General features: G+C 45.1%; 46 protein-coding genes and 2 tRNA genes (1 of these 48 running past the window's edge). 24 read left to right on the top strand and 24 right to left on the bottom strand.

Features of this window, described 5'->3' with window-relative positions; genetic code table 11:
• The 5 genes from EKG38_RS15520 to EKG38_RS15500 all read left to right on the top strand — a co-directional run.
• Positions 1–125, top strand: partial view of a nitrate reductase subunit alpha gene (locus EKG38_RS15520; protein WP_126521145.1) — the final stretch only. It extends 3,640 nt beyond the left edge of the window; 125 of the gene's 3,765 nt are visible here — the last part of the coding sequence; the start codon falls outside the window, past its left edge; it ends in the stop codon at positions 123–125.
• 12 nt (positions 126–137) lie between these two features.
• Complete coding sequence (gene narH, locus EKG38_RS15515) at positions 138–1,676, top strand: nitrate reductase subunit beta (protein WP_126521144.1); 1,539 nt, start codon at positions 138–140, stop codon at positions 1,674–1,676.
• Between the two features lie 3 nt (positions 1,677–1,679).
• Positions 1,680–2,414: a nitrate reductase molybdenum cofactor assembly chaperone gene (gene narJ / locus EKG38_RS15510; protein ID WP_126521143.1), complete on the top strand. Its 735-nt coding sequence runs from the start codon at positions 1,680–1,682 to the stop codon at positions 2,412–2,414.
• 10 nt (positions 2,415–2,424) lie between these two features.
• Complete coding sequence (gene narI, locus EKG38_RS15505; protein ID WP_126521142.1) at positions 2,425–3,102, top strand: respiratory nitrate reductase subunit gamma; 678 nt, start codon at positions 2,425–2,427, stop codon at positions 3,100–3,102.
• A 339-nt stretch (positions 3,103–3,441) separates the two neighbouring features.
• Positions 3,442–4,254 carry a peptidylprolyl isomerase gene (locus EKG38_RS15500; RefSeq protein ID WP_126521141.1) on the top strand — a complete coding sequence of 271 codons (813 nt, stop codon included), beginning with the start codon at positions 3,442–3,444 and terminating at the stop codon, positions 4,252–4,254.
• Positions 4,255–4,390: 136 nt separating this feature from the next.
• On the opposite strand, the gene EKG38_RS15495 is transcribed toward EKG38_RS15500, so the two are convergent.
• From EKG38_RS15495 to rmuC, 11 genes are all read right to left on the bottom strand, one after another.
• Entirely contained in the window at positions 4,391–4,921 is a 531-nt protein-coding gene (locus EKG38_RS15495) for an HPP family protein (RefSeq protein ID WP_246033183.1), read from the bottom strand.
• 321 nt (positions 4,922–5,242) lie between these two features.
• Positions 5,243–5,509: a hypothetical protein gene (locus tag EKG38_RS15490; protein WP_126521139.1), complete on the bottom strand. Its 267-nt coding sequence runs from the start codon at positions 5,507–5,509 to the stop codon at positions 5,243–5,245.
• 144 nt (positions 5,510–5,653) lie between these two features.
• Positions 5,654–6,019 carry a ribonucleotide reductase subunit alpha gene (locus EKG38_RS15485; RefSeq protein WP_246033182.1) on the bottom strand — a complete coding sequence of 122 codons (366 nt, stop codon included), beginning with the start codon at positions 6,017–6,019 and terminating at the stop codon, positions 5,654–5,656.
• A 264-nt stretch (positions 6,020–6,283) separates the two neighbouring features.
• Positions 6,284–8,014, bottom strand: a complete 1,731-nt coding sequence (locus tag EKG38_RS15480; protein WP_126521137.1) for a bifunctional protein-serine/threonine kinase/phosphatase — start codon at positions 8,012–8,014, stop codon at positions 6,284–6,286.
• An 80-nt stretch (positions 8,015–8,094) separates the two neighbouring features.
• Complete coding sequence (locus EKG38_RS15475; RefSeq protein WP_126521136.1) at positions 8,095–9,570, bottom strand: NarK family nitrate/nitrite MFS transporter; 1,476 nt, start codon at positions 9,568–9,570, stop codon at positions 8,095–8,097.
• A 551-nt stretch (positions 9,571–10,121) separates the two neighbouring features.
• Complete coding sequence (locus EKG38_RS15470; RefSeq protein WP_126521135.1) at positions 10,122–12,146, bottom strand: transglutaminase TgpA family protein; 2,025 nt, start codon at positions 12,144–12,146, stop codon at positions 10,122–10,124.
• An 8-nt stretch (positions 12,147–12,154) separates the two neighbouring features.
• Positions 12,155–13,132 (bottom strand): DUF58 domain-containing protein, encoded by a 978-nt coding sequence (locus EKG38_RS15465; RefSeq protein WP_126521134.1) that lies wholly within the window; start codon positions 13,130–13,132, stop codon positions 12,155–12,157.
• Between the two features lie 15 nt (positions 13,133–13,147).
• Positions 13,148–14,059: an AAA family ATPase gene (locus EKG38_RS15460; protein WP_126521133.1), complete on the bottom strand. Its 912-nt coding sequence runs from the start codon at positions 14,057–14,059 to the stop codon at positions 13,148–13,150.
• A 147-nt stretch (positions 14,060–14,206) separates the two neighbouring features.
• Complete coding sequence (locus EKG38_RS15455; protein ID WP_126521132.1) at positions 14,207–14,902, bottom strand: EAL domain-containing protein; 696 nt, start codon at positions 14,900–14,902, stop codon at positions 14,207–14,209.
• 225 nt (positions 14,903–15,127) lie between these two features.
• Complete coding sequence (locus EKG38_RS15450) at positions 15,128–17,077, bottom strand: transglycosylase SLT domain-containing protein (RefSeq protein ID WP_126521131.1); 1,950 nt, start codon at positions 17,075–17,077, stop codon at positions 15,128–15,130.
• A gap of 75 nt (positions 17,078–17,152) precedes the next feature.
• Positions 17,153–18,649, bottom strand: a complete 1,497-nt coding sequence (rmuC, locus tag EKG38_RS15445) for a DNA recombination protein RmuC (RefSeq protein WP_126521250.1) — start codon at positions 18,647–18,649, stop codon at positions 17,153–17,155.
• A gap of 362 nt (positions 18,650–19,011) precedes the next feature.
• On the opposite strand from rmuC, the gene msrP reads away from it, so the two are divergent.
• From msrP to EKG38_RS15415, 6 genes are all read left to right on the top strand, one after another.
• Complete coding sequence (gene msrP / locus EKG38_RS15440) at positions 19,012–20,034, top strand: protein-methionine-sulfoxide reductase catalytic subunit MsrP (protein WP_126521130.1); 1,023 nt, start codon at positions 19,012–19,014, stop codon at positions 20,032–20,034.
• Between the two features lie 132 nt (positions 20,035–20,166).
• The gene (gene msrQ / locus EKG38_RS15435) at positions 20,167–20,796 is read left to right on the top strand and encodes a protein-methionine-sulfoxide reductase heme-binding subunit MsrQ (protein WP_126521129.1); all 630 of its coding nucleotides are present in this window, start codon (positions 20,167–20,169) and stop codon (positions 20,794–20,796) included.
• Between the two features lie 186 nt (positions 20,797–20,982).
• Positions 20,983–22,629, top strand: a complete 1,647-nt coding sequence (locus tag EKG38_RS15430; RefSeq protein ID WP_126521128.1) for a methyl-accepting chemotaxis protein — start codon at positions 20,983–20,985, stop codon at positions 22,627–22,629.
• Between the two features lie 218 nt (positions 22,630–22,847).
• Positions 22,848–23,342 (top strand): putative 4-hydroxy-4-methyl-2-oxoglutarate aldolase, encoded by a 495-nt coding sequence (locus EKG38_RS15425; RefSeq protein ID WP_126521127.1) that lies wholly within the window; start codon positions 22,848–22,850, stop codon positions 23,340–23,342.
• A gap of 31 nt (positions 23,343–23,373) precedes the next feature.
• Positions 23,374–25,197 carry an AsmA family protein gene (locus EKG38_RS15420; RefSeq protein WP_126521126.1) on the top strand — a complete coding sequence of 608 codons (1,824 nt, stop codon included), beginning with the start codon at positions 23,374–23,376 and terminating at the stop codon, positions 25,195–25,197.
• Entirely contained in the window at positions 25,197–25,784 is a 588-nt protein-coding gene (locus EKG38_RS15415) for a BsuPI-related putative proteinase inhibitor (RefSeq protein WP_126521125.1), read from the top strand. The genes EKG38_RS15420 and EKG38_RS15415 overlap by 1 nt, the downstream gene beginning before the upstream one ends.
• A 71-nt stretch (positions 25,785–25,855) precedes the next feature.
• On the opposite strand, the gene EKG38_RS15410 is transcribed toward EKG38_RS15415, so the two are convergent.
• The 3 genes from EKG38_RS15410 to gloB all read right to left on the bottom strand — a co-directional run bounded on the left by EKG38_RS15410 (position 25,856) and on the right by gloB (position 30,136).
• The gene (locus EKG38_RS15410) at positions 25,856–27,427 is read right to left on the bottom strand and encodes a methyl-accepting chemotaxis protein (protein WP_126521124.1); all 1,572 of its coding nucleotides are present in this window, start codon (positions 27,425–27,427) and stop codon (positions 25,856–25,858) included.
• A 241-nt stretch (positions 27,428–27,668) separates the two neighbouring features.
• Complete coding sequence (locus EKG38_RS15405; protein ID WP_126521123.1) at positions 27,669–29,228, bottom strand: LysM peptidoglycan-binding domain-containing protein; 1,560 nt, start codon at positions 29,226–29,228, stop codon at positions 27,669–27,671.
• 89 nt (positions 29,229–29,317) lie between these two features.
• Positions 29,318–30,136, bottom strand: coding sequence for a hydroxyacylglutathione hydrolase (gene gloB / locus EKG38_RS15400; protein ID WP_126521122.1), 819 nt, complete (start codon positions 30,134–30,136; stop codon positions 29,318–29,320).
• Between the two features lie 169 nt (positions 30,137–30,305).
• Here gloB and EKG38_RS15395 point away from each other — a divergent pair, with 169 nt between their 5' ends.
• Positions 30,306–31,040: a class I SAM-dependent methyltransferase gene (locus EKG38_RS15395; protein ID WP_126521121.1), complete on the top strand. Its 735-nt coding sequence runs from the start codon at positions 30,306–30,308 to the stop codon at positions 31,038–31,040.
• 99 nt (positions 31,041–31,139) lie between these two features.
• Positions 31,140–32,036 carry a LysR substrate-binding domain-containing protein gene (locus tag EKG38_RS15390; RefSeq protein WP_126521120.1) on the top strand — a complete coding sequence of 299 codons (897 nt, stop codon included), beginning with the start codon at positions 31,140–31,142 and terminating at the stop codon, positions 32,034–32,036.
• Between the two features lie 12 nt (positions 32,037–32,048).
• On the opposite strand, the gene rnhA is transcribed toward EKG38_RS15390, so the two are convergent.
• A complete protein-coding gene (gene rnhA, locus EKG38_RS15385) occupies positions 32,049–32,519 on the bottom strand; it encodes a ribonuclease HI (RefSeq protein WP_126521119.1) in 471 nt (156 codons plus the stop codon).
• 67 nt (positions 32,520–32,586) lie between these two features.
• Here rnhA and dnaQ point away from each other — a divergent pair, with 67 nt between their 5' ends.
• The 4 genes from dnaQ to EKG38_RS15365 all read left to right on the top strand — a co-directional run bounded on the left by dnaQ (position 32,587) and on the right by EKG38_RS15365 (position 34,995).
• Positions 32,587–33,315 (top strand): DNA polymerase III subunit epsilon, encoded by a 729-nt coding sequence (dnaQ, locus tag EKG38_RS15380; RefSeq protein WP_126521118.1) that lies wholly within the window; start codon positions 32,587–32,589, stop codon positions 33,313–33,315.
• A gap of 78 nt (positions 33,316–33,393) precedes the next feature.
• The gene (locus EKG38_RS15375; RefSeq protein ID WP_246033187.1) at positions 33,394–34,641 is read left to right on the top strand and encodes a TIGR03503 family protein; all 1,248 of its coding nucleotides are present in this window, start codon (positions 33,394–33,396) and stop codon (positions 34,639–34,641) included.
• 131 nt (positions 34,642–34,772) lie between these two features.
• Positions 34,773–34,849: transfer RNA gene (locus EKG38_RS15370), tRNA-Asp, on the top strand.
• A gap of 69 nt (positions 34,850–34,918) precedes the next feature.
• Positions 34,919–34,995, top strand: a tRNA-Asp gene (locus tag EKG38_RS15365).
• Between the two features lie 554 nt (positions 34,996–35,549).
• On the opposite strand, the gene xapA is transcribed toward EKG38_RS15365, so the two are convergent.
• Positions 35,550–36,374: a xanthosine phosphorylase gene (gene xapA / locus EKG38_RS15360; RefSeq protein WP_126521116.1), complete on the bottom strand. Its 825-nt coding sequence runs from the start codon at positions 36,372–36,374 to the stop codon at positions 35,550–35,552.
• A gap of 132 nt (positions 36,375–36,506) precedes the next feature.
• Here xapA and EKG38_RS15355 point away from each other — a divergent pair, with 132 nt between their 5' ends.
• Positions 36,507–37,436: a LysR family transcriptional regulator gene (locus EKG38_RS15355; RefSeq protein WP_126521115.1), complete on the top strand. Its 930-nt coding sequence runs from the start codon at positions 36,507–36,509 to the stop codon at positions 37,434–37,436.
• Positions 37,437–37,529: 93 nt separating this feature from the next.
• Here EKG38_RS15355 and EKG38_RS15350 read toward each other — a convergent pair whose 3' ends face one another.
• Positions 37,530–39,113, bottom strand: coding sequence for a M28 family metallopeptidase (locus tag EKG38_RS15350; protein ID WP_246033186.1), 1,584 nt, complete (start codon positions 39,111–39,113; stop codon positions 37,530–37,532).
• Positions 39,114–39,405: 292 nt separating this feature from the next.
• On the opposite strand from EKG38_RS15350, the gene EKG38_RS15345 reads away from it, so the two are divergent.
• Positions 39,406–41,256, top strand: a complete 1,851-nt coding sequence (locus EKG38_RS15345; protein ID WP_126521113.1) for a cation:proton antiporter — start codon at positions 39,406–39,408, stop codon at positions 41,254–41,256.
• A 135-nt stretch (positions 41,257–41,391) separates the two neighbouring features.
• On the opposite strand, the gene fadE is transcribed toward EKG38_RS15345, so the two are convergent.
• Positions 41,392–43,839, bottom strand: coding sequence for an acyl-CoA dehydrogenase FadE (gene fadE / locus EKG38_RS15340; protein WP_126521112.1), 2,448 nt, complete (start codon positions 43,837–43,839; stop codon positions 41,392–41,394).
• A 238-nt stretch (positions 43,840–44,077) separates the two neighbouring features.
• On the opposite strand from fadE, the gene EKG38_RS15335 reads away from it, so the two are divergent.
• Both EKG38_RS15335 and EKG38_RS25365 read left to right on the top strand, forming a co-directional pair.
• A complete protein-coding gene (locus EKG38_RS15335) occupies positions 44,078–44,857 on the top strand; it encodes a class II glutamine amidotransferase (protein WP_126521111.1) in 780 nt (259 codons plus the stop codon).
• Positions 44,858–44,867: 10 nt separating this feature from the next.
• Entirely contained in the window at positions 44,868–45,002 is a 135-nt protein-coding gene (locus tag EKG38_RS25365) for a hypothetical protein (protein WP_281277004.1), read from the top strand.
• Between the two features lie 198 nt (positions 45,003–45,200).
• Here EKG38_RS25365 and EKG38_RS15330 read toward each other — a convergent pair whose 3' ends face one another.
• Complete coding sequence (locus tag EKG38_RS15330; RefSeq protein ID WP_126521110.1) at positions 45,201–45,968, bottom strand: DUF3108 domain-containing protein; 768 nt, start codon at positions 45,966–45,968, stop codon at positions 45,201–45,203.
• A 203-nt stretch (positions 45,969–46,171) separates the two neighbouring features.
• The gene (locus EKG38_RS15325; RefSeq protein ID WP_126521249.1) at positions 46,172–46,498 is read right to left on the bottom strand and encodes an MGMT family protein; all 327 of its coding nucleotides are present in this window, start codon (positions 46,496–46,498) and stop codon (positions 46,172–46,174) included.
• Positions 46,499–46,738: 240 nt separating this feature from the next.
• On the opposite strand from EKG38_RS15325, the gene EKG38_RS15320 reads away from it, so the two are divergent.
• Positions 46,739–47,425 carry a hypothetical protein gene (locus EKG38_RS15320; protein ID WP_126521109.1) on the top strand — a complete coding sequence of 229 codons (687 nt, stop codon included), beginning with the start codon at positions 46,739–46,741 and terminating at the stop codon, positions 47,423–47,425.
• A gap of 97 nt (positions 47,426–47,522) precedes the next feature.
• Here EKG38_RS15320 and EKG38_RS15315 read toward each other — a convergent pair whose 3' ends face one another.
• Positions 47,523–49,244, bottom strand: a complete 1,722-nt coding sequence (locus tag EKG38_RS15315; protein WP_126521108.1) for an MFS transporter — start codon at positions 49,242–49,244, stop codon at positions 47,523–47,525.
• 261 nt (positions 49,245–49,505) lie between these two features.
• On the opposite strand from EKG38_RS15315, the gene def reads away from it, so the two are divergent.
• A complete protein-coding gene (gene def / locus EKG38_RS15310) occupies positions 49,506–49,997 on the top strand; it encodes a peptide deformylase (RefSeq protein ID WP_126521248.1) in 492 nt (163 codons plus the stop codon).
• Between the two features lie 270 nt (positions 49,998–50,267).
• Here the strand turns inward: def and EKG38_RS15300 are convergent, their stop codons facing one another.
• Positions 50,268–51,665 (bottom strand): sensor histidine kinase, encoded by a 1,398-nt coding sequence (locus tag EKG38_RS15300; protein WP_246033181.1) that lies wholly within the window; start codon positions 51,663–51,665, stop codon positions 50,268–50,270.
• A gap of 181 nt (positions 51,666–51,846) precedes the next feature.
• Between EKG38_RS15300 and EKG38_RS15295 the strand changes: the two genes are divergently transcribed.
• Positions 51,847–52,371, top strand: a complete 525-nt coding sequence (locus tag EKG38_RS15295) for a DTW domain-containing protein (RefSeq protein ID WP_126521106.1) — start codon at positions 51,847–51,849, stop codon at positions 52,369–52,371.
• Between the two features lie 166 nt (positions 52,372–52,537).
• Here the strand turns inward: EKG38_RS15295 and EKG38_RS15290 are convergent, their stop codons facing one another.
• Together EKG38_RS15290 and EKG38_RS15285 are read right to left on the bottom strand one after the other, a co-directional pair.
• Positions 52,538–56,002 (bottom strand): zinc-dependent metalloprotease, encoded by a 3,465-nt coding sequence (locus EKG38_RS15290; RefSeq protein ID WP_126521105.1) that lies wholly within the window; start codon positions 56,000–56,002, stop codon positions 52,538–52,540.
• Positions 56,003–56,028: 26 nt separating this feature from the next.
• Positions 56,029–56,898 carry a hypothetical protein gene (locus tag EKG38_RS15285; protein ID WP_246033180.1) on the bottom strand — a complete coding sequence of 290 codons (870 nt, stop codon included), beginning with the start codon at positions 56,896–56,898 and terminating at the stop codon, positions 56,029–56,031.
• Positions 56,899–57,671: the final 773 nt, after the last annotated feature.

Genomic DNA, 57,671 nt, shown 5'->3' with positions numbered 1-57,671 from the left:
GCACGGTGGGTTGTAACCGTGACGAATTTGTTGTGGTAAGAAAGATGGATAACGTCGATTGGTTAGAAGGTTCAAATACCGATGATCTGCCGCGTCCGTTACCTACCAACCCTGATGAAGCATAAGAGGATCTGACCATGAAAATACGTTCTCAAATCGGTATGGTGCTGAACCTCGATAAGTGTATCGGGTGCCATACGTGTTCAATTACATGTAAAAATGTATGGACGTCTCGTGAAGGCGTCGAGTACGCCTGGTTCAACAACGTTGAAACTAAGCCCGGCATAGGTTATCCCAAAGAGTGGGAAAACCAGGATAAATGGAATGGCGGCTGGGAGAGAAAATCTAACGGTGATATTCAGCCTCGTATCGGCGGTAAGTACCGGGTATTAGCGAGTATTTTTGCTAATCCGGATATGCCTGAAATTGACGACTACTACGAGCCGTTCGATTTCGATTATCAGCATCTTCATACGGCACCTATTGTCGAGCATCAGCCGACAGCACGTCCACGCTCGGTCATCTCCGGTAAGCGAATGGAGAAGATTGAATGGGGTCCAAACTGGGAAGAGATCTTAGGTACTGAGTTCGCAAAACGTAGCAAAGATAAAAACTTCGATAACATGCAAAAAGAGATGTATGGCGAGTTTGAAAATACATTCATGATGTATTTGCCACGTCTTTGTGAGCACTGTTTGAACCCTGCTTGTGTGGCTTCTTGTCCTTCAGGCGCTATCTATAAGCGTGAAGAAGACGGTATCGTTCTTATTGACCAAGAGAAGTGTCGTGGTTGGAGAATGTGTATCTCTGGATGCCCATACAAGAAGATCTACTATAACTGGAAATCGGGTAAGTCAGAGAAGTGTATCTTCTGTTACCCACGTATCGAAGCGGGCCAGCCAACGGTCTGTTCTGAAACCTGTGTGGGTCGTATTCGTTACCTTGGTGTGCTTCTTTATGATGCAGACAAGATCAAAGAGGTGGCTTCAACGGCCAACGAAACGGACTTGTACGAGAAGCAGCTTGAAGTGTTCCTGGACCCATCGGACCCAGCTGTTATCGCTCAGGCACGTAAAGATGGCATCGCCGATTCAGTTATCGAGTCTGCCCAGAAGTCGCCGGTGTATAAGATGGCGATGGATTGGAAGCTGGCGCTACCACTTCACCCTGAGTATCGTACCTTGCCGATGGTTTGGTATATCCCGGCCTTGAGTCCAATTCAGAGTGCGGTAGAAGGCGGCACCTTAGGTAAAGCGGGTGTGATACCTGATGTTCGCTCACTGCGTATTCCGGTTAAGTATCTGGCTAATCTGCTAACTGCAGGGGATGAAGAGCCGGTGATCCGCGCTCTTGAACGTCTACTGGCTATGCGTGCTTACAAACGCGCCGAGAACGTCGAAGGTGTTGAAGACTTAGAGGTTCTGCAGCAAGCAGGTCTGACTAAGAAGCAAGCCGATGAGATGTATCGTTACCTTGCAATCGCTAACTACGAAGACCGTTACGTTATTCCAAGCGGACATCGTGAGATGAACGTCCCCGAGGCTTATGGTGAGAAGAGCGGTTGTGGCTTCACATTTGGTAATGGCTGCAGCGATGGCCAGAACGGTGTAAACATGTTTGGCGGAAAGAAAATTTCTCGTCGTAATGTGATTAAAACCGTACAAGTAGGAGATTAAACTGTGCTTATCCTCAAAGTCGTTTCACGTTTATTAGATTATCCAACCGCCGAGCTTTTTAGTGCGGCAGACGAGATAGTTGACGTTGTGAATCAATCGGATGAACTCAGCCCTCAAAACCGTGCCGAGTTGGTGGATTTTATCCGCCAACTTACGGCAAGGGATTTATATGACGCTCAGGAGAGCTATGACCTGTTGTTCGACCGTGGTCGTGCGCTTTCCCTGCTGTTGTTTGAACACGTTCACGGTGAGTCACGTGATCGTGGTCAGGCGATGGTTGACTTGATGAATGTCTATAAATCCAATGGTTTTGAAGTCGATTCATCACAATTGCCGGATTACATTCCACTCTATCTTGAGTTTTTAAGTGAGCAATCACCTGAGTTTATTCAAGAATGGTTGGGAGATATCAGTCATATCTTAACTATGTTATCTGAGCGATTGATCGATCGTAAATGCTATTACAACGTGCTCTTAGATTCACTGATCGAAGTCTCTGGTGTCGAGGTTGATCGCGCTGAAATTGCTGAAGCTGTCAGCAAGGAAGAGCGCGATGATACCGTCGAAGCCATAGATAAAGAGTGGGAAGATAAAGAGATCCGTTTTGATGACCCCGCGGGTGGACAGTGTCCGAGTGCTGGTATGCAGAGCTCACAGAAGTCACTAGATCCAAACACCGTTCATCAAGTTCCAATCAAGTGGCACGATGCAGATGCTGCAGAAGTGGCGGGATTGTAAGGAGAAAACTATGTCAAATTTAAATTTTTTACTATTCGGGATTTATCCCTTTATTGCGATAACCGTGTTCTTCGTCGGATGTTGGATTCGCTATGATCGTGAGCCATATAGCTGGAAAGCCGATTCGAGCCAGTTAATGGAACAGAAAGGCTTTTGGTTAGCGAGTAACCTGTTCCACATAGGTGTCATTTTCATTCTCGCTGGACACTTTGTTGGTTTGCTAACACCCGAATCTATCTATCATCACTTTATCTCCAGCCCTAACAAGCAGTTGCTGGCGATGGTGAGTGGTGGCTTCTTCGGAGTTGTCTGTCTGGTCGGTTTGGTGATGTTGATTAAACGTCGTTTAAACAATGCCCGGGTTAAGGCTAACACCAGACGATCAGATATGGTTGTGCTGTATATGTTGCTGGTTCAGGTCTCTCTGGGCTTGTTAACTGTCGTTGTTTCTATGGGTCACTTAGACGGCTCTGTGATGGTGCTCTTGGGTACCTGGACGCAAAGCATTGCGACACTTCAAGGTGCACAAGCGGCTGCGGCGATTGAATCTGTAAACATCATCTACAAGTTACATATCCTGGTTGGTTTAACCTTGATTATGATATTCCCATTTACCCGCTTGGTTCATGTTATCAGTGTTCCGGTGAAGTATCTTGCGAGAAACTATCAAATCGTGCGTCAACGTTAACCTTGATAGCTTGAGTTAAATAAGCGGACAGAGTTGTCTGTCCGCTTTCATTAGGTTTTAATTAGCGTATTAACTAACGATTGAGATTAAGGAGCTTGATTTCAACCGTTAGTTAATAACTGAAATGGATAGTTGTATTGCGCATTCAATGTTTAGATAGGTGTTTAGATGAATGCTTGAATAAATTTATTGATGACGGCTTAACGGCTGAATTATTTTAACTATTAAAATTGTATCTCTGTCAAAATTAAATTAGGTGTAAACCTTTACTGAATCCAGTCATAGAGTCCATAAAGTTAACCTTTGGGTCTATGACTAATAATTAAAAGAGTAGTAATTATGAGTTCATGTGGCACAAGTACCCCAACGACCCCATCTAAAGAAGCATTGCCAGTTATCTGTGTAAATGGTGTGACTATTGAAGAGACTGCACTTGCTAATGAGCTACAGTATCACGCGCACAAGAATTTTGATGTTGTTGTACAACAAGCCGGACAGACATTGGTTATCAGGCAATTACTGGTTGAGCAGGCTGAAAAACTTGGTCTGGATGTGTCCGGTGATAATGAGGAGAAAGGGGTTCAGTCTCTGTTAGAGACTCAGGTTATTTATGACGATCCTAAAGAGGACGATTGTCAGCGTTATTTTGATAATAATCGTGCAAAGTTCACCACTATGCCGCTGATGGAGGTCGACCATATACTGCTCGCCGCCGCAAAAGATGACATCGAAGGCAGAGATGACGCTAAAACAGATGCTAATGATATCATCAGCCGACTTCAAGACGATCCCTCTCTCTTTGCTGACCTGGCTAAACACCACTCGGCTTGTCCCTCAAAGGAAACCGGAGGGTCGTTGGGGCAGATCAGTAACGGGCAAACGGTTCCTGAGTTTGAACGACAGCTGATGCTGTTACCCGAAGGATTGGCTTCTAAACCACTCGAATCTCGCTATGGTCTTCATGTCGTGAATATCGCGAGAAAAATTGAGGGGAAGCCACTCGAGTATTCTATGGTTTATGACAAGGTTCGCGGCTACTTGATCCACAGATCCTCTCATCTTGCGATTCAAGCCTATATTCATAACTTAGTCGAAAAGGCTGACATTTCAGGTGTCAAAGTGATGTTTGCTGATGAGAATGTTCACGTTTAATCGCAAATACCTCTTTTCTTAAACTCTGTAATACAGGGTAGTAATGTTTTGAAAAAGCGGCAGTGATGCCGCTTTTTTAATGCTCTGGATCTGAAATACAGAATCAAATCTATTGCTTTTATTCGACGACTTCACTTCACTTCACTTCATTGCTCATCGACTGCTTCAGCCAGCTCTCACTGTTTGAGCCGTTTACAACGAAGGGGTTTGTTTCTCTGAAAGTGCCGATGGCCATCGCTATCGAAAGCAATATTATCGAGTTAAAAAATACCGGTACGATGACAAAGTAGTAGCCAAGCTCATGTACTGTGCTGCCACCAATAACCGCCGTGACGGCCGTTGCGCCGCCGGGAGGGTGCATGGAGCCTGTATAGTGCATAGCTAACATGGCGACACCGATGGCGACCGATGAAGCTAATACCGGGCTTGGGATCAGATAATAGGCAGAAATGCCGATAAGAGCCGAGATAAGGTGTCCGCCGACCAGCGGCCAGGGCTGAGATACCGGACTATGTGGGATCCCAAAAATTAGCATGGCCGAGGCTCCGGTCGACGCTAATACCATTGGCATATTATCGGCCTCGAGAATGCTGTTACTGAAAAAAGAGGCGCATAATGTCGCGAAGAATGCACCGACTATTGAGGCGAAGACTTCTTGATTGGACATCTTTCTCATCGGCATAGGCGTTTACCCATTGAGTATTTAACATAAGCATAACACCATAAATGTTAAACATAAATGTGAGCGGAACAGACGATCGACTTACTTGATAAAAACTCATCTTCAATGGGTACCGTTTTGCTGGAGGGGGCACATACGTTTGCTGTGCAGTGTGGGGCTAATGAGCGGCGCAGAAATCTGTTGCATGTAGAGATGGATAACAGGAAACTCAGGATCTGACTATTCGTGCCGGGGGAAGTGCAGTATTGATGAGTGAATCAACCCTGTTAACAATATAGTGAGGATGGCGAGCCGTTTATGCCGTAACTAATCTATAAGTTTATTTTTTACCATGGAACGGTGTACCTTTGAGCCAATTCTGGCCAGATCTGAGAGGTCCAGTAAACTGGGTTTCTCATCACTTTCCAGTTTGCATTCCCAGTATTCAACCTCTGAGCTGATGTATTCCATCAACTTTTTGGGGCAGCCGACGCAGACACCTGCACAGATCTCGTGTTCAGGCACTTCGAAGGGCAGGGCTGCTTTGATCTGCTCTATGAGGATTTGCATCGCTTGGGTAGTGTTAGGCTTCAAAGATGGATATTCACTCTTATATTCATTCGATTGTGTTAATGCATTTTCTCAAAAGCAAAAGGCTGGCACCGAATACCTATCATCACAGAGTGAATGTTATCAGGTATCATCGGCTGACCAGCCACATTATAACGCAATGCTCAATTAGCCGTTCGCTTCCAGCTCAATTGGGTTCTCTTCACGGTCAAAGATGACGTAACGGCCGATGCCGTTGCCGGTCTCTATATCGTTGGCCATCTTATTTAAAAATGGCTCAGCTTCATCGGTAGTAGGTGCCACTCCATTCTCACCACTCAGGCTGGCAATGAAGACAAAATTCCATTGTTTTGCAATCGAGTCGGCCTCTTTGACTAATGCATCAAAGGTGGTGAGCTCAGAAGGCAATTTGTCTACGCACATCACCGGGGAGATGGTTCCACGTTGGTGTTTTTTGCTCTTTTTAGGATTGGTTGACTCAGCATCGGCAAAAAGGAACATCAGACGTTGGGGGGCCGATTGTTCATTGGTCATTTGGAGAAGTTCTTTGAACATTTTTATCATGTAATTCTCACTTTAAACTAAATTTTGTGCTCAGGTGATTTAGGGAAATGATAATATTTCTATTTATTAGAATAAAAGTTCTAAATAGAAAATCATTCTTTTAATTATTATGTTAGCTGAATATTCAATGCCACTGTCACTTAACTTAAGAGCTTAGGTTTATATCGAAAAAATATAAATGCAAGCTCATTAAAGTTGGACAAATGATACCATAAATTCAGCAGTGTAACGTCATCAGCCTTGTTTAAACATAGCGATGACCAATATCAACATGAGGATCCAGAAACCTGATAATAATTGCCAAAATAACACCTGACTCTTATTCTTTGTCACCTTGGGATCATCACGCAGGTAGATGGGATTTGGATGCCTTAAGTCGGTTAAAAATTCATCTATGTTTTCATAACGTTCCTCTAAATCGAATGCGACGCCCCGCTGAAGTGTTCTGTCGAACCACATAGGGATAACGGGATTGACTTCATTGGCGGGTATGTAGCGAAGCCTGTCGTATTCAAAAGCAGTTTGGCATTCCTCAATTTTTTCACCATAGGGGAGTTTGCCACAAAATAGCTCATAACTGATGGTGGCCAGAGCGTAAAGATCACCTTGGATCCCGGTATTTTTACCAAGCAGGTATTTAGGGTCTGAGTAAGTTGCGGTTCCCAGTGCACCTTCGTGCTCCAATGGAATGAAAACCTCCGCAAGGCCTGCGACAAAGACCGAACCAAAGTCGACAATTTTTATATTGTTATCTTTATCAATCAAAATATTGGCCGGTTTTAAGTCTTGATGGATGGTTTCCATCTTATGGAACTCGGCTAACCCCTTAGCAATTTTCTCGATAATTGATATTGCCAACTTAGGTTTAGGAAAGTGGTTTTGTTTCATCCACTTATCCATCGATACACCGTGTACATACTCCATCAGATAATATAAGCAGGTTCTCGGCCTTTCCTGCTCGATTATCCTGACGACGTATTCACTGCTTATCCGTTTGCCAATCCACTCCTCCTGTATAAATCGATCGATATAGCCGGTGTCCTCTTGGAAGGTGATAGACGGTGTTTTCATCACCATTTGAAAGCCTGTGTCTGTGTCTTCGACCAGATAGAGCTGACTGCGGCTACTGGCGAACAACTCCTTGATGACCTTATAGCCATCGAGTTTCACACCAGGATCCAGTGGCGGTGGAAACGGTAACCGTAATAACTTTGAGTTGTAATCGTTGAGACTTTCGTTTGGAAGCTGATTTACCTGAGCAATAACCCCGCTGATATTATCATCGCTGCCATTATCGAATGCGGTTTTGGCTAACAGATCGATTTTTTCCTGCTCAGACATTTTTAACGAGAGGATTTCGATAAGTTTGTCCGAATCGACAAAGTCATGGATCCCATCTGAGGTCGCAAGCAACAGATCGTTATCCTCCAGATCCACGGTGCTGTAATCTATCTGTAGGCAGTTGTCCATGCCTACCGCACGAGCTAAAAAGCTGCGTCCTGTCGCAATGCTTGCAACATGGTCTCTTGTCAGTTGTTTTAGTTCATTATTTCGGTAGAGATAGGCTCTACTGTCACCCACATGGAAAAGGTGGCAAGTACGTGACTTAATGACCAAGCCTGTGAAGGTTGTCAGATAACCTTTCTCTTCACTGGCAAACTCATGGCTACGTTTAAAGAGGGTAATGTTGATGCTTGAGAGTAGTTTTTGTCCGGAATGTTTTACTGACCAGGTATCCGGGGTAGGGTAGTAGTCGTCGATGAAGCGTTTTACCGCAGTTTCACTCGCATCTTTACCCGCTTCGGCGCTGCTTACACCATCGGCGACAGCAAGAATGATCCCTTTACCCTCTAATAATCTATCCTCAACCGGAGCAAAAAATCCAACCGCATCTTCATTAATCTCCTTTAAACCTTTTTCGCTATGGCTTGCCAGATTTATGTTTAGACGATTGGATTTTGTCATAATAAATATCTTTTTATTAATAGGTACTTAGATAGAAAACCTTACCAGTTATCTATAACTAATAACAATCAATATTGGAATTAGTTAACGTCGATCAGTTCAACGGTACCATCTTCGTTTACTTCAGCCATATGGCCTTTTGGCTCATTGAGGAACATGACGGCAAAGAAAATCACCGCCGCGGAAGCCGCAATTACCATAAAGAAGGTACTGTAATCCACAAAGGAGAGCACGGTTAAGTAGGTGACGGCACCAACGTTACCATAGGCTCCGGCCATTCCGGCTATCTGCCCTGTCATGCGGCGTTTAACCAGAGGTACGATTGCAAATACAGCCCCTTCACCCGCTTGAACGAAGAATGAGCAGCACATGGTTGCAATAACAGCCAGTGGTATAAACCATCCACCGTCGACTTGACTCAGTACTAAGTAACCTACGGCTAAACCACCGATGAAGATCATCAGGCTCTTGCGGCGACCAAATTTATCACTGAACCAACCGCCGGTAGGGCGCGCGACCAGGTTCATAAAGGCAAAACCTGAAGCAAGCAGACCCGCTTTTACCGGATCTAACCCTTCGAACGTTTCTAAGAAGAATAGTGGCAGCATAGAGACAACAGCAAGCTCAGAACCAAAGGTGACAAAATAGGCCACATCTAAGATAGCGACTTGTTTGAAGTCATATTTCTCGATGTCAGCGACACCTTTAGTCAGATTATCTTTGTTTACACGCCAGATAGAGTTGACTTGAATAAAAAACAGGACAACTAAGCCAAACCACATTAAATACATGGCTTGTGTCGTAAACAGGTTTACTCCCGTTGGAGAGAGCTTCCATGCGAGTACGGCCAAAGCGATATACATAGGAATGTTCATCAGCAGATAGAAGTAAAAATCTTTCCTGCTGGTGACCTCTAAACCGCCAGATTTTTTAGGTTTAAAGTAAGTCGAGCCTTTTGGTGTATTACGGGCCATGGTGTAAAAGAAGAAACCATATAGACCGGCAATGATACCCGTTAGACCTAACGCGTATCTCCAGCCGTCGTCGCCGCCAAAAGCATAGGCGATTGTCGGGAGTGACATTGCTGCCGCCGCCGAACCGAAGTTACCCCAACCGCCATAGATCCCCTCGGCGATGCCGACCTGTTTGGCCGGGAACCACTCACCAACGAGACGAATACCGATAACAAAACCGGCACCCACAAATCCGAGTAGGAACCTGAACAATGCAAGCTGTTCGAAGCTTTGGGCCATTGCAAAACCCATACAGATGAACGATGAGGAGATTAATAGTCCAGAGTAGATAATTCTGGGACCAAATTTGTCGACTAAGATACCGACAATAATTCGTGCCGGGATTGTCAAAGCAACGTTTAGTATGAGCAATGCCTTAACTTGTGCGCTTGTTAGGTCGAAAGCCTCTTTGATGAAAACTAACAGAGGGGCATGACTGAACCAGACGACAAATGTTAAGAAAAAAGCAAACCATGTAACGTGAAGTGTTTTAATTTTTGGATCTGCAAAGTTGAGCAGATTCATTTTCCCTTCGTTAGACATTTAATAAACTCCATCAAGTTATTACGAAGAAATGTTCATGTTTGTGCAAATGTTAAATTTTTATTTTTTTTGTAACTGAGGATAGTTTGCGCTAATCATACAAGTGTTTGTTGATTTATATCAAGATTATTGCGAATGCATGACGAATGTGGTCTATATAGTTGATGTTGGAGGTGTGTCACGTTGATTCTGTGATCAATATCTAATTATGCAGCGTAGTTGTATGGTTGGAAGCCTTGCTTGTTGTTGTTTTGTTGGGTTTTACTACCCTTAAGGGGTAATGTTTAGCCATGTTCAAATAAGTTGTTCGCGCGCATGTTTAGTAATGTATGACGGTGTTTCATTGACGCAAAAATTTAAAGTGGGCATGTGATAAATAAGTTTGTCACTTCATTTCAATCATCTACATTCATTGTTTTCTCATCGGGTATGTTGCCTTTGTGTTGTCAGCTTGTTGTGGTGTGACCTCGTTTGGGGAAAAAAACACTGTATCAATGAATACTCATTAGGGGGTATTTGTTTGACCGTTTCATCACGTTTTATCGTCGATATTAGTTTGTCTTACCTTTTAAAATTTTTAATTTCAACTTTCTGGATTGCTTTAAAAATAGTTTGACTGTCTTCTTTCTTCTGTGTGAAGAGAGGGGTTGATACTTAAGCGCCACATAATATTGAGTGAAGCGTCTAAAATCGGTTGCGATACCCGGAAAGGCCTGCTCCACGATAGCGCAAAAATCTGTTGGTCCCTGCTTTTTGTCTCTTGTTACACCCTTCTTCCCGAGTATGTGACACATACCAAGATAGGTTGAAGCGACCCGGTCTTTATCTCTGTAAAAATGGAGAAGACCCGCGCTATAAGCAATAACAAGGCCGATAAAGGTGATACTCACCAGCATAAAAATGGCTATCTTTTGCTGTGTAACTTCCCCTAATAACTTTTGAAGGATCTGCTCCTGTTTGCTTTTGTCAAAACCCAGAACCCACACGCTCCAATAGTAATCGATACTTGCCAGCGTGAGCCTCAATTCGTTGAGAAGCGGAAACTCCCTTAGCCTTAAAGGGCTAAATGGACTATCTAACAGGTAGCTGTCTTGTGCTTGAAAATAGGAGTCAAATCCTTCGAGTACTCGCTCTGGTGCGATCATGGCGGTGGGGTCATACCTAACCCAGCCTCTATTCTCAACCCATACTTCTGTCCAGGCATGTGCCATGTATTGATAGATACTCAGATAACCGGCACTTTGGTTAAATTCGCCGCCTTGGTAACCGGTTACCAAACGCGCCGGAAGGCCCGAGGCCCTGGCCATAAAAGTGAATGCACTGGCGTAATGAACACAGAAACCGGCTTTATTCTCGAACAGGAAATCATCAATCTGTTGAGGCCCAACCCGGGGAGGCGTGAGTGTATAAAAGTAGGGTTGCTCGGTGAAGTATCTCATCATGGCGTTGAGTCTGTTTGCCGGATCGGGGAAGCCTTTCTTAAAGGATTGTGCTAACTCGAAGGTACGGGAATTAATGTCATCTGGTAGCTGTAAATTAAGCTGTCTGACTGCAATGTCGAGTGTCTTATCCATGGCATATTCAGGATAGGAGTCGACATGGTATTGAAATTTTTGATCGACAGCTCTTGCTGAATATAGACGGTAATCGGGCAGGTTGATGATGCCTATATCACTACTGAATGCTGCATCTAATCCAAATAACCAATGTTGATTACTCGGTTCGGCGATCACTGAGTATTGTATTGGGGAGCCTTTGGGCTGTTGCCGTCTTGGGGTTGTAAATGGCGTATTCTCTTCGATATCTTTAATACTCGAGTTTTGCGTCCATCGGCTACCATCGTAGTCTTCCATCACCAACGCTCGCCAGTAGAGTTGCTGATTGCTCGGTGGTGACATTGAAAATTCGGCCCTGAAAGCCAAGGCGGCCGATCGTGTTAGTTCTGTAATATCACCGAAGCTCACCTCATCTGATAAGCCGGTTTGAGCGGATTTCTGTTGCGGCACCATCCAAAGGGGAGGAAGTCTGGGGAGTACCAGGAAGAGTAGGGCTGCCAGAGGCAGGCTCTGTAAAAGAAGTTTAAAGCCAATTCGAGCCGTCTCTTTTAATTTCACATCTTCTCTATAGAGACTCACTAACACGCAGGTGTTTATCCCGGTGACAAAGGCGAGATTTACGGCATAGAAAATGGATTGTTGGTCGATGAAGGTGATGGCGATAAGAAAATAGCCGACCAGTACCACGGTTCTGACATCACGACGGTTTCTCATCTCAATGTACTTAAGCGCGTAGCCTAAGATAAGCAGGTTGATGAGTCCGTTTAATAAACCTATCTGTGAGGTGACGAGTGCCAGTGTAATAGTCGATGCAATTGCCAGAGACGTGACGAGATACCTGGGGGGCTTTGCGACCTTTCCGATGAAGATCCCGAAGCGCCAGACAAGACAGATCCCACATATTGCCATGCTCCACGGGGTGAGCTTATCGTACAGGGGCGCGAGAACCGCGATATTAACGATAAGCAGCCATAACAGGCTATGGCGGGAGATGATCTCTTCCTGACTTGAATGTGTCATGAGGCTCCCTATACGCACTGTGGAAGCAGGGCGAGCTGCTGTAGACAGTGTACGCGGTGTGTATCACCTTCTGCGGGGAGAATTTTTTTCCGACCAATAACCAGGCCGAAGACTTGTCCTCGCCCGCTCATTTTGTCGATTGCCCAGGTCAGTTCGCTTAACTGCTTTTCAAGGCTGGGAGAGTTCAGATCTTCAATGATTAACCAGTGGGGCTCTCCCTGGGGCTGCTGAAACTCTTTACTTAGCATGCCTCGCCCCTGAGCGAGTTGTTTCCATGCGACCTGCCTCAAGGATTCTCCCGGGATATGTTGCCTTAGCCCTTTAAATTCATCGACTCCGGGAATATGCATGCCCCTGTCGCCAGTGATATTCTGGTTATCGGCATCGATCGATTTAAGCTGTGAATGTGACGCTAAGGGCGTGGCAAAAACAATGTGCGGGTTATCAAGATTGACATGTGACCAGGCTCGGAATAGGCCGAGTGGATACCGGGATTCAATTTTTAAACGACCCGGTGAGACTCTGCCCCGGACAAGGTTATCGAACGGCACCAGTGTCACTATTGGCTCTTCACCGATGGTTTTTATCACTTTAATCCGGTTATCAGGATAATTAAGCTGCACTTCAAACTGGGGTTGAGAGGAGGAGAGTTTTACCGGGAAAACGAGTGTTTCTCCGGCATAGGCCTGGGGAGGCACGGACGCGTTTAAGGTGAGCCCGGCAAGATTGCGATAGCTGTAGATGATGCAGGTATTAAACAGACTCAGTAGCAGAATGCTTAACCCTATGACTAAGTTATTTTGATAATTTGTGCCAAATACAAATAAAATTAACACCAGAAATATCCAGAACAAACCAAAGCCCGTCGGGAGTATGAAGATACTTTTATGGGCTAACGTCACCCTTGCTGCCGGAGGCAGCCGTCTGTTGAGCCATTGAGCCCACCAGAGATTAAACCTGCTTTCCTTAGTGCCGTTTTTCTTCATGACTCTAAGGTTACGTCAAAGTATCGGGTTGATGTTGCTGAGGATTTTCTGGGATAGCGCTTCTCCCTGTTGTTGGCTGCTGCTGCGAATTCGATGTTCGGCGACCGCAGAGAATACGGCCTGTACATCTTCGGGCACCAGATAGCTACGTTTGTGGATAAAAGCCCATGCTTTCGAGGCCTGCAGGAGTGCTTTACTGGCTCGGGGTGAGAGGCCATACCCCTCATTTTGAGTACGGGACGCTTCAATCAAAGCCAGGATATACCCCAGTAAGGCATCTGATGCACTGACTTTTTCCACCTCCTGTTGTAATTGACTCAGCTCCAGTTGAGTGATGCACTGAGGGAGTGTATTCATCTGAGGGGATTGGTCATGGCCCTTAAGCATGGCCAATTCGGCTGCTGCGCTCGGGTAACCTATAGATAGGCGCATCATAAAACGATCCAGCTGAGACTCCGGAAGAGGAAATGTGCCGGCTTGCTCACTGGGGTTCTGGGTCGCAATAACAAAGAAAGGACTGGGAAGAGGATGCGTGATCCCATCGATGGTGATCTGATGTTCTGCCATGGCTTCGAGCAGGGCACTTTGGGTCTTGGGGCTGGCTCGGTTTATCTCATCGGCCAGTATCATCTGCTTGAAGATTGGTCCCGGGTGGAACACAAACTGTGATTGTTCCTTGTCAAATATCGACACACCTAAGATGTCGGCCGGAAGCATGTCGCTGGTGAATTGAACGCGCTGATAGCTGAGGCCCAAACTCTGTGCAATGCCATGAGATAGGCTGGTTTTCCCCATACCGGGCAGATCTTCGATGAGAAGGTGACCCCTGGCCAAGATACAGGTGAGTGCCAATTTTATCTGTTCAGGTTTGCCTAAAAGTACACGGCCTAGCTGGGTTATAAGCTCTGTGATAGGTGGCTGTGTCATCGAAGTCCCTTTGCTGTTTGCGTGTTAAATATCACTATGCGATAAAACGGCACATTGATCCAGTTTACGCCATTAGCTTCTCAAGGTTCATTTTTGAGCCAGTCGGGACACATCGGGTTGAACTCCCTTAGGCATATCTAATTTATATTAAATCAACTTAACAGAGCAGTCGGCATATTGAAATTGAGGTTTAAATAGAAAACCTTGCACCAGATCGACGCCAAGCTCTTGGGCAAGCTTGAGTTGTTCTCTTGTTTCAACGCCCTCTAAGACTGTCTTTTTATTGCTGTCTTTTGCAAATTGAATCAATGCTTTCATTAAATGTTGCAGTTCAACACTGCTGGATTGATTGAGCCATTCGATGTCGAATTTTAAAATGTTAACTTGGCTCAATAACTCTAAAGATAGCATGGAGTGGGGCGCGCCGATGTCATCGAGTGCCACCGATATCTGTTTAGCTTTGAGCTGAGAAACGAGCCGGGTCGATAGATTCGCATCGTTGATGCAGGTGTTTTCGATGATCTCAACGGTGAGATCGGCACGTGTTGATAATAACGCCAGCATGCTGTCGCCGCTGTTCTCTATTGCATGGGGATCTAAATTAATGAACAGCGGTAATGAAGGATTGGAGTGCTCGAGTTGGAATTGTTTCGCTTTCATCTCTATGTTTGCAAGTAGAGTGGTTTGACTGTGAAGTTGCTCGAAAATGACGTTTGGTGGCGTCGACACTCCCTGTCGATTGCGAAACCGTGACAGAGCCTCATAACCATAGACCTGTAGGTCAGATGTCTGTATCAAGGGTTGGTATTCTGCGCTTAAGTAAAGCGTGTCAAGTGCAATCATAGGCGTTTCAGCAGGAACCGACGTTAACTTAATGTAAATGGTAATTATTCACATTATGGCCCGTGAGTCTAAAATCTTTACATAACGGAGGGTTAACAGGGGGATTTTTCGACAAAAGCTTAAAAGAAACCTGTAAATTCCAGTTCATCGATGCCTTGTTTCAGCCCTTTCTGACAGAGCCTTCTGAATAAGGTCTTCCCCTGTACTCGCTTTGAGTATTTAGAATTAGTATTTGAAATTTAACTCCTGCGCCGAAAACAGCTCCGGCGACCCGCCTTGTTTTATTTGATAGATCACGCGATAACTGAGTACCGCTTGCACATACTCCCGGGTTTCGGTGAAAGGTATCGATTCGATAAAAGCCATGACATCCAGCTTTCCCTCAGTCTGTTTTAGCCAACGTTTAACTCTGTGAGGCCCAGCGTTGTACGCGGCAGTCGCCAGCACACGATTATTGTTAAACTGTTTGAGTAAGCGGGCGTAATAGGCGCTGCCCAGACGAATGTTAGTCTCTGCCTGATACAGGCTACGCTGGCCTTTGTACTTGATCCCCTCTTTTCTGGCTGTCTCTTTTGCTGTCGCTGGCATCAGCTGCATCAGACCTCGTGCGCCGACGCCTGAGGTTGCATAGGGGTAAAATGCACTCTCTCTTCGGGCAATGGCTCTGAGTTCATCGATGTCGACGTTTTGCTTCTTGCTCGCTCTGATAAAGGCTGCATCGGCGGCGTAGGGGAACCTCAGTGTCATGTCGTTCCAGAGTTTGCCTTGAATGCTGGCCTGCACGCCAAGGTCATGCCACTGGTTTTCCAGTGCCAGCGTCGCATACTCTTTTTGCATCGCTTTGCCGTGACGGTTTAACATCTGTATCCATTCAGATCTGGCATCGATGATTTTATCGATAGCAAGCAGTTCAATGACCCGGCTTAATCCCCGGTCATCGTGGAGCCTCTCTCTTAATGTGCCGTCACTCACCGTATCTTTGTGTTCTAAGCTGAAGCTTGCCTTGAGCTCGTTGGCAGCGGTAAAACCATAAAAATTACGAAGTTGACTCAGCTGAGTTAACTTTGTTGCATCAGTAGTTTTGTCTGATGTGTCGATTCTCGATTGCCAATATAACCATCTGGGATTAGCGCTTTTTTGTTCACTGAGCAGGGGTAAAAAAGTATTGACCGCCACAAAATCATTTTCACGTAACGCCCATCTCAACCTGGCTTCGATTAGATCATCACTGTCCAGCAGGGGAAGCATTGAATCGACAAAGCCTTTGAGTTTTGCCTCTTGCTTTACAATCGCTCGCTTAATTAAGTAACGGCTGAGTTTTCGGCCCTGATAGTCACTGAACCTATCCGCTTTTTGGTAGGTAACATATAGCTTTACGGCTTGGTTAAGGTCTTTTCTGGCTAGTTTTCTCAACCCGGCATTGACGATGTCGGCATTAATCTTGGCTGAATCTTGATATTTTTTGGTATGTCTTAAGCTTCTGGGATCTCTGTAAACCGTAAGCAGCTTCTTCGCCTCTCTCTTATGTGTAGTGACCTTCTTCGATAGGTACTTCAGTAGAGAGTATTGGTTGGCATTGAAGCTGAGTAACATGCGGGACCAGATTAACTCTTGTGAGCGATAGCCGGCCTTCTCCCATGCCTTAAACAGGGGATCGCACTCATCTGGGCGAGATTTTCCATATAACCAGAGTGTTTGGGCTCCCTTAAATGCCGTTTCTTCATTGCCTTGAGAGAGTTGCGCACGATAGAAGTAGCACTGAAGGGCGATGTTGTTTGGTCTGCTTGGACTAATGACTAAAAAATCTTGCCACCGCTTTCGTGAGCCCGCTCGTTTCAGGTAACGAAAGCGGGCCGTGTTGTATAGAGGGGTCGCTTCAAATTGAGCTAACTCCTTAAGTGCTTTCTCACCCTTGTGGGTCAAAATGCTATCGATATTGGCATGAAAGTCGAGATAGACGGCTAAGGGGTAGTCGTCTAACTGAGACCGCAATCGTGTATAGGTCTTGCTTTTCTTATTATCTAACGCCTTACGCGCGTCCAAATATCTCTGCTGATCAGAAGTATAGTTGCTTGAGTGAGCCGGCCACGTGACGGCAATGGCCGCTACTGCCATTAAAATCGTGATAATCGCTAGCAATCGGTTTGTTAAAATGCCAATCAACAACTTATGCATTTTGAGTATTCCTTCGTAATAGGACTGCTTTTACATCCTTCAATATCATCACATTGGCTCAACGGCAGATTCAGATCAATTTAACTTTTTTTCATCTAGGTGGTAATCGACGAGGGCCTTATCGAGCAGGCGGGGATCGAGTTTCTTACTCGTATCTACCCCTAACTGCTGCATCTGGTGTGCCTGTTTGACCAAGTTTCCTTTTCCGCTGGATAGTTTATTCATGGCGCTGGCATAGGTTTTTTCCGCTCCCTCCAGTGCTCGGCCTAACTTGTCCATATCGTCCATATATCCACACAGTTTATCGTATATTTTCCCAGCCTGTTTGGCGATCTGTTGCGCATTTTGATTCTGATATTCATAACGCCAGATATTATTAATGGTCCTTAATGCCACGAGCAAGTTTGTCGGGCTCACTAACATAATATTTTGTTCCAAGGCATAGTTGACCAAACTTGGGTCATGCTCGAGAGCCAGCAGGAACGCGGGCTCGAGTGGAATGAACATTAACACGTAATCCAGACTGGTTAATCCATGGAGCTTTTGGTAATCCTTCTGACTCAGACCTTTAATATGTCCTCTCACCGAAAGGACATGATCTTTAAGTGCCTGAGCCCGAATATTGTCATTATCACTATTGAAGTAACGTTCATAAGCCACCAGTGACATCTTTGCATCTATAACCACATCTTTGTTTTCGGGTAGATGCACGATAACATCCGGTTTAAAGCGTTTGCCATCATCATTTTTTAGATCGCTTTGAGTGTCATATTCATGTCCCTCTCGCAATCCACTCTCCTGCAAGACGCGGTCTAAAATCACCTCTCCCCAATTACCCTGTTGTTTATTATCACCTTTAAGAGCGTTGGTCAGGTTTACTGCGTCCTGGCTCATCTGCAGATTGAGTGTTTTTAGCGATTCCAGTTGATGGTTGAATGCACTGCGTTGAGATTGCTCGTTAGTGTATGACTCATGAACTTGTTTTCTAAACCCTTCTAACTGCTGTTTAAAAGGCGCGAGAATACTGTCGAGTTGATGAGTATTTTGATGCTGAAGTTTTTCGCTTCGCTCTTCGAAAATTTTGTTGGCCAAGTTTTCAAATTGGGTTTTAAGTCGGAGTTCGGCATCTTGTAAGACGGTAACTTTATCCTGCATCGCTTCCTGCTCTGCCGTAAATTTAACGGTCAGTGTCTGTTGCATCGCATTGGATTTTGATAGTGCCAATTGAGTTTCCATCAGCTTTCGCTGGCACTCGTTAAATTGAGCCTCTAATTTAGGGAGTCTCCCCGCCTCGGCCTGTGCTTTTCCAAAAGCGGCCAGGTTTTGTTCTAATTTGAATTGAAATTGATCGAGTTGCTGATCTTTATCACCGAGCAAAGTGTCACTATTGCTTAATGCCTCCTGTATTTTCTCCATTGCTTGCTGATGTTGAACCACCAGATCTTCTCTTACACTCTGCCATCTATGGCGAGTGAGTTTCTGATTCAGAAGCGCCCCGATTAAAATTGCCAGAAAAGAGACGGCTGCCAAGACTAAAATTTCGGGTAGAGAAAGTGCGATATCGATAGGCATAAAGAGAGGGGCCATAATTATAGGGGTCAAAGGAAAGTCATAGATTCTCATGCAGAGTCGCTATCTTCAAGTGCCTTAGAGGTAAATGAATAACTCTTAATCGATTATTGTGCCGACACACGCCTACGAAGGGGGGACGTGTGTTAAGAAACAAAGGTGCAAGGTGATGCGCCATATCGTATAAGCTATTCTGCAAAGGCGTTGAGCCAGGCAAATTTATGTGGATGTTATCTATGGCCTGTAGCTGACATAGAGGAGAGGAAAGTAGATTGTCGTTACTCACATAGTTAATGTAACTTGGTGTGAAATAGATCACGTTTCATCACGGTCTTATTTTGGAAGAAGAATAGAAGGGGCGCTGAATGCATTTTCATAAGAGACCATCGTGGGACAAGTATAAAGATTGTGATGTCACACCTGAGCAGGTGTTTAACGATCGTAGGCGCATCTTGAAACAGATGGGGTTTGTCGGTGCCAGTGCATTACTGTCTTCGAATGCAAATGCGGGTATTTTTGATCTGTTTGGTGATAAAAAAGATAAGTCTCAGTTCCTACGTTCAGACTTACCCCATACCAAGAATACTCAATATGATTCTGTGCTAAACGGTGTATTAACACCCGAGAGCAAAGTGATTACGCATAATAATTTCTACGAGTTTGGCACAGCTAAATCTGATCCTTCAGAAAATGCCCAAGGCTTCAATGTTGAGCCGTGGAAGTTAGTTGTAGATGGGTTAGTCGATAATCCTCTTACTTTGGATTACGACGACCTGTTGAAACTATTTGCATTGGAAGAGCGGACTCATCTGCTTAGGTGTGTAGAAGCCTGGTCTATGGTGATCCCTTGGGTTGGTTTTCCGCTGGCGGCTCTACTTAAGAAGGCGGGAGTGAAGAATAAAGCCACCCATGTCGCTTTTGAGACCCTGTTTGAACCTGAGCAGATGCCGGGTCAAAAAAGCCGATTGATGGGGGGAGGGATCCATTATCCCTACGTCGAAGGCCTCACCATGGCCGAGGCGATGAATGACCTGTCATTCCTCTCTGTTGGCCTATACGGGAAAACGTTACCGCCACAAAATGGAGCGCCCATCCGTCTGGTCGTTCCATGGAAGTATGGTTTTAAGAGTATTAAATCCATTGTGAGAATTCGAGTCACAGACAGGCAGCCTCCGACGAGCTGGAATCAGTTAGCCTCAAATGAATATGGCTTCTATGCCAACGTGAACCCGGAAGTGGATCATCCTCGCTGGTCTCAGGCAACGGAGCGGCGGATCGGTGAAGGAGGGCTGTTTTCAGCAAAGAGAATTAATACGCAAGCTTTCAATGGCTATGGTGAACAGGTGGCAGACATATATAAAGGCATGGACCTTAAGCGCTATTTCTAATTCGTAGCTCGGGTCATGATGACTGGTAGGTAAGGCATGTTTTTACTCGAGTCATCAGCGGTTTTATTTCTTTGGTACTTCTTTGGTGCTTCTTTGATATTAGTTTTTTGGTATTAGTGTTTGGAGTTGTGAATGCGGTTGACGACAAAACATCTTTTTTGGTTAAAGACAGTGATTCACCTTGTCGCTATTTTTCCGATTGGATATCTGATTTTTCTTGTTCTGACGAATGGGGCGGGTGGCGATCCTGTTCAGTTCATCATCCACTATACCGGGATCGGTGCGTTAAATACCTTGGTTGTCTTGCTAATGGTGTCGCCTCTCGCACGTAAGTTTAAACAGGGGATACTCATTCAAACCCGCAGAATGTTAGGTTTGTATATTTTTGCCTATGCTTCACTGCATATCATGGCATTTGTCAGCCTGGACCTCTTATTCGAGTGGTCACTGTTTCTGCAAGAGGTGGTAAAGCGTCCTTATATTGTGGTGGGGATGATCTGTTATCTCATCTTGATTGCACTTTCTATCACCTCGCTGAAATCACTGAAACGAAAAATGGGTAAGCGCTGGCAGCAACTGCATAATCTGGTATACCTCTTAGCACTGTTAGCGCCGATTCATTTCTACTGGTCAGTCAAATCTGAAGTGATAGAACCCAGCATTTATATACTGGTGATCTGTTTTCTCTTGCTGCTGAGGCTAGGTCTATCAGCAAAGTTATCTCAATCTCTCTCCTGGTTGAAGCTCAGATTGAATATGTAAGTGCACAGGACTCCCAAAATTTGGCCTTGTAGCAGGCTATATTCAAATTATGTCGGCTGCCTTTAAATTTTGTGATACACATCTCGGAAAATCCCTCGCGTTAATGATTGGAAATCTTTGACAAACTCGGTTTTATCTTCGAAGGTTATAAGTAGGGTCAATTTCATCAATGCTTAGGGAATGACAATGGACAGTATTAATCGTTTGTTTCGAAAGGTAAAAATTTCAACTCGCCTCTTTGTCATGTTGGGGTTATCGATCGTTGCGACCGTTTTTATGTTTCTCTTTGCCCTTATAAGTATTGAAAACCTGTTAGTGGCTGAGAAAGAGGCTAAGTTGTCCTCATTGGCCGATGTCGGTGAAAAAGTGATATTTCGTTATTACCAAAGTGCTCAAGCTGGCGAAATAACAGAAGAGGAGGCTAAGCAAAGTGCCATTTTAGCTCTGGATGAATTGAGATATGCGGGTAAGGAGTATTATTGGACCATAGATACCAATGGTGTGATGATTCAGCATGCGTTTGCTAAAAAGCTGATTGGTACCAATGTATTGGGGATAAAAGACCCTAACGGGGTCAAGTTGTTTGAATTAATGGTGTCAGGGACAGAGCGTAAAGAGTATGCGCTTATCGAATATATGTGGAATCGACCTAATGCCACAGACCCGAGTCCTAAGATGAGTGTGGTAAAGCGCTTTAAACCTTGGGGATGGATTGTCGGTACGGGGATGTACGTGGATGATATTAAAACACAAGAAGCGGCTTTTGCCTGGCAGTATCTGTTTGTCGGGGGGCTGGTTTGGTTACCCGTTATCTTTATTCTGTTTATCATAATTCAAAGCATATCGAGACCCATGCAGCAGACAATTTCAGCATTTGAGAATATTGCTAAAGGTGAAGGGGATCTGACCCTGCGATTGGAAGAGTCCGGCAGTGATGAGCTCAAAGAGGTAGCCAGTAATTTCAATATTTTTATCGTAAAAATTCAGGCCGTTGTGCAGTCGGTATTGGCTTCAGTTTCCCATAGCCAGGAGCTGGCCACCGGTCTGGCTGCCATCTCTTTGGAAGCAAATGAAGTCACCAATAATATGCAGTCTGAGACGGAAAGTGTCGCAACCGCGATTAATGAGATGTCCATGGCGGCATCAGAAGTTGCCTCTAATGCACAGCTTGCCGCAGACAGTGCCGGAAGTGCAGATTCAGAAGCGGATAGGACGACGAGTGTAGTGGGTAGTGCGATGGACAAGATTAATGAGCTTTCGATTGAGCTGGAAACCACATCGGAAGTTGCACAAGGCCTGCAAGTGAGCTCAGGAAAAATAGGCCAAATTCTAGATGTTATCGTGGGTATTGCTGAGCAAACTAACTTGCTTGCACTGAATGCTGCCATCGAAGCCGCGCGAGCTGGTGAAGCGGGCCGTGGTTTTGCCGTGGTTGCCGATGAGGTGAGGACATTGGCAAGTCGTACACAGGAGTCTACGCAAGAAATTAATGGCATTATCGATGCTATCAAACATTCGATCGTGAGTGTCAACCAGTCTGTTGAGAAGGCTAAGCTCCGATCCAGTGAGACGGTTCAGGAAACGGGGCAAGTGGTGGATGCACTGGAGACCATTAAGTCATCTATTCGTCAGATTTCAGACATGAATATTCAAATTGCCGCCGCGACAGAGGAGCAGAGCGCCGTTATTGCAGAGTTAAATATGAATGTGACTCGAATTAATGATATCTCGTTAGAGAATCAAGAGAAGAGTGTCCAGATCGGCAATTCGAGTCAACAGATACAGGACGGTTCAACAGAGCTGAACAGTTTAGTATCAAGTTTTAAGATTTAGCCATGTAAAGATTCAACAATATCGTGAGTGACGAGAGCCAGGCTTATAGCCTGGCTTTTTGTATCAGGCCGAAACCAGAACCGTAACAGACTTTTGACCATAAATTGAGCTTTCCTGTTAATCGAATCCGAAGAAAAACCTGTAAAAATAATAGGTTCATCTTGTTCGACGATTATGTAGCGGGTAATCTGAACTTTCATTATCCTCCGGAGCTCCCTATGAATGACCTGTTACCCGATTTATTTGATCACTTTGATGGTGAACTTTCGCTTTTATCCGCTAAATTTAAACAGTATGGAAAGAGAGACATATTCTGGGGCGAGGTCGTCACGATTAAGTGCTTTGAAGATAATTCCAAAGTGAAACAGATACTGGCAACAGAGGGGAAGGGGAAAGTGCTCGTTGTCGATGGTGATGCCTCCATGGACTGGGCGCTCCTGGGGGATTTAATCGCCTTAAGTGCTGTAGATAATGGCTGGGAAGGCGTTGTCATCAATGGTTGTGTCAGGGATGCGGGGGCACTTAAGAAGATGGACCTTGGCATTAAGGCTCTTGGTGTCAACCCGATTAAGACGGTTAAACTCGATCGAGGAGAGGTCAATATTTCACTCGAGATGGACAGCGTTATCATTGAGCCGGGCATGATGCTATATTCGGACGAAAATGGTATCGCAATCGCACCTAAGGCGTTAGATCTCTCTTTCTTGTTGTAAATTTATTCGCAAAATTCAGATGGAACCTGTTATGAAAATATTGAAATGGCTTTTTGTTGTATTTTTTATTCTCATCATTTCATTGGCGGCCTACTTGACGCTGGTGTTTGATCCCAATGATTTTAAACCTCAGCTCGTTGATGCCGTAAAAGAGAACACGGGGCGCAACCTTGTGGTCGCAGATAAGTTGTCATGGACATTCTTTCCATCGATTGGCATAAAACTCTCTAAGGTTTCTCTATCAAACCCATCGGGCTTCGATACCAGCTCCATGTTGGAAGTGAATGAAATCGTTGCTGAGGTCGCTCTGATGCCTTTGTTCAGCAAGCAAGTTGAAATTGCTCAGCTGAATGTCGATGGACTGACGGTGAATCTTGAAACGCGTATAGATGGCCAAACCAGCTTCGATGGTCTTGAGGGGAGCAAGAGTGCAGATAAACCCGCTGCTGAATCGAGCGCTCAATCCGGTAAAGGTTTGGCTGGCTTGAATATCGGTGGTGTTGCCATCACCAATACCCAAATCCGTATGCTGGATGAAAAGACAGGGACAGAGCAACTCTTCAATCTGGAAAAGTTAACGCTAGGTCAATTTGCATTAGGGGAGTTCGCGCCACTGGAATATCAGTTTAATGCCGAGCTTCCGGATATGACCCTATCAAGCCATGGTGAAGGCCTGATTAAGGTAGACACTTCCATGCAGGCGATTGAATTAAAAGATCTCAAGATCAGCAACTCTGTTGCAGGAGAAGGCATACCGAATAAAAAGCTAGATATCAGTCTACTGACTCAGGTATCGATAGCGTTAGATAAAAAACGATTAAAACTCTCTTTAGAGGAGTTCATCGCCGATCAAATAGAGGCGAAAGGCGAGGTTAGCGTTGCCTACGGTGGTAAGGTGCCCAATATTGACGGCCAATTGAGCTTCGGTGAGATTGATTTAGATAAATTTATGCCCCCGAGCGATGCACCGAGTCAGTCAGACGCGAAAGAGAAGCAAGCTACATCGACTCAAGAACCGGATCTGTCGGCGATGAAGTTAGTTAACTTCAAGCTGAATGTGACCGCTGAGTCGATAAAGGTCGCCAATATGCTCACCAGCAAGTGGGTAATGAAGCTTGCACTAAAAGATGGCGTATTAAATCTGAGTAAACTTAACGCTAACCTGTACAAAGGTAAGCTGTCTGTCACCGCGCAAGTCGACGCTAGACAATCTGTACCGAGTTACAGTTTTGAGAAATCGGTAGAAAAGGTTCAGATCCGTGAACTGTTGAAAGATGCTGCAGATGTCGATCTATTAGCCGGCAGTGCAAACTTTACAGTGAAAGGGAATGGGAGAAGCTTAATAACGGCTAAGATGAAGAAAAATCTTGCCGCAAAAGGTCAATTTGAAGTTTCAGATGGTGCCTTATATGGTGTCAATATTCCTCAGATGTTGAGGGATGCGCAAGCCAAGTTGAGTGGCGATCTGTCCTCAACAGATAGCGTTGAGAAAAAAACCGATTTTACCAGTTTAACGGGTTCATTTTCGCTTGTTAATGGTGTTGCTTCTAACCCCGATCTACTCATGGCCTCCCCATTAATTCGACTGTCTGGTGCCGGAACCGCCAATATTGTCACAGAGGCATTAGATTACTCTCTAACGACCTCTGTCGTAGGCTCCCTCGAGGGACAAGGCGGAGGAGAGCGGGAGGCATTACATGGCGTCGAAATTCCCTTTGCTATATCAGGCACATTCTCTGAGCCAAAGTTCGCTCTCGATACCGCAGCCCTGTTTGATGCTAAGTTGAAACAGGAAGCCGAGAAAGTGCAAGATAAATTAAAAGATAGTCTCTTAAAGAAACTGGGTGGATTTTAATGAACAAGTTATTGCTCTTATCTCTTGGGGGGATCATGTTAACGGCCTGCTCTCAGGGGGCGAATAAGGACGCTGTCGCCGAGAAAGCCATCGCAGAGAAAGCTGTAGCCGAGAAAGTGAATGCAAGTGCGGTAGAGGTACCGTCAAATCTGGAGTTGCGAGATGACAAATTGATCCCAAAGCAGATTGAGCCAAAAGATGCGGTACAAACAGGCTTGTTAACGGGTGAGCTGCAAGTTACGCCAGATGATGGTTTGAGTGTCTTGTTGTCGATCACCAACAATCAAGCCTATGGCGTGCTCATTCAATATCGCTCGGGAATGACTGCCGACTTACAAATATTGGATCCACAAGGTGAAAAAGTCTGGGCTTGGTCAGACGATATGATGTTTACTCAAGCACTGAGAGACACCTCGATAGCATCGGGTCAAATGATTAAAGTAAACTTTACTGTCCCTGAAAGTGTGCTTAATAATCTCAAGGGCCGAGGTTATTCGCTGGTGGCAAAGTATGTGGGTCATGCAACTGAGTCCAACCGAGTCGCGATGACTGATGTCACCGTGTCACTCGACCCCTATATCAATTAGCTGTGTCTAAAGTGAAAAGCCAGTGTCTTTGTGGACACTGGCTTTTTTTGTCACCAATTAACTCACTTCAGTTAGTCGCGTTTGTAGCTATCAAACTGTTTTACCAACTCTAATTGCCTGCTGCTTTGCGCTGTGACCTCTTGGCTGCAGCTGGCTGCATGTTCACAATTTTGTCTGAATTTGTTGGTGCCGGACTCAAGATCCATCGCACTGGCATAGACTTGATTAATTACGGTGGACTGCTCTTCTGCGGCAACGGCAATCTGCTCACCGTTGGCTTCCATCTGGTGGAGTGCCTCACTGACAGATTGAAGACTGTCAGATAACATTTGATCCGATTCAACACTTTTTGATGTCAACTGGTGGCTCTGTTGCATCTGGCTGACAGCGTGAGCCGTGGTTTGGCTTAATGTATCTATGATGGACTGGATCTCTTGTGCCGATGTTTGTGAGTGATTGGCCAGACTACGAACCTCATCGGCAACCACAGCAAAACCACGTCCGGCTTCACCGGCGCGTGCAGCTTCGATTGCCGCATTGAGTGCCAGAAGGTTTGTCTGTTGGGCCAGGCTATCTATGACCTCCAATACAGACTTAACTTTCACGCACTGTAATTCGAGATCCGAAATTGACTGTTGGGACTCAGTTAACAGACCGGTGATCTCAGAGGTGGTTTTTTGGCTTGTCTCCAGTGCCGATTGCGTCATTTGGATCTTTTCTACCAGGGTAGATATCTCATCGGCCGAGCTGGTCGTACTTTGTGCGATGTCGTTAACCGCTTCATTCATCTGACCTATGGCCACGACGACCTGCTCAAGATTCGATGATTGTTCAACTAACTGAGTTTGATTGGATTGAGTCTGTTGATCCTGCTCCTCCATGCTCTCCTGAAGCCCTTCACCGCTGTCTTTGACGCGGCCAAGAATTGCAAGACACTCCGCTTTTTGCATCCTTAGACTCAATTCAAGATGGGATAACTCATCTTGGTAGCCTGTGTAGATAACTTGGTTCAGCGCGCTATCATGAACCTTTCTACTCATGGTCATCAGATGATTAAGTCGTTTGTTTAATCGACTCAATGGCAGTAAAAAGCTGAACAGGCCAATAGCACCTAACCCCAAGGCAACTGGGATAGACGAAGAAATAGTGGCCAGATAGAGCATCAAACATGAGATCGCCCAACTTAGACCTAAGGTTGGAACGATGGATAGACGATTCTTGGGTTTAATTGTTTTACCTGCATTGATGGCGTCGTAACAGGTTTGAGCCCTGGCTTTTAATAATGGCTCAGGCTTGGTTCTGACAGATTGGTATTCGGTTATTTTTCCCTGATGTCTGATGGGCGTGACGAAAGCATTGACCCAATAATACCGGCCATCTTTACAGCGATTCTTGACCAGCCCCATCCAGGAGCTGCCACCCTGAACGGTTTGCCAAAGATCTTTAAATGCTGCCTTGGGCATATCAGGGTGTCTGATGATGTTGTGAGGTTTACCGATCAGCTCAGACTTTTCATAACCACATGTCTGCATGAAGTCACTGTTTACGTGAGTGATGTGACTCTTAAGATCCGTTGTCGATAGAATTTTGTAACTGTCCGGGTAGGTGACTTCGTTTGCTTGTGGTTGATTCTGATTGTCCATAATATCGGTATCTATGTTGATTCGAGTTTTTATTGGTGAGGATTATTGGACATTTAACTTGCTAAAACTGTGATTATCAGCAACTTATAAGATACATTTCAGATGTTTTTTAATCTTGTGATGGAGGTCGCAATGAAGGGGGCAATCTGGTAGGAAGGGGATATGACTGCAACGGCTTGCGCTGCAGTCATAGAGGTGCTGATACCCTGTAGAGTTGAAACAGGGTCATGCTTATGAAGATTTAGGCCCGGACGTTGGTGACGTCAACATACAACTTCAACTTTTGTCCCGGTTGAATATACTTGCTCTTTTCGAGTGAGTTCCAACGCACGAGATCGTTGATTCTGACTTTAAATTTTGAAGCAATACGAGCGAGGGAATCCCCGGAACGTACGGTGTAATTGACCTTACGTGTAATAGAAGATGAACTCTGCTTACTGCTTCCCGTCCAGATTGCCAGCTTCTTCCCTATTTTTAGTTGATCTTTAGGCGCCATGCTGTTCCAGCTGGCGAGTTGAGATACCTTAACCTTATGGGCTTTGGCTATTTTCCACAGGGAGTCACCGGAGCGGACCTGATAGGTGATCTTTTGGCTGCCACGTTTAACATTTTGCTTTGAGATCTGTCTCTGCCCTAAAGATAGGGCATATTGCTCAGGGTTCTTGGCTGCCACGGGGATCAACAGGTGCTTGCCGGCGATAATGGTATTTCCCTTGATATCGTTAACGGCGCGCAGTGCTGAGGGGGTAGTTCGATATCGTTTAGCGATAAGCCCCAGGCTATCTCCGGATTTTATCTGATAACGTTCCCAGTTTAGTCTCTCTTTGGCGTCTGTATCGGCCAAAGCAAGGTTGAATCCTAATACTCTGTCAACCGGTAGAACCAAATTATGTGGCCCTTCCGGCGCCGTAGACCAGCGGTTGTATCCGGGGTTGAGCTTATGTAATTCTGAGGTCGTCATATTGGCAAAGCCGGCAGCCAGGGCTAAATCTATCTGGCCCTTTACATTGACCACTTCAATAATAGGTTCATTATCAATCGGACTTAGCTTAATGCCATATTTCTCGGCGTTTTTAATTACATCGGCTAAGGCAAGAAGCTGTGGAACGTATCGCTCTGTTTCCGTTGGCAGATCCAGTGACCAAAAGTCGGTCGGCTTGCCATTTTTCTTGTTTCTTTTAACCGCGTTTCTGACACGACCTTCGCCGGTGTTGTAGGCTGCAATGGCGTAGAGCCAGTTTCCATGGGTTTTCTTATACAGATATTCGAGCATATCTAATGCTGCCACTGTAGCGGCCGGAACATCCCGACGTCCGTCATACCACCAGTTCATCTGCAGACCAAAATGCTTCGCCATCGGGGAGGTAAATTGCCACAAACCCGAGGCTGCGCCGTGGGAATAGGCAAAAGGGTCGAATGCACTTTCTACTATGGGGAGCAGAGCCAGCTCGATGGGGAGATCGCGTTTTTCTATCTCATCGACAATCAGGTATAGAAATGGTGTGGCCCGCTCAGACACTCTGGCAAGATGTTGAGGGTGCTTGATATACCATTCCCGGTATTGCTTTACTAATTTGTGTTCGGGAACGGGTAGCGCTAATCCAAGACGAATTCGTTCCCAGACATCTGTGACCTCGACAACTTCAACTTTTGCCGGGGATTCAGAGTCCACGCTCGTGACAGCAGGTGCGGTCGGAGTGGTGTTTTGGTTTTGAGTGGCTTCAGGAGCCGGGACGTCAAGAGACTGACAAGCCGAAAGCAGGGAGAGACTCCCTGCAATTACAATAGTTTGTATGCGCATTAAAAAAACATTCCTTAATTTTGTCCCTCTGTTTTTTTGAAAACATGATAAAACGGGGACTTATTTAGCGCATCATTCTAATTTATTTTTTAGAAGTTGTCCTTCCATTGTCTGAGAAGCCCGAAAACGGTGACATTATCTGAGTGTTTAACCTCGAAATGGCTGGAAATTGAGCGCTGGATCGCCTGCGTATGACAGCGCAGGAAGGGATTGATACTAAGCTCTTGCCCTATGCTTGATGGAAGGGTCGGTTTTCCAAGCTTACGCTGTGCAAGACAGTCAGCATTGTGGGCTGCCAATGCTTTATTTTCTGAGTCGACTTCGAGGGCAAATTTAAGGTTTGAAAGTGTGTATTCATGAGCGCAATAGACCTGAGTATTGGAGGACAGTTTGGCTAATGTTTGCAGTGAGCGATTCATCTGCTCAGCTGTTCCTTCAAATATTCGACCGCAGCCTCCGCTGAAGAGCGTGTCACCGCAAAATAGGTGGCTTTCTATCAGATAGGCAATATGGCCTAAGGTGTGCCCCGGGACAGAGATAATCTTTGCCTTCGAGGTTATTTTTGACAGGCTGACCTCTGTTTGGGTCGATATCGGCGTCTTTATATGGGCGATATTTTCATTTGCCGGGCCAAAAATTTCTAATTCATGATCTGCGTACTCGATGAGTCTTTCAAGACCTCCGGTATGGTCCTCATGATGGTGAGTAATTAATACACCGGCCAAGATTTGTTTGTGCTCTTCCAGATGACCTATTACCGCCTCAGCATCACCCGGGTCGACGACATAAACAAAAGAGTGTGCTGCTTGGGAGATGACCCAGATATAATTATCATCAAACGCGGATATTGGCGTAATGGTTAAGCTATCAGAGCTGGATTGTGATACTGGCGATTGCGCGTCTTGCATACTGAGATCCCGATTCAAACAAATAATTGTACTGTGGTCAGTTTACTTAGCAATGCTATTGCTTGTATAGCGCTTTAACGCTTTAATAGTTTTATCATAAATATATATATCAGTATTTTACAAGATCATCTCTTCAAGTTGCGATTTGAGTGATCCACAGGAGTTAACATTGTCAGTTAATCCCAGGCCACAGCTACCCGAGCAATGGTCCCAATTGCCTGACGGCGAAACCATTAAGCTACATATTGAAAAAGAGCTGGCTCCCTGGTGGCCTAAGGTCTTTGGTTATCATATGTTGAGTCTGGGTGCCTTGAGTGCAGAGCTCGATATGCCAGGGTTACCCATTGGCAGACGCTTTTCTCTTTTTGATGGTGAAGGTGCAGCACTTCGAGCCGATTTTAGCGCATTACCGATACAAAACGGGGTGATCGATGCGGTGGTTATGAATATGCTGCTCGAGTTTGAGCCCGATCCTTATAAATTACTGCGCGAAACTGACCGGGTTTTGATATCGGGGGGGTACCTCTTTATCATAGGTTTCAACCCGCTAAGTCCCGCTTTTATTGGTAAGATATTGCCGAAACAGCAAGAGGCGTTTCCTTGGTGTGGCCGCTTTTTTATGCCTTCGAGGGTAAAAGACTGGCTTGGATTGTTAGGGTACCGGGTCGTTGGTGATGAGCGTTTGTTATATCACCATATGTTAAGTGATATTAATCAGGATAGTATATGGCAACATGCTTTAGAGGCATGGTTGCCAGGTTCCGGCAGTTTATATCTTATCGTTGCCAGAAAACTTGAGTCTCCCTTGACGCCTATTCATGAGAAGCGAAAAATCAGGCAACCCAAGTGGAGTACGGCGCCAAGTGCCGGGCGAGCTGGACATCATTCGAAGCAACAGAGTTAGCTTGAATGTAATGAGCATTCACATATTTTTCGTGTATACCAAACAGTTAATGCCGGTTGGTATAAAATCACTATCAAGTAAATTGTAGAATAGAAGCAGATGCGAATAACATTAAAACAGCTAACAATTTTTGAAGCGGTAGCGCGAAGTGGACAAGTTGCCCGTGCGGCTGAAATGGTTAACTTATCGGCTCCGGCAACCTCGATGGCACTGTCGGAACTCGAGAGTCAATTGGATGCGAGGCTATTTGAGAGAGTGGGTAACCGGTTGAGACTCAACTCTCAGGGCAGTTTATTACTGCCTTTAGCGACGGAAGCACTACAAAAGTTCGATCAAATTGAGCATCTTTTTTCTTCTCCCGAAGCGGAACTCAGTGGCACATTAAACGTCAGTGCCAGTTCTACCATTGGTAATTATTTGATGGCAAAAAGTTCGGTTGCATTTTGCCAGCAACATACCAGCGCGCTTGTGGATCTCGATATTACTAATACGCTTGCCGTGATTAAGTCTGTGCTCGAATTTCGCAGTGAAGTTGGATTTATTGAGGGCCAATGTCTGGATAGTCGAATAAGAGTCGAGGCCTGGCACAAGGATAAACTATTGGTATTTTGTCACCCGGCACACCCTTTGGCTGGTCAACGGGTAGCCCCGCAGGCTTTGAAAGGGCAGCCTTGGGTGATGAGAGAGGAGGGCTCCGGTACTCGAGATTATTTTATCAGCTCCGCTCAAGCGTTGGATATGCAGCCCATCGAAAGGTTTAACTTCTCAACGCCAGATGCCATCAAGCAAGCGGTAAAACAGGGCGCAGGCTTAGCCGTACTGTCAGAGCTTACGCTCGAGAAAGAGGTAAGCCGAAAAGAGTTGGCGATTATTGAAGTTGAAGGGCTGGAGCTGGAGCGTCACTTTTATCGGATTCATCACAAGAGTCGAAAATCGACCCCTTTGTGTGATGCTTTCATCGACTTTTGTAAGGGCTTTATTAATGTGGCTTCTTAATATCCATAGATATTATGCTTGATAGCCGATATCTTCTTGTTTAGGTTTTGCTTCTGCGGCGTCTCTGGCCAAAGTGTCGCAGCGTTCATTTTCGACATGTCCGGCATGACCCTTAACCCAGCGCCAGTCAATATCATGACCTTTACTCGCCTGATCTAATCGCTTCCACAGGTCGACATTTTTGACCGGCTGTTTACTCGAGGTGATCCAGCCCTTTTTCTTCCAGCCATGGATCCACTGAGTGATCCCTTGTCGCATATATTGGCTGTCACTGGTCAGCACGATTTTACAGGGTACTTTTAGTGCTTCTAATGCAATTATAGGCGCCAATAATTCCATGCGATTATTGGTGGTTAACAGGAAACCGTCAGCGATCTCTTTGGTGTGCTGCTTGTATTTCATCACCACACCATACCCTCCGGGACCGGGATTACCTAAGCAAGAGCCATCAGTAAATATAGAGAGCTGTTTCATACCCATCATCAAGTTGCTACCATAGTCAAATCGTTGGGCGAGTATACCCAAAAACTTAATAAGTGCTATTAATCTTATGAATATCGTTTCAAGTGCAAAACGTCAGGTTATTCTGGATACAGAAACCACAGGTATGAACCAAGGAGCCGGCGCCATCTACCTTGGACACCGTATCATCGAAATTGGTTGTGTTGAGGTGATTAATCGTCGTCTAACCGGACGCCATTATCATGAATTCATCAATCCTCAACAGATCATCGATGAGGAAGCGATTCAAGTTCACGGTATTACCAATGACTATGTCGCTAATAAACCCAAATTTGCCCAGATTTCACAAAGTTTTATCGACTTTATTGATGGTGCCGAAGTGGTGGCTCATAACGCGAGCTTCGACGTTAGCTTTATGGATCATGAGTTTTCTTTATTGCAGCCGCGAGGTCCGAAAACGGCAGATATCTGTCAGATTCTGGATACTCTTGATATTGCGAAGTTTTTGCACCCGGGGCAGAAAAATAACCTGGATGCCTTGTGTAAGCGATACGGGATAGATAACTCTCGTCGAGAACTCCACGGCGCTTTACTCGATGCGGAGATCTTAGCCGACGTCTACCTCATGATGACGGGTGGTCAGACTAAGTTCAACCTTTCCGGTGATAAGGCTGGAGAAGGGGAGGGAGGTATCATTCGTTTAAACAGTAATAGAGCAAATCTTAAAGTGATCAGAGCAACGGCCGATGAACTAACTAAGCATGAAGAAAGATTAGATTTAGTTGCAAAATCAGGACAATGTATTTGGCGAGGATAGCGTCACTTTATGACTTTAATGAAGATTAAGAATAAACTTGTTAGCTCACTTATAGCGCTGAGTATTGGCTTGAGCACCATGGCCGTAGCCGCTGTTGTGCCGTCAGAGAAAGCTCATGAGCTCAAAAATCGTTTTCGAATCGATCATATGGTCGATAGCCTGACGTTAGTTATTCAACGTAAGTACGGCAGCGGCCCCGTTGTTATCGTTTTACCCGATGGTAGTAAATGGTATGCCAGTCGTCATCCCAAGCAGGTTAAATGGGTTGATGGTCTCAGTGGTGACATTGTGACTATCGAGAAGCCTATGCCTGGTCCATGGCAGTTACTCGGGCGCGTCGTTAAAGGCTCCACAATAAAGAAAATCTCAAAGTTAGACATCTCTGTCGAGCCTTTCCCACAACCTCTGTTCCAAGGGGAGCGCTTAAAAGTCACGGCGCAGCTATTAGGCGATGAACAGCGCATTAGAATGCCTGGGTTAGATTATCTGTTCGAGTGGACAACTAAATTTATCAGTGACCATCAGGTCGGTGAAGAAAATTTTGCTACGGGGAATATTATTGTAGGCTCCTATAAAGACAATGGAGAAGGGTTAGATGAACGTCCAGATGATGGTCTGTTTACCGGGAAAATCAATTTAACTCAAGCCTGGGGGACTTATGATCTTCATGTAAATGCGAGAAATAATATTTTTTCGAGGGACTTTCATCATAAGTTTGTATTGTCTCCTATTCCCATAAGTGTCGATGTCATCGAACCTGAAGACCCACTAAAAGACAGGTGGAAGTTATTTGTTAAGGTCAATGACGAGGCGGTGAGGTTAGACGAAACACATTTAGATTTTGAATTAGTAGGACCGGCGGGACTGCAACTTCCTATTACTATCAATGGTCTTGAAGAAACAGAAAGTGAGTTGTTACTGCCAGAAGTTGCAGAGTTTGGCAGCTACCGCATTAAAGGTGTCGCGGCAACGACCACACTTAGCGGAAGAGAGATCTTACTCAGTATGCCTGAGCGGTTCTTCAACTTGATTGAGCCACCGGAGCCTCCGCCAACAGCCGAAGAGTTAGCGGCTATCGCGGCGAAGAAAGCGGCTATTGCAGAAAAGAAAGCCAAGGATGATGCTGTTTTTTGGATCATATTAGTTAACTGTGGGTTATTAGTCTTCGGTATTCTAGGTTTACTTATCTGGCGTAAACGTCGCAACTTGAAAGAGGCGTTAGCGGCAACTCAGTTACGTTTAGATGAAGAGAAGGCAAAGCAGAAGGAGCTTGGACCGGCGTTAGATGAAATTGATTTAACTATGCCGGAAGATCCACCTTCATAAATACGGCTGTTTAGTTTGAAAATGCAGCGAATACCATTGAATCGCTGCTTTTTTAACTAAACAGTTTAACTCTTAAAAAAATTGATTGACGAGACCTACCGACCTATATATTATTCACCGCAACTTGATGTGGAGCGGTAGTTCAGTTGGTTAGAATACCGGCCTGTCACGCCGGGGGTCGCGGGTTCGAGTCCCGTCCGCTCCGCCAATCAAGTTACTAAATTTAGTTTTATTGTTAGTGACATAACGATGAAATAGCTGTAAAGCAATAAGTTTAGGAGCGGTAGTTCAGTTGGTTAGAATACCGGCCTGTCACGCCGGGGGTCGCGGGTTCGAGTCCCGTCCGCTCCGCCAAACAACGAAGCCCTTGTCGAAAGACAAGGGCTTTTTTGTATCTGAAAAATACAGAACATATTCATCCAGTTTAAGAGCGGTAGTTCAGTTGTGCCAACAATGTTCCATACATTGTTATGGCATACACTCCATCCATGGAGATATTAGCTTCTTTTGAATAGATAGCTTGTACATCCCTGTACAGTGCCAGTTCGTCATCCATGACTCTCGTTCATGAGCTTATGGCTTTACCATATTCACCCTGTCTCACGTGCCGAAGGCACATTCGAGTCCCGTCCGCTCCGCCAAACAATGAAGCCCTTGTCGAAAGATAAGGGCTTTTTTGTATCTAAAATTCAGTAAAATTTAATTTAGAACGGTCACTCTCGACCATCTATGGTCTTTATGACTGTCTTGATGGCATTAAGCTTCCATGCACATCGTAGTTCAGTTGTGCCTCTCTATGTTTAAAAGAAGTGTTCCATACATTGCTATGGCATACACTCCATGAAAACATGGATGTTTGAATGCCGCAATAATAGGATATTTAGGAGCGGCCCATGGAGGTATTAGCCTCAAAAATGATTTGCCATAAATGCCTTGATTAGGTTGATAAAGTCATCCTGGGCTAACTTCGCACACTTCAGTGTTTGTTCATGAGACAGGGCGACATCTCCTAAGCCCTCGGCCATATTAGTGATTGCACAGATAGCTAGCACGGGAAGGTTACAGTGGGCCGCAGATATGACCTCAGGTACCACAGACATTCCGACAACGTCACCACCTATGATCTGCATCATGCGTATTTCGGCTGGGGTTTCGAAATTCGGACCACTGTAAGAGACAAATACCCCTTCATTGGCATGAATATTCTCTCTTTTTGCCACCTCTAATGCTTCCATACGTAAGGATTTATCATAAGCATTCGCTAAGCTGAAAAAACGTGGCCCATAGGTGTCATCATTACGACCAGTCATGGGGGTGCCAGGCATGGTATTGATGTGGTCATTGAAAATGACGAGGGAGCCGACGTCGATAGTCTCGGGGCGTAAAGACCCGGCGGCATTAGTAACGATTAGCAGTTCGCAGCCTAAACGTTTAAACGTACGCACCGGATTTGTCATGACTTTCATGCTTTGGTGTTCGTAGTAATGACCGCGGCCTTTCATACAAACAACGTCGATACCATTCATTCGCCCCAAGACTAACTCGCCAGAGTGACCTTCGACAGTGCCGATTGGGAAGCCATCAAGCTCTTCATAGGCAATACAGACTCTATCTTCAAGTTCGTCTGCAAGGACCCCCAGGCCGGAGCCTAAGATGAATGCCGCTTTGGGACTGAAATTTGGTTTAAGGGCTGAAATGGTGGCTAGCGCATTGTCTACAGGATCGCTCTTCATGGTCTCTTCCTTTCTGATTAATTATCTTAGGTTTAATTTACCCCAAGCTTTATTCTCAATTAATCACTAAATCCCGCCAGATTATCCTGGTTTGCAGTACAATGTGGCTATCTAAATATCAGGAACCGGATAATGGATATTAATGAAAATGTACTAAATGGACGTATAACATTGAAAATGCTTCGTTATTTTTATGCGGTGTCTCAATGTATGCATTTTGGGCAAGCTGCAGAACAGCTTAATATCTCAAAATCGCCCTTGAGTGCTCAAATTAAAGAGTTAGAGTCTGTGCTGGATGTGACCTTGTTTGAGCGTACGACCCGCCATGTTCAGCTGACTGAAGTTGGTCTGTTATTGCAGCAGGAGTGTGCACTACTGTTTGATATGTTTCGTGACTCGATCAATAAGGTGACTAAGGCTGGCCGGGAGCTAGATAACACAATCAACATAGGTTTAATGAGCTCGATATTTTGGGCCGGTTTCGGGACGGCTCTGAGAGAGTTCAAAAAGAGTTATCCGGAATATGTCTTTAATTTTATTGAGTTGGCGCCAGAGAAGCAGAAACAAGCGTTAATCGAGCATCGTATCGATATCGGCTTGGCTCGATTTGCAGATACCCGTAACATTCATCCACTCAGTGCAAAGCTATTATACGCCGAACCCATGTGTGTATTGGTGTCCGATGAGCACCCGTCGAAACTGAAGCAAAGTCTCAGTTTAGATGAGCTTATTAATGAAGAGTTTGTGTTTATGAAGCGTACTAACTCTGCATCCACCGATATGATTATTGAGGTACTTTTAGAGTCTGGCTTTTACCCTAAGGTGACTCAGGAGGTCATTGAACCGACGACGTTAATGGCAGTTGTGGCGACGAGCACTATGGTGTCTATTGTTCCTCAAAGTTATCGTCAACATCAATGGAAAAATGTATGTTTTATTCCGTTAAAAGAGACCATTTCAGCCGATATTTACGCGATTTATGACAGCGGGTCCGAAAGAGGGTCCGTCAGTGCGTTTTTAACCGCGATACCTAGTTTACTCAGTCAACAAAATATCAGCTAGCGGATGAATTCGAATAGATGTCCCCCTCAAATGTTCACCATTTAATTGGGGTGAACAAAAGAGGGAGGAATAGTGGCTTTTTATTTGATGGTATTACATCTTGTCTTCGGCTCTGCGCTTCTTAAAGTCAGAATCCGCTTTCCACTTAGGCCAATCATCATTGGTCGCCAGCTCACTCGCTATATCGACAATTAAAGATATCTCCTGTTGCATACCACCTAATGACCAGGAAGGTGAATAGTCGTCGGCCTCTTTATGGTATCTGTGACTGATATAGTCAGGATCGGTATCCCCCAGGCTCATAAACAGTAAACCAGGTACTCCTTGTTTAGCTAATGAGAAGTGGTCGGAACGAAAGAACAGTCCGTTTTGAGGTCTTGGATCGAGTTTAACGTGCCTTTGCTGTTTACTCGCAGCCTTTTCCAGATATTCCTCAAGTTCTGACATGTTTTTGCCATATTGTAATACATAGTCGACCCCGTCTAAGGCGTTCATGCCATCGATATTCAGTAAGCCTACGATGCTTTTAGTGGGTAAAACGGTGCCGCGAGCAAAGAGTTCGGACCCAATCATGCCCGTTTCCTCTGCGGTAAAATTGGCAAAGAGAATTGAACGTTCAAACGGCTTAATTTTGTGGCGCTCCATCAGTATGCGAGCAATTTCCAGTGTGCCCGCTACACCGGTGGCATTATCTATGGCGCCATTATAAATCTTGGGACCCTCAGGTGTTTGCTGCGTACCAAAATGATCCCAGTGGGCACTGACGATAATGGTTTCATCGGGTCTTTTGCTGCCTTTAATTAACGCAAGAACATTGTTTGATTCGGCGTGCTCTATAGCTGTAGTCATGTTTAAACTGGCGGTTTGATTTAGACCAATAGGCTTAAAGTTACGGGTGATAGCTTGGAGTTTCAATGAGTCAAAGTCCAGACCGGCCTGAGCAAATACCTGCTTCGTGGCTTCATGTTGTAACCAGCCCATGATTGGTAGCTTGCTCTTGTTATTCTCACCGTCGACTAAGGTGTATTTACTGCCTGTGTTTGAGCTCTCTACTACACTCCACGGATAGGCGGCAGGTGCCGTTTCGTGGACAATCAATACCGCTTTTGCGCCTTGTCTGGCCGCTTCCTCATACTTGTAGGTCCAACGTCCATAATAGGTCATGGCGTTGCCGGTAAATAGATTATCGTCTTGTGTTGCAAAGCCTGGATCATTGACTAAAACAATGACAGTTTTATCTTTTACGTCAATGTCGCGATAATCGTTCCACTGATATTCAGGGGCATTGATGCCGTACCCTACAAACACGACCTGTGAATCATTGAGTTTGATATCTGTATTCATTTGCTGAGTGCGGGCAGTAAAATCTTTTCCCGCCTGAAACTCAAGCTCACCTATGGTTAAATGCATCGACTGGTCTGAGGTAAGCTTGGCCATGGGCACGGTTTGGAAGAAGCTGCCTTTATTGCCCCCGGCTAATCCCATTGCGCGATATTGTTCCGCCAGATAATCAATGGTGACTCTCTCCCCTTCAGACAGCGGCCCTCGACCGGCAAATTCATCGGAGGCCAGTATTTTTATATGGCGATGAGCATTATCAAGATTGACTTCAGAAGTTGGAGTTTTTGATATCTGTTGCCCGCATGCCGTTAAAAATAACGTTGAAAAGAACGTCATTAACAAAATATTTCTACTATTCATATTGTTGTTCGTATAGTGAATAAGGATTAAACACTATAAATCATTTTATTATCACGCGCATAGGCTGTTTCTTCTATCCATAGCTCAAATTTGAGCCATACTCATGTCATTCATCAAAACTAATCCCTTATTAATCGTTTTTAAGTCAATAGGCCTGCTTAGTAGGGCATTCTCGGTTGAGTTTACAGATGTTTGTGGTGCGGATATTCGACAGATAAGGTTGCGTTTGTAGGAGTGAAATCGATGGCACTTCTTGAGGAATATTTTTATGGTCGAACAGATCACAGCCATGCTGGGGCTGGTAGGTGTGTTATCTCTAGTTTGCCAATGGGTAGGCTGGAAAATGCGATTGCCTGCGATTTTGCCTCTCCTGTTATGTGGTTTAATCATGGGACCCATGCTTGGCGTACTCGATCCCGATGAGCTCTTCGGTGAACTGCTTTTCCCCATTATCTCTTTAGGTGTAGCCGTTATTCTCTTCGAAGGTGCATTAACCCTGAACTTTAAAGAGATAAAAGACCATGGCCGTATGGTCACGCATTTGGTATCAATCGGTGCGCTGATCACCTGGCTTTGTATCGGAGGCGCAACTCATCTTCTTCTAGGCTTTAGTTGGACGATGGCCATGTTATTTGGCGCCCTGGTGGTTGTTACCGGTCCGACGGTTATCGTGCCAATGCTTCGAAGTGTTAAGCCTAAGTCACAACTGGCAAGCATTTTACGTTGGGAGGGGATTATCATCGATCCCATAGGCGCTCTACTTGCCGTATTGGTTTTTGAATATATCGCCGTGGCCGCCGATCCGACTACACATATGATCTATGCCCTTGGTTATATGCTTGGGGTCGGCTTAGGTTTAGGCGCATCGGCCGGTTACCTTGTCGGACAGATTTTAAGGCAAAACCTGTTACCCCACTATCTGAAGAATACCGCGGTATTGACCATTATGTTGGGCGTGTTCGTCGGCTCTAATTTGTTGCAGGAGGAGTCAGGGTTACTGAGTGTCACCGTTATGGGCATCTTCTTAGCCAATATGAGAGGAGTCGATATTGCCGATATCATCGAGTTTAAAGAGACGCTAACGGTTCTGCTTATCTCTGCGTTATTTATTTTGCTGGCTGCTCGCCTGGACTCTCATGCCCTGTTAAGTCTGGGATGGGAGGGAGTAGGGCTATTGGCCATTGTGATGTTTATTGCTCGCCCCCTGAGTGTCTGGTGCTGCGGAATAGGCACGTCTTTAAGTCGCGAGGATAAGTGGTTTTTAAGTTGGATGGCACCTCGGGGTATCGTCGCGGCGGCCGTTTCTTCGCTCTTCGCCATAAAACTCGAAGGGTTGGGGGTCGAAGGCGCGGGGTTAATTGTGCCTTTGGTATTTTTAATTATCATAGGAACTGTGGTCATTCAAAGTTTAACTGCGGGGATCTGGGCCAGATACCTGGGGGTTAATGCCGGCTCTTCCGAAGGCTTATTGATTTTTGGCGCAGCTCAGTTCTCCAGGGAGCTGGCAAAAGTCCTAAAATCTAAACAGGTTACCGTAATTCTGGCGGATAATAACTGGAACAACATCAGACTGGCTCGTATGGACAACATTCCCGTCTATTTTGGAAACCCCGCTTCGGAACATGCGACAAATTTTCTCGATATGACAGGAATAGGGCGCTTATTGGTTATCTCTCCCTATCGGCAGCTGAATCCTCTGGTGAGTTTTCACTATCAGGATCTATTAGGAAGCGAGAAGGTCTATGGTTTGAGCAGCAGTGAAGAGACAAGCGCGAGGCACCAACTATCCGAAAGCTATATGAAAAGGCTTTGTTTATTTGGTGAGTCCGTTTCTTACGCTAAATTGGCGAGTCTAATGTCCAAAGGGGCGGTGATTAAGAGTACCAACATCACCGATAACTTCAGCTTTAATGATTTTTGCACCCGCTATGGAGACAGTGCCATGCCGCTTATCTATCTGGAGGGGACGAAAGTGCATATATTTACCGCTTCAGATACCCGGCTATCAAGCGGAATCGAGTTGATCAGTCTCTTGCCGATCGAGGCGCAGGCGTTGGCTAAGCAACAGGATCTGTTATCGGAGAGTCTGGATGAAGCTGAGGGGGAGCCAAAGGGGTAAGTTTTAATGTGGAGTCGAGAGGTTGTCTTGAGCTAGGTATAAAACCTTATGGGCTTTATTCGAAGGTAAAAAAAAGGAGGCTTTCGCCTCCTTCAATTCATTTACTTATCACATCGAATTGCATGCCATTAACGGTTAAGCTGCCTGTTCATGGCTTGGGCTAGTGATAGTGAATGCTCGTAACTCGTCAGGATCGAAGTCATCAACGTTAATTGATTTCATACGACCAATCTCTGCACGTTCAAGCAAGTCCACTTCATCTTCGCTTAAGACACCAAGTGCTTTACCTTCGGCAGCTATCTTGTCCAACCACATGAATGGCAGACGTTTACCGGCAGCTTTACACACTTTGTCATACAGTGGTTCACAAGCGAGAATGTCTTTAAACGTCTGCTCCTGTATACCAACGGCATTGTTTTCACATGCAGTCCAGAATTGGCCTTTACCCAGACGGTCTCGACTGGCACAAGGTGTTTGCATAATCTTAGCGACTTTATGATCTAATATGTCACTAGGGCGTTTCAGCGGGCGACCAAATGGGAAGATTATCAGGCGTAATACATGACCCAGACCCATTGGGAAGTTATCTAAAAGGTCATCGAGAGAATCTTGAAGCTTATACAGGCAATCCTCTACGGCCCATTGTACAAGTGCCAAATCTTCTGTTTGACGTCCATCGTCTTGATAGCGCTTAAGCGTTGCCGATGCGAGATATAACTGACTCAATAGATCGCCGAGTCTAGCCGAGATCCGCTCCTTACGTTTCAATCCACCACCCAGTGTTGCCATGGCTAAGTCAGAGAGCAGAGCCAAGTTAGCACTGAAACGATTCATATGTTGGTAGTAACGTTTTGTCTTATCAGAATACGGTGAATTTGAGAAACGGCTGGAAGTCAGACCCAGCCAGAAACTGCGAACCAGGTTACTGGTTGTGAATCCGATATGCCCGAACAGAGCCGAATCAAAGTCAGTCAGACCTCTATTGCTATCTGAATCAAAGGCCGACTCCATCTCTGCCAATACATAAGGGTGACAACGAATCGCCCCTTGGCCATAGATGATCATTGAGCGGGTCAAGATATTTGCACCTTCAACAGTGATTGCTATTGGTGCAGCCTGATAGCCACGACCCAGGTAATTATTCGGGCCTAAACATACGCCTTTACCACCATGGATGTCCATCGCATCGATGACACATTTCTGCATTCTATCGGTTAGGTGGAACTTAACGATGGCTGAGATAACCGATGGTTTTTCACCTAAATCGATAGCGGTTGTGGTTAAGGTTGTTACCGCATCCATCAGGTATGCGTTACCACCGATCCGAGCCATAGGCTCTTCGATACCTTCGAGTTTACCGATAGGCAGTTTGAATTGACGACGAATACGGGCATAAGCACCGGTCGCAACAGCTGCGGTTTTAACACCACCGGCAGAATTCGATGGAAGAGTGATGCCGCGGCCAACCGAAAGGCATTCAACCAGCATACGCCAGCCTTGGCCTGCCATTTCCGGACCACCGATGATGAAGCTCAATGGGACGAATACGTCTTTACCTGTGGTAGGACCGTTTTGGAACATACAGTTAAGCGGCAAGTGACGACGACCCGTTTCTACCCCTTTGATATTCGTTGGAATGAGTGCACAGGTGATTCCATACTCATCTTTATCACCCATTAAGTGATCAGGATCTTGCAGTTTAAATGCAAGTCCAAGTACAGTCGCTGAAGGCGCTAGGGTTATATAGCGCTTGTTCCAGGTGAGTCTCATGCCTAGAACGTCTTCGCCTTCCCACTCACCTTTACACACGATACCAAAGTCAGGAATGGCACCGGCATCACTACCGGCTTCCGGGCTGGTTAATGCAAAGCAAGGAACTTCAAGTCCTTTAGCCAGTCTTGGTAGGTAGTAGTCTTGCTGAGCTGGAGTCCCGTAGTGCTGTAAAAGCTCACCCGGACCTAAAGAGTTTGGAACGCCGACAGTGGAAGCCAATTCACTGCTGACACCTGCTAACTTTTGAAGTACGCGAGATTGAGCATAGGCAGAATACTGAAGGCCGCCATACTTTTTCTTGATGATCATGGCGAAGAAGCCGTGATCTTTCAGATATTGCCAAACCTCTTCAGGTAGATCCCCAAGTTGATGGGATACTTGATGTTGATTGACCATTTTGCACACTTCTTCGACCGGGCCATCCAAGAAAGCTTGCTCTTCGGCACTCAATCTGGCTGTCGGGTAGTTATGAAGCTTCTTCCAATCAGGTTTACCCGTAAAAAGATCCGCATCCCACCAGGTCGTACCTGCTTCGATAGCTTCTTTTTCAGTAGAAGACATCTCAGGCATGATGCCTCGGTAGAGTTTTAACAGAGGTCTTGTTAGGTAGTTTTTTCGAAATGCACTGATGTTAAGGGGGAGCGCAATAGCTAAAAAGATAATCCACACAAGGGGACTAACAACTTCAGTTGCTGAACCGACAGCCATGACGACTGCGGCGATGATGCTTGATGTAAGCAGAGATACTCTTAAATAGGCTAAAGCGCCTAATGTAAAAAGCATCGCAAGGATCCAAAGTAGGGTAGTCACTGTTATTCTCCTTAAAATGCGACCTGAATATTGACCATAGGCCAAATGTTTGTTGATCATAATCACAATTATAGGTTGTGGTCAGACCTGTGTCGCATAAAATTTAACCCTATGTGTGACTTAATACAAGTAATATTTCAAACAAACGTTTAAAAAATTGTTTTAAGTCAGGATTCCACTTTTAGCTTCAAGTAGTTAAACTTGAATTATTGTAGATAGTGATGAATAGGGCGTATGAATGTGTGAACTACTGGCGATGAGTGCCAATGTGCCGACAGATATTGTTTTTAGCTTTACTGGCCTGGCTCAAAGAGGTGGTGTCACAGGCCCTCATGTCGATGGTTGGGGGATCACCTTTTATGAGGGGAAGGGAAGTCGTACCTTCAAAGATGCCTGTCCAAGCAGCGAGTCTCAAATTGCGAAGCTGATCCAATCCTTCCCAATAAAGAGTGAAGTGGTGGTGAGCCACATTCGACAGGCCAATCGTGGTTGCGTCTCTCTGGAAAACACACATCCCTTTACGCGCGAGTTATGGGGAAGGTATTGGACCTACGCGCATAACGGTCAGCTGAGTGAATACCAGGATAAATTTAGCGTTTCAAGGTATCAACCCGTTGGTGATACTGATAGTGAACTCGCTTTTTGTTGGTTATTAGAAAAGGTTGTCGAAAAATTTGGCGATAACGAGCCTGAGGATATCACACTCGTTTATCATTATATTGCCAAGCTAGCCGATGAAATTCGTGCCTTAGGTGTATTCAATATGATCTTAAGTGACGGCGATCATTTGATGAGCTATTGCAGCAATAATTTATGCTATATCACGCGTAAGGCCCCATTTGGTAAAGCCCGTCTGATAGACACCGATGTTGTCATCGATTTCGATAAAGAGACGACGGCCAATGACATTGTCACTGTGATAGCGACCAGGCCATTAACTAATAACGAGCAATGGCACATCTTATCCGCTGGTGAGTGGAAGCTGTTTTGTAAAGGGCAGCTGATAGGTGAACTGTGAAGCATCTGTCATGAAAGATAAGAATGGAACATCTGTTGCTATGGGGGATCGGGTAAGGTTGCTTCAATTACCCGATGTCAGCTATGACAAGCATGAGCTTAAAGATGTTTCTACCATGGTGGGCGAGTGCTTTAGAGTCGATTGAATATGAATGCGTTGAAATAAATAAATGGTTTGGCAGTGGTGATGACAAATTTTGCCATACCCTGTTTCTCTGGCCTGATGAGTTTGAATTCGTATCTATCTGACACGAAGTGAATGAATTCAAGTTAAATGGGATATTGGTATTGTTAAGCTTACCAATTGCACCGCTAATTATTTGCTGGCGGTGCAACTTGATGAATTATAGTGGCGTGATAACCTCGGAACTCAATGGCTCGGCGTTGACGGTTTGCTGTTCTTGAGCGAATTGATAACTGAGTAATTTAATATCGAGTTGCTTGCTACCCTTCTCGAAGTGAGTCAGACGAACCGGAAGGAAGCCTAATTTGGGTGCCATCCAAAAAAATGTCTGCCTCTTTGTGCTATCTCTGATCACTTCTATCTTGATGGTCTCATAACTGCCACTTTCAATGTTCATTCTCTCTTTTCCGACTACTTTAAAGTCGTACTCATCGAGTTCTCCGCTTTTCACCATGACGTAGTGTAACTCTTTCTTACCCTGAGCCAGATCCAGACGAAATTGCAGTTGTACCATCAGGGGATCATATAAAATATCGGTGTAGGGCAGTTTTGCTCTCTCATCTTTATAACGACTGTGAACCACCTCTTGCCCCTTGGCAAAGGCTGCCTGTTCCTGATAACTGGGGCCTGTGCCTTTACGGTTATGGATATAACGCATAGGAGTAAGCTGTTGATCATTTAGTGTAAAGTCACTGACAACATTTCTTCTATCGGAGAGAATTAATAAGCTGACATCACTGTCGAAACGGTATTGGTAAAGGTTTCCCTCGGCGTTTGGCAGCTGGTACCTTGCCTTACCCAGTTCTATGCTTCCATAATTGACCTGATATTCGGCCGTGTAGGGCGTCAGAGGCCCGGGCTCTGCGCTTAGGAAAAAGCTAAAGCATAATAAATTCGTTGCCAGTACTAGTCGTTTACCGATAGACAATGAGATCTCCTTAAAACAGATATTTCCAACATACTCATTCAAGTATGATCATAGCAATATTTTACTAACCTTGATATTCAGACAAGTTTATTCCTTTTCAGTTCACCGAACCGGAGCCAAGCTGATGCATATCGAGTCTGTGCTAAATAATGCTGTCGTTACTATTATGTGATGAGCGGGTTTATCTTTATGACCCATAAGTTTTAAAATGGGATCACTAGGACTAAGGTTGCAATATCAGGTTGCCACTCATAGTCTTGTAATTTAATTTTCCCAAGATTAACCTTAACGCCTTCGAGCCTAAGCAGTTCCATCTGTTCCTGATAGGGTTGCGAATGTTCTTTAAAAGATATTCGTCCCTGACTGTTAATGACTCTGAACCAAGGTAAATTCATCTCTTGCGGTGCAGATTTTAGCGCCTTTGATACATATCGGGCTCTTCCCGGTAAACCTGCCAGATCGGCAACTTTTCCGTATGAAGTTACGGTGCCTTCCGGGATCATACCCACAATAAACCAGATCTTCTCCATCGGTGAGTGTGTTTGCTGTACTGACACCTGATCTCCAGTTTCCTTCTGCTACATACCTGTCCATCATATCCTCTAATAGTGTTACAGACCAGAATACATAGCAAAACACGATACTGATTGATACTTTTGTTGGGTTCTGACCTGCATGTTGAACGGTTTTTAAGGCTTTGTAATAGTAAGTAAAGTGTGTTGAATGGACTTGATTTGACTGTGATAATGATATTTTTTCCGGTGTTACAAATGTATTTCAATAATAAGGGGGGGCTTCCCGTAACCCTCATTTTTCTCTGCCTTTCCAGTGCTGTGAACGCGCAAACCGCTCGCCATATTGCCGACCCACTCAATTTAACCACTACCCTCGGGGCGGGTTTCGACGCCGATGTACTAAAAGTCGCGGGGCGCTTGGGCGGGGATAACCAAAAAATTGAATTAAATTCTAATTTTGGTGGAGACAAATGGAACCTGTCTTATCTCTATTCCCCTCAAAGCGCGTTAAGTAACTGGAATTTCAGCGCTTCTATTAAACATGGGAAAACGGATACAGAAATTGGCCGCTTTAACCATTACCAATATCAAGTTGGCATTATTAGTGAATTTAATGGCTGGATGGATATCGCCGTATTTACTGAGGTGGGAGCAAATTACCTGAGTGTAAAAGATAACCCGAGCAGTGACAGTATTACAGCAAATGTCAGTGTGACGGCTCTCAGACCCTGGAGTGACCGGTGGTACAACACCTTGGTTGCGAAGGGCAGTGCGGCAATCGATAGCAGTGAACGCTATGAAGCTCATGCGTGGCTATCACTTGGCTATCGTGTGACTGAGCGCTGGTCTTGGGAGATCCGATATCGTTATGAGTCTAATCAATATGAGAGTTTCAGCGAAGAGGAGACTAAGTGGGGCTTTGCCATACAGTCTCAATTTTGATGACAATATATATGTTGAATGGTGACCCGGACACCAATGCTAACACCAACAAGAGGTGAAGTTATCAGTGTCCGATATACCAATTGGTATTACTTATTTATGTCGCCTCTATAGTCTCTTGTTGCTGCTCAACATCTTGCGATTGTGTTGCACCAAACTTATGAAACAGGACTAAACCTACAGCGGTGACTAAGCCAAAACTGCCTATGATGTACCACATAAGATCGGGGCGATGGGCATTCTTTGCGACTTCCGAATAAAGGAAACCTGATAGAGGGCCCGCAAGTAAAAAGCCGATCGCTGAGGAGACAAAGTAATAACCCATAAACATGGCTTTCTTGTCGTGTGGTGCAAAACTGGCCACGTACTCCTGACTCTTTGGTGAGGCAACCATTTCGCCGACAGAGAAGACCAAAATGGATGTCAGCACCATAAAGCCGCCCATTACCATTCCGTGAGCAACTCCACCGAGTGCTGTACCCAAAGATATAATAATGGTACCGGCAACTAAAATGGGAAGCGCTTGAAAACGTTCGATAAAACGACTAATCATCACTTGAAGCACAACAATTGACAGGAAGTTCAATCCAATCAGGTACTCAGGATTTATTTGTCTGTGTTGTGCAATCCAGGTTTGTGAGTAGTCGACGGCAATTGACGGATCTTGCGCGATGGCAGCTAAACCGAGTTTTAATTCGGTTACGGGAACCATCACCTTGGAGTGGACCAGTTCAAAATAGGCCTGATTAATGTCAATCTCATTAGTGGCAACTGCCTGAGAGAGTCTGACGAGCTCAGTTTGTAATGTGTGAATGTCTACAGGGGCTAAAAAAGATAAAAGATCAGGATATTGGCCCAACATAATCACAAGATCCGAAGTATCGACAAAGTCACGAATGAAGATTGGCAGGGTGATAAATATCTGTTGATACACCATCCAAAAGCCTGACAAGATCAGAAGGTAGATAACGAAGGGTTTATTTCCTAAGCAGATCTTTTGTCTGTACCAGGGGGCTTTCAGGTTTGCTTTAGCCGTCAGATCCCACAGGAAATGCCCGATAAACCAGGCGAAATAGATAATTAACGTTGTTTCTCCCGATATCCACTTCGCGCCATAAGACATCAATATGACTAAGGTGCCAAAAAATAGCATAGCAAAACGTACATTCCCCAACACTTGCTGAATGTCTGCAAATACCGCGCTTAATTGTTTTCCTGTTTGTGCTTTAGGATCGGTAGGCTCCTTATAAAAAAGTAAAGCAGGTATGAAGTTTACCGCTATCCAAAACGACGACATTATAAATACCCAATCCCAGCTGATTGCCCGAACATATCCGGCAATAAAGGGGCCCAGAAACCCACCTATGTTAACCATCATATAGAATATCCCGAAACCTAGTCCTCGGTTGGTATCATCGGTCGTTCGCGCAATAGTGCCCGTGACAACGGGCTTAAAACAGGCAGCGCCAAGTGCGACGCCCATAAAGGCGATAAAGAAGCCGGCGAATGAGTCGACCTGTCCCAGAATAAAATAGCTTGGACACATGATGAGGTAGGAGGTTAAAAACATCTTGCGGTAACCATAGCGGTCGGCCAACGCGCCTGTTAATACCGGGAAGAGGTAGAGGAAAAATGGGATCATTCCCTGAAGTAGTCCACGTTCCTGTTCACTGAACCCTAATCCTCCCTGACGAGCCGGAGAGGTCATATAGAGTGATGATAGGGTAAAAAATCCATACCAGGCAAGACGTTCAAATATTTCCATCGTATTAGCTACGAAGAAGGTTCTCGGCAAAGGCGTACGTGTAACTTGCGACATATATAATCCGTATATTGTATACACTTTTCTTATGCTAACGATTTAACGTCATTATTACAAGTTAAGCCTACTTAGTTCGTTTCGATTGGTTGCTTCATTTGGGGACAATTAGGGGACAATTAGGGGACAAATTCAATAGCGACTTTGATCTGGATGGATAATATCGATAGTGGCTATCTGGATAATTAATTGAGTCAGAGTTGCCTTTAAGGATAATTGGGTCATAATGACGCCAAATTTTTCTCAATATGTGATCTTGCTATGGCTGTACTGGATATTCTGACAATCCCCGATGAACGTTTAAAAAGAAAAGCTCAACCTGTTAAGGATATCGAATCGGTACAAGACTTTATCGATGATCTGCTGGACACCATGTATGACACCGAAGACGGTATTGGCCTGGCAGCAACTCAGGTAGGCAGTTTACATGCCATCTTAGTCATAGACTTGTCACCAGAGCGAGATCAGCCACAAGTGCTTATCAACCCTGAAATTATCGAAGCCGAAGGGGACTTTGTCGGTGAAGAGGGCTGTTTGTCTATTCCCGGCTACAGAGCAAAAGTCACCCGAAGTGAAAAAGTTAAGATAAAAGCCTTAGACCGTACCGGAGCCCCCTTCGAGATCGAAAGCGATACCTTCTTAGCCATAGTGATACAGCATGAGATGGACCATCTTCAAGGCGTCGTGTTTACCGATCACCTCTCTAAACTTAAACAACAGATAGCCTTAAAGAAGGTGAGTAAGAATAAGTAAACGAGTTATACCAATCAGTATAAGAAAGTGATCTACTCAGAGTTATTTTTGGCAAACTAATTCAAGGCGAATAGATGATGCAATGGTGATCCCTTATGAAGCTATTCAACGAAGAAGTAGGCAGCCAAAATACTCCTGAAAGGCGAGTTTTAGCGCTTCTGATGCTGCGTTAACGAGCTTAAACGTAGAATAACTATGCTCTTCACTCGCTGCCTTGCCTCAGATGCGCTAAACTCTCGCTGAGCGATTACATCTTTATAATGATTGGTATTAAGGGCATTTTAGTTTAAGAGGCAGAGTCATGCTGATACACAGGCCGCCACCTTTGCTGTTTCGAGCACTGACTTCACCGCCGAGTAACTTGATGCTCTGCTTCACTATGGCAAGCCCCAGGCCGTAACCGCCCTGGCTCGAATGACGTGCCTCATCCATTCTCGTAAATGGGTTAAACAAAGTGATGAGGTCATCTTCATTAATCCCTGGGCCATCGTCTTGAAATTCTAGCTTAATTGTCTCACCAAGGCTCAAACAGCTTACCTTGATGTGACACTCCCGGCCTGCATATTTAAGGGCATTTCGAAGTACATTCTCTATGGCGCTGATGAGGTAACTTGAATCTGTATATAAGGGAATATCCTCGTCCGGTTCAGGCCAGTGGATCGTTTGCTTGTCTGTGGCTTCAAATTCAATATCTCTGAGTATTCGATCTCTCAATGAACTGATTGAAAATGGACTTGGATTAAGAGCGATATTGGTATTATTAAGACGGCTAAAATTAAGAATACTGTCGATAAGCTTTGCCATCTGTTCATTTTGATCTTTGAACCTCGATATCAATGGCATCTGCTGAGCGGTGGCTTGCTTCTCTAACAAGTGAAGTGCAATCTCTTGCCTGGCCAGCGGGGTCCTCAATTCATGGGAGACATCCCTCAATAACCTTTCCTGATTTTGCATGCTGTTTTGTAACTGCTCGGCCATATAATCAAACTCAGTCGCAAGATGATAAAACTCCGGCTCTTTTACAGAAAAGTGATGAGCGATCCGTGTGGTTAACACTCCACCCGCCAGTGCCTTTGTGCCCGTCTGAAGGTGGGTTAAAGGACGTATCAGGTAGCGTCCCAACAGGGAGGAGAAGAGAAACAAGACGGTAATGCCGACTAATGTTCTGATGAGCCAGAGGCTGCTGCTGAGCTGCTGTGCCGGGTGGAGATCGGCGTTGAGCTGAACGACCAGAGTCAAGGGTGAGTCAGAATTAAAGCTATCGAACAGAGGTATGCCGATCAGTGGCTTTCGAACGCGGTCACCCATTGGCTGTTGTAACTGCCTCATGTATTGCAATTTAAATACAAAGTGGGGATGCATCTCTCTGTGACTCACTGATTTCTGGTTTTTATCCAATATATAGAGTGTGAAATCTTGTTCATTTTCCCATTTGGCAAGCCCATCGATATCGTTTATTTCCAAAAGTGCTTTAGCTTCATTCGCCAGCTTTTGAAGGTGCTCTTGGGTCGATGAGGGGAGAGTGAGTAGTTGACTGAGTACAACGCTCTCAATTGCAGTGGCTATGAGTAAAATGGCCAGGAGTGAGACTGCGAAGTAACTAAACAGTTTAAGCTTAAGACGCGAGAAGAGTCCAGTAAAAGGTAAAAACATATTGGGTGACTTCATGACAGTCATTCATTTCGAATGAGTGGTAATAATAATCGTTCTCACCATGTTATCTTAGTCGCTGACTAGGTTCCAGATTCAAACTTGATAAATTTGAACCCTAACGGCTATTCGTTAGATAATGCTTGGATCTGTAGCCAGTCATACCAATTGGTATTAGACAAAAAATTAAGAAATATCGATGAATGTGATCCTGTTAACCCATGAAAGAGAAGTCGAACGCCCAACCAATACCGGCGCACTGGCACTGGAGGCTTATCCCCAGTGGTGTAGCCGAGTTATCTGGTCTCGGGTTCGTCCCGATGAAACGTTATTGCAGCTCCTGCAGCAACCTGGTGTGGCGGTCTTATATCCGGCTGTGGCTGCAGAGGCTCCCGTTGGCGGAGAAAGTGGCGATACACAAAGCGTTGAGCCACAGCCTTCAGGTTCATACCTCGCTGAGCTACCCGAAACCTTGGTCATTATCGATGCGACTTGGCAAGAAGCCAGGAAAATGATCCGCCAAAGCCCTTATCTGCAGCAGGCGAATAAATTTGCGCTACCTGAGGTTCATACCTCGAAATTTAAATTAAGGCGTAATCAGGTCGACGGAGGCTTGTGTACACTGGAGTGCATCATCAGGCTGTGTTCACTCAAGGGCTTGTCTGCTGAGGCTGAATATTTAGAGCAAGAATTTGTATCGATGAATGATACTCATCGCCAGTAAGGGCTTGTGCAGCGTGCGGTAGTAAGCAGTGGTTGAAATGCTGATATTTTCATAAACAAATGCCGCCGGGAAGATTATTCCTGACGGCATTTTTAATTTTGCGCTTATCTCTATTTACCAATCACTTAACGTCAAATATGGACGGATAGGTGATTGCGACCTTTTCTTAATAGAGAACCGGTAGATAAGTGAGCACTAAACGGTCTCGTTCGAGCTGGCCATTCAATATCTCGCCAACCGTACCCGCGGTAAGTTTAATGTCCATCGAACCAGGATTGCTCTCTATGAACGCTTCAACACTCTGGATACGGGTGATTAGATTCATCGCCAGTGTATTTTCTGATGTAGCAACGTAGATACGACCGTTCAGCTTAATCTCTGCTTGCGAGTCAAGTGCAGGTCCTGCTAAGTGGATACCCACATATTCACGCCAGATCCTTGCTTTTTGCTCTCCCTGATAGTCACTATCTACGGAGGCGAGAACGACCTGACGTAACATCAGTTCCAGCAGGTTGCTCTTACCTTTAGGCTGACCATTGACGGTATCGAAACCAAAGTAGCGTGACACCATGCGATCGTAGTTAGGCAGTGGCTCGATACTCTGAGTGGCAAAGTCGACGTAGTTAGGCAATAACTCATTAAGTTTGCCGCTTGCACCACAAGACTCGACAAATAGCGCTGTGCCGCCATTTGTGAGTCCCGGACCGTCTCCCATTACCATCTTACAAAGCATATCCTTGAAGTCATTACCAACTTCAGGAAGATCAACCAGTGCCTTATAGCCACGTCCGGTCGTACTGCGAGCAGTCGTTCTGGATACTAAGGCACGAACCGCAAGTAATTTGTCAGGCCATACACCTAATACATCACGTTCGTTGACATAAGGGTGGTTGGGTGACGATGCTGGTACCTTAATACCGTTAAGTAGTCGACCCGAGAACGCCACATCCATATCCAGCTTGTCATGGAAGCTTGGGTTAATCGCGTAGTTAAGGATCAGATCTTTAAGGGCTTCCGGTGAGTCAGAGAACTTACTGATCACTTCACCCGGTTCTAGCTTGGCTTTCATATCACCGCTCTTGAAGCGGTACTGGGCCAGCAGTTCAGCGAAGTTATAGGACTTTCTCATGGCAACAGAGCCATCTTCTACCATCTTGAAAGTCACATCGACGCTTGCATCATTTTCACCGGCGAGTGTTAAAAAGAACTGAGCGGCGTTATTCAAGGCTCGTTGATTGCTACAATACCAAGCCGTTGCAGAGTCATCTTTACATGGCTCGACGAAGTAGTTTTCAGGTAATCCGAAAATATTCTCCAGGCTACTGATGTCTTCGACAAATTGGCGAATCTCATCGAAACGACGCTTACGGCCAACTGTGTAGCTTAGAGTATGATCTTCGAACAGGGTCTGACGGTTATGTCTCAGGTTCGCGGTTTCATAGCTATCGTTATACTTATCGATATAGAACTGGGCAATATCATTTAAGTTTTCGCCGGCATCACCACGGTTACAGTTGCTGTTCAATGATACATGACCATCGGTACAAAAAGAGTAACTACGTAAGTCGTGCTGTTGAGCGATGTTATATAGCGCACCAAAACGCGTGTCTCCATTGACGTTACCATCAATAAGTTCCTGACGACGCTTCTCATCTTCCTCTTTAAGAGATACAAACTGAGTGGCTGTTTCAGGCTCGCCTTTAAGTTCGACCTCACGGGCATAACCGAAGCGAAGCGCGGCTAAGTCGTAGGGCTGCAGCATAGTCGCGAAACGGTTTACGTTATAGTCCATCTGGCTTGAGAATTCTGCTTTAGCCGTCAGGTTCGGGTAACCTGCTGCAGAAAATTGATCATTGAGTGCTTTTAGCTCAGCTTCACTGAAGGTGTTATCGGCATCGGTACTGCCTGAGAAGTTATGTCTCAAACCGAAAGTATGACCCAGTTCGTGACTTAAGGTCCCGGCGAAAGCCTGTGCCGCAAGTTGAGTGGTTAGCTCATCTTGCAAAGAAATAGGCATATCTTCGAAGGCGATAAGTTCATTGCCTATATTACCATCAACCCACAAGGATGGATTTTTCCAGTTGATCTCGTGATCTTTAACACCTCTTGGCAGCTCACGGTTTTTACCCCCTTCAGCAAATACAGTATCGACATGCATCATGCTATTCTCTGACCAAAATGCCTGAGTATCGGCATCAAATTCGAGTAAATTTTCGAACGTGTTGTCTACCGGGAATTTTGGAAGCGCGCTGGCGGCGACCTCTAAAGCTGTTTCAGGTTTGGCAAACATGCCGCTATCAGCACTTGTGCCGCTGACTTTGACTTCAGTCGCTGTTGCCGTTGACGAGTATGGTACGCCGGTGAGTTCAGCGGCCGATGATGCGTCTAGTTTTCCACGATTATAATCGAGGCGAACCTGACGATAATAACGCACAGCGCCTTGTTTCAGATTAGAGCTGTACTGATTGACTCGGGCGCTGACGATTTCACCCGTTGCAGGGTTAGCCGCAGAGGGACCATAGCCAGCCAAACCATTATCGAGAGGTTCATCGAACAGGGTAATGTTACTGTAACGCAAGTCACCATGACGCTTATCAAGGGCTTGTTCGATCACCAGTTCAGGGAAGCCGGTCTTGTAGAGCTTATTTTCGATATTCAGCGCTGTGATCGTCTGATGTGCAGCGTCTAAATAGGGCTTGTTTTTTGGCAAGAAGAAGTTATTACTTAAATAATAAGTCAGGGTCTTCTTGGTTGGATCGACACGGTTCATATAGGTACGAACATAACCATCGACACCTGAGCTGTCTGTCGCATCACGATAGCTATGGTCAGATGTGAAGAATCCGTAGGTTCCATTTTCGTTCGGGCTGTAAGGTATCGCCTGATAATCTTTATTGGCCAGCTCATCGATGGCTACGATAGATATATATTCGGTGCTGGTGAAAGAGAGGTTATCCAGGCTGCCGTTATAGAACTTGTTGAGACACTGAGGCTCGGCCTGATAGGTGTGCTCGATTTCGAAATTGATGACACCCTTGGCCAGATCCATCTCGTAGCCTTTCCAGTCACCGCTGTTAACCAGCCGTGGATCTTCAGTTTCGGTAACGCATTGACCGAACATAAAGAGATCGTTAATGCCCAGCTCGGCAATCTTAGTCTCGGCAAAGTCCGGAACAAAATAGTTTTTGTCCTGCCACTTTAGATCGGCGTCCTTGTTTTCCTCTTCGACGTTGATACATTCGCGCCATCTGTCTTCGGTACACTTGTAATCGATGTACTTACCGGGAATGGTCAGCACAGGAGCTTCGTTATATTCATCGTCATAACGAGAGTCATGATCCAGTCCTATGGCATCACGATCGATTTGGCGTACCTGGATACCATTTGCGGTCTTGCGTAGCGTGACCAATTTTGGTGTGCCCTGGGAGAAACCACGAATAGATGCGGCATAGCGAGGGGCCTTTCCTACACTGCGAATATAGAGATACTGGCGTTCGCCGGCCTTGTCTATGTCAGCTGTGGTGATCTGTTTTTCATCTTTGGGAAGTTCCTTATAGGGTTCTTCTCCAGCGCCACAGCCGGTAAGAGCCCAAGCTCCTGTTATGGCCAGGCAAAGCATTGACTTGTTCATTTATACCTCTTGATTAAATGTCTTACTTATAAATATGTTGTTAATGACAAGTAGAAGGTTGAGCTTTTCTTGTCGTAGAATTCAAAGCCTTGAGAAGGGCCTATTTCGGGATCATAGAACTTGCCGCTGTTGTTGTGCCCGATAGCCACAACCCAATCGGAACTGAACTCCCAGCCCAGCTCTTGAGCAAAAGTAAACTGATCATCCATACGTCTGCCGTAATAGTTTTTCGACATCCGATAGCGACCGGTAACATCAAAATAGAGGCTGTCGGTAATTTGCCACTGAGCATCGGCCAGAGTATCGAACTGGTGTTCAATCAATACTCTCTGACCTGCCGTCTTATACTGGTAGGCGTTATAGCGATAGCGAGGGGACAGGTAAAAACTCATTGAACCCGTAGGCGTCCAATACAGGTAGCCGGCGACACGGGGCGCATATTGCAGACGATCGAGTTTGGAATAATGATTTCCCGGAAGATAGACACCGACACTTCCCCTGAGGAAAAGGGTGTCGGAAAACACGTGAAAAGGCGTTCGATAATCCAACAGAGGATCGTAGAAACTCGACTCTTTTCCATGAAGAGTTTGCTTTTCACCACCGAGAGTCAGTAACAAGCTGCCCCAATCAGATTTATAGCTGACACGGCTACTAAAGTTATAAGCCTGATAGGCGCTAAAGGTGTCAGAATCATAGGAGTTACGGGTAAACCCTACATTGATATAACCTGACCAATTGGTTTCTACTTCTTTACGGGTGATCTCATACTCGTTAACGGCATAAGCTGATGTTGAGCCTAACAAGGCAAATCCAGTGATGGCGATGCAATATAAGTAATTAAACTTATTTGAGCCATGATTTATAGGTATAGAAGACAGAGCGGGTGTTGATGGCATATTCCAATCCAATATATTTGTCATTAACAATATAAAACTCTTACAAACTCAGATGTAAAGTCTGATGAGAATTTTCTAATTAAGTTTTGTAGAGATGAACGATTAGTGAATATTAATCTATAAATCTCGATTTATTATTTGCAACTAATTTTATTAAATGCCAAACCTTAACATTATGCCGTATGGTATAAATGCGGTAGTTCAGTTGTTCTTAACAATGTTTGCCATTATAAAGGTAACAAACTCTCAACTGCTACTGGCCGGTAAGTGTGTAAAAAAAGTCAGTGTTATCAATGGCCGCAGGTGGCTTTTGTCAATCAGTATTTATGGCTGATTTAATCCTAACCAAACATAGGTGATAAAGTTAAATATAGGCAAACGAGCAACATTTAACTTGGTATAATAAACTGTACGGCATGCTGATAAGGATATAAATAACACTTCAACTTAAATTAGAAAAAGATAATTCGCAATGTTACATGTTGATGCATTTATTTGATAATATGTTTATATTAAATGTCTCGTCAACACTTAATTTAGTCTTATATGTACTCGAGTTATAAAAACTCTGCATTGGCTCAAATAAATAAATTAAACTTGTAGGTGGATATGTGTTGGCTTTGTTTGTTTTTGTGCCTTAGTTGTTTGCATGTTTCGGAGTAATCCGATCACCGATTCCGGGATAAACCGATCACCTGTTTCGGTTTAATCCGATCACACATTCCGCGATAATCCGGTCATTTTAGGCATAACTCCGGAATACATGATCGGAT

Source organism: Shewanella canadensis, assembly GCF_003966225.1.
In the GTDB taxonomy this organism is placed as follows: Bacteria; Pseudomonadota; Gammaproteobacteria; order Enterobacterales; family Shewanellaceae; genus Shewanella; species Shewanella canadensis.
The sequence above is the reverse complement of the archived record's forward strand: the minus strand, read 5'-3'. Positions and strand labels throughout refer to the sequence as shown.

What these genes read in the sequence shown, in the direction of transcription:
- narH (WP_126521144.1), top strand. Translation starts at nt 138, where the DNA reads ATGAAAATACGTTCTCAAATCGGTATGGTGCTGAACCTCGATAAGTGT.
- narI (WP_126521142.1), top strand. Translation starts at nt 2,425, where the DNA reads ATGTCAAATTTAAATTTTTTACTATTCGGGATTTATCCCTTTATTGCG.
- EKG38_RS15500 (WP_126521141.1), top strand. Translation starts at nt 3,442, where the DNA reads ATGAGTTCATGTGGCACAAGTACCCCAACGACCCCATCTAAAGAAGCA.
- EKG38_RS15495 (WP_246033183.1), bottom strand. Translation starts at nt 4,921, where the DNA reads ATGTCCAATCAAGAAGTCTTCGCCTCAATAGTCGGTGCATTCTTCGCG.
- EKG38_RS15485 (WP_246033182.1), bottom strand. Translation starts at nt 6,019, where the DNA reads ATGACCAATGAACAATCGGCCCCCCAACGTCTGATGTTCCTTTTTGCC.
- EKG38_RS15480 (WP_126521137.1), bottom strand. Translation starts at nt 8,014, where the DNA reads ATGACAAAATCCAATCGTCTAAACATAAATCTGGCAAGCCATAGCGAA.
- EKG38_RS15475 (WP_126521136.1), bottom strand. Translation starts at nt 9,570, where the DNA reads ATGTCTAACGAAGGGAAAATGAATCTGCTCAACTTTGCAGATCCAAAA.
- EKG38_RS15470 (WP_126521135.1), bottom strand. Translation starts at nt 12,146, where the DNA reads ATGACACATTCAAGTCAGGAAGAGATCATCTCCCGCCATAGCCTGTTA.
- EKG38_RS15465 (WP_126521134.1), bottom strand. Translation starts at nt 13,132, where the DNA reads ATGAAGAAAAACGGCACTAAGGAAAGCAGGTTTAATCTCTGGTGGGCT.
- EKG38_RS15460 (WP_126521133.1), bottom strand. Translation starts at nt 14,059, where the DNA reads ATGACACAGCCACCTATCACAGAGCTTATAACCCAGCTAGGCCGTGTA.
- EKG38_RS15455 (WP_126521132.1), bottom strand. Translation starts at nt 14,902, where the DNA reads ATGATTGCACTTGACACGCTTTACTTAAGCGCAGAATACCAACCCTTG.
- EKG38_RS15450 (WP_126521131.1), bottom strand. Translation starts at nt 17,077, where the DNA reads ATGCATAAGTTGTTGATTGGCATTTTAACAAACCGATTGCTAGCGATT.
- rmuC (WP_126521250.1), bottom strand. Translation starts at nt 18,649, where the DNA reads ATGCCTATCGATATCGCACTTTCTCTACCCGAAATTTTAGTCTTGGCA.
- msrP (WP_126521130.1), top strand. Translation starts at nt 19,012, where the DNA reads ATGCATTTTCATAAGAGACCATCGTGGGACAAGTATAAAGATTGTGAT.
- msrQ (WP_126521129.1), top strand. Translation starts at nt 20,167, where the DNA reads ATGCGGTTGACGACAAAACATCTTTTTTGGTTAAAGACAGTGATTCAC.
- EKG38_RS15430 (WP_126521128.1), top strand. Translation starts at nt 20,983, where the DNA reads ATGGACAGTATTAATCGTTTGTTTCGAAAGGTAAAAATTTCAACTCGC.
- EKG38_RS15425 (WP_126521127.1), top strand. Translation starts at nt 22,848, where the DNA reads ATGAATGACCTGTTACCCGATTTATTTGATCACTTTGATGGTGAACTT.
- EKG38_RS15420 (WP_126521126.1), top strand. Translation starts at nt 23,374, where the DNA reads ATGAAAATATTGAAATGGCTTTTTGTTGTATTTTTTATTCTCATCATT.
- EKG38_RS15415 (WP_126521125.1), top strand. Translation starts at nt 25,197, where the DNA reads ATGAACAAGTTATTGCTCTTATCTCTTGGGGGGATCATGTTAACGGCC.
- EKG38_RS15410 (WP_126521124.1), bottom strand. Translation starts at nt 27,427, where the DNA reads ATGGACAATCAGAATCAACCACAAGCAAACGAAGTCACCTACCCGGAC.
- EKG38_RS15405 (WP_126521123.1), bottom strand. Translation starts at nt 29,228, where the DNA reads ATGCGCATACAAACTATTGTAATTGCAGGGAGTCTCTCCCTGCTTTCG.
- gloB (WP_126521122.1), bottom strand. Translation starts at nt 30,136, where the DNA reads ATGCAAGACGCGCAATCGCCAGTATCACAATCCAGCTCTGATAGCTTA.
- EKG38_RS15390 (WP_126521120.1), top strand. Translation starts at nt 31,140, where the DNA reads ATGCGAATAACATTAAAACAGCTAACAATTTTTGAAGCGGTAGCGCGA.
- rnhA (WP_126521119.1), bottom strand. Translation starts at nt 32,519, where the DNA reads ATGATGGGTATGAAACAGCTCTCTATATTTACTGATGGCTCTTGCTTA.
- dnaQ (WP_126521118.1), top strand. Translation starts at nt 32,587, where the DNA reads ATGAATATCGTTTCAAGTGCAAAACGTCAGGTTATTCTGGATACAGAA.
- EKG38_RS15375 (WP_246033187.1), top strand. Translation starts at nt 33,394, where the DNA reads ATGGCCGTAGCCGCTGTTGTGCCGTCAGAGAAAGCTCATGAGCTCAAA.
- xapA (WP_126521116.1), bottom strand. Translation starts at nt 36,374, where the DNA reads ATGAAGAGCGATCCTGTAGACAATGCGCTAGCCACCATTTCAGCCCTT.
- EKG38_RS15355 (WP_126521115.1), top strand. Translation starts at nt 36,507, where the DNA reads ATGGATATTAATGAAAATGTACTAAATGGACGTATAACATTGAAAATG.
- EKG38_RS15350 (WP_246033186.1), bottom strand. Translation starts at nt 39,113, where the DNA reads ATGACGTTCTTTTCAACGTTATTTTTAACGGCATGCGGGCAACAGATA.
- EKG38_RS15345 (WP_126521113.1), top strand. Translation starts at nt 39,406, where the DNA reads ATGGTCGAACAGATCACAGCCATGCTGGGGCTGGTAGGTGTGTTATCT.
- EKG38_RS15335 (WP_126521111.1), top strand. Translation starts at nt 44,078, where the DNA reads ATGTGTGAACTACTGGCGATGAGTGCCAATGTGCCGACAGATATTGTT.
- EKG38_RS25365 (WP_281277004.1), top strand. Translation starts at nt 44,868, where the DNA reads ATGAAAGATAAGAATGGAACATCTGTTGCTATGGGGGATCGGGTAAGG.
- EKG38_RS15325 (WP_126521249.1), bottom strand. Translation starts at nt 46,498, where the DNA reads ATGGAGAAGATCTGGTTTATTGTGGGTATGATCCCGGAAGGCACCGTA.
- EKG38_RS15320 (WP_126521109.1), top strand. Translation starts at nt 46,739, where the DNA reads ATGTATTTCAATAATAAGGGGGGGCTTCCCGTAACCCTCATTTTTCTC.
- EKG38_RS15315 (WP_126521108.1), bottom strand. Translation starts at nt 49,244, where the DNA reads ATGTCGCAAGTTACACGTACGCCTTTGCCGAGAACCTTCTTCGTAGCT.
- def (WP_126521248.1), top strand. Translation starts at nt 49,506, where the DNA reads ATGGCTGTACTGGATATTCTGACAATCCCCGATGAACGTTTAAAAAGA.
- EKG38_RS15300 (WP_246033181.1), bottom strand. Translation starts at nt 51,665, where the DNA reads ATGAAGTCACCCAATATGTTTTTACCTTTTACTGGACTCTTCTCGCGT.
- EKG38_RS15295 (WP_126521106.1), top strand. Translation starts at nt 51,847, where the DNA reads ATGAATGTGATCCTGTTAACCCATGAAAGAGAAGTCGAACGCCCAACC.
- EKG38_RS15290 (WP_126521105.1), bottom strand. Translation starts at nt 56,002, where the DNA reads ATGAACAAGTCAATGCTTTGCCTGGCCATAACAGGAGCTTGGGCTCTT.
- EKG38_RS15285 (WP_246033180.1), bottom strand. Translation starts at nt 56,898, where the DNA reads ATGCCATCAACACCCGCTCTGTCTTCTATACCTATAAATCATGGCTCA.